At 68.1% G+C, this 57671-nt stretch carries 47 protein-coding genes and 1 pseudogene (1 of these 48 running past the window's edge); 23 read left to right on the forward strand and 25 right to left on the reverse strand.

Annotated elements, in window-relative coordinates; all coding sequences use genetic code 11:
* The 10 genes from IEY68_RS11250 to IEY68_RS11295 all read right to left on the reverse strand — a co-directional run.
* Positions 1-422, reverse strand: a 422-nt coding sequence (locus IEY68_RS11250; RefSeq protein WP_189094216.1) for a helix-turn-helix domain-containing protein, incomplete at its 3' end; no start/stop codon positions are given.
* Positions 423-582: 160 nt separating this feature from the next.
* Positions 583-930 carry a DUF1330 domain-containing protein gene (locus IEY68_RS11255; RefSeq protein WP_058852932.1) on the reverse strand — a complete coding sequence of 116 codons (348 nt, stop codon included), beginning with the start codon at positions 928-930 and terminating at the stop codon, positions 583-585.
* A 97-nt stretch (positions 931-1027) separates the two neighbouring features.
* Positions 1028-2029 (reverse strand): TIGR03617 family F420-dependent LLM class oxidoreductase, encoded by a 1002-nt coding sequence (locus IEY68_RS11260; RefSeq protein WP_058852931.1) that lies wholly within the window; start codon positions 2027-2029, stop codon positions 1028-1030.
* 169 nt (positions 2030-2198) lie between these two features.
* Positions 2199-3071 (reverse strand): hypothetical protein, encoded by an 873-nt coding sequence (locus tag IEY68_RS11265; RefSeq protein WP_058852930.1) that lies wholly within the window; start codon positions 3069-3071, stop codon positions 2199-2201.
* Positions 3072-3515: 444 nt separating this feature from the next.
* Entirely contained in the window at positions 3516-7325 is a 3810-nt protein-coding gene (locus IEY68_RS11270) for a multifunctional oxoglutarate decarboxylase/oxoglutarate dehydrogenase thiamine pyrophosphate-binding subunit/dihydrolipoyllysine-residue succinyltransferase subunit (RefSeq protein ID WP_189094217.1), read from the reverse strand.
* 108 nt (positions 7326-7433) lie between these two features.
* Positions 7434-11078 carry an ABC transporter ATP-binding protein gene (locus IEY68_RS11275; protein WP_058856561.1) on the reverse strand — a complete coding sequence of 1215 codons (3645 nt, stop codon included), beginning with the start codon at positions 11076-11078 and terminating at the stop codon, positions 7434-7436.
* 415 nt (positions 11079-11493) lie between these two features.
* Positions 11494-12276, reverse strand: coding sequence for an ABC transporter permease (locus tag IEY68_RS11280; protein ID WP_058856562.1), 783 nt, complete (start codon positions 12274-12276; stop codon positions 11494-11496).
* On the reverse strand, positions 12273-13226 hold the full coding sequence (locus IEY68_RS11285) for an ATP-binding cassette domain-containing protein (protein ID WP_058856563.1): 954 nt from the start codon (positions 13224-13226) through the stop codon (positions 12273-12275). Before IEY68_RS11285 ends, IEY68_RS11280 begins: the two co-directional genes overlap by 4 nt.
* Entirely contained in the window at positions 13223-13996 is a 774-nt protein-coding gene (locus IEY68_RS11290; RefSeq protein WP_229718755.1) for a hypothetical protein, read from the reverse strand. Before IEY68_RS11290 ends, IEY68_RS11285 begins: the two co-directional genes overlap by 4 nt.
* 594 nt (positions 13997-14590) lie before the next feature.
* Positions 14591-15616: a glutathione S-transferase family protein gene (locus IEY68_RS11295; RefSeq protein ID WP_058856564.1), complete on the reverse strand. Its 1026-nt coding sequence runs from the start codon at positions 15614-15616 to the stop codon at positions 14591-14593.
* 38 nt (positions 15617-15654) lie between these two features.
* On the opposite strand from IEY68_RS11295, the gene IEY68_RS11300 reads away from it, so the two are divergent.
* Together IEY68_RS11300 and IEY68_RS11305 are read left to right on the forward strand one after the other, a co-directional pair.
* Positions 15655-16449: an enoyl-CoA hydratase/isomerase family protein gene (locus tag IEY68_RS11300; protein WP_058856565.1), complete on the forward strand. Its 795-nt coding sequence runs from the start codon at positions 15655-15657 to the stop codon at positions 16447-16449.
* A gap of 198 nt (positions 16450-16647) precedes the next feature.
* A complete protein-coding gene (locus tag IEY68_RS11305) occupies positions 16648-18000 on the forward strand; it encodes a class I adenylate-forming enzyme family protein (protein ID WP_082681604.1) in 1353 nt (450 codons plus the stop codon).
* Between the two features lie 47 nt (positions 18001-18047).
* Here IEY68_RS11305 and IEY68_RS11310 read toward each other — a convergent pair whose 3' ends face one another.
* Positions 18048-18806 (reverse strand): tyrosine-protein phosphatase, encoded by a 759-nt coding sequence (locus tag IEY68_RS11310; protein ID WP_058856566.1) that lies wholly within the window; start codon positions 18804-18806, stop codon positions 18048-18050.
* Positions 18807-19248: 442 nt separating this feature from the next.
* Between IEY68_RS11310 and IEY68_RS11315 the strand changes: the two genes are divergently transcribed.
* Both IEY68_RS11315 and IEY68_RS11320 read left to right on the forward strand, forming a co-directional pair.
* A complete protein-coding gene (locus tag IEY68_RS11315; protein WP_229718727.1) occupies positions 19249-19683 on the forward strand; it encodes a TetR family transcriptional regulator in 435 nt (144 codons plus the stop codon).
* 44 nt (positions 19684-19727) lie between these two features.
* On the forward strand, positions 19728-20915 hold the full coding sequence (locus IEY68_RS11320; protein ID WP_082681605.1) for an amino acid deaminase/aldolase: 1188 nt from the start codon (positions 19728-19730) through the stop codon (positions 20913-20915).
* 117 nt (positions 20916-21032) lie between these two features.
* On the opposite strand, the gene IEY68_RS11325 is transcribed toward IEY68_RS11320, so the two are convergent.
* Together IEY68_RS11325 and IEY68_RS11330 are read right to left on the reverse strand one after the other, a co-directional pair.
* Entirely contained in the window at positions 21033-24368 is a 3336-nt protein-coding gene (locus IEY68_RS11325) for an AAA domain-containing protein (protein ID WP_058856567.1), read from the reverse strand.
* A gap of 126 nt (positions 24369-24494) precedes the next feature.
* A complete protein-coding gene (locus tag IEY68_RS11330) occupies positions 24495-26297 on the reverse strand; it encodes a DEAD/DEAH box helicase (protein WP_058856568.1) in 1803 nt (600 codons plus the stop codon).
* 60 nt (positions 26298-26357) lie between these two features.
* Here IEY68_RS11330 and IEY68_RS11335 point away from each other — a divergent pair, with 60 nt between their 5' ends.
* Together IEY68_RS11335 and IEY68_RS11340 are read left to right on the forward strand one after the other, a co-directional pair.
* The gene (locus IEY68_RS11335; protein ID WP_058856569.1) at positions 26358-27221 is read left to right on the forward strand and encodes a carbon-nitrogen hydrolase family protein; all 864 of its coding nucleotides are present in this window, start codon (positions 26358-26360) and stop codon (positions 27219-27221) included.
* Entirely contained in the window at positions 27221-27856 is a 636-nt protein-coding gene (locus IEY68_RS11340; protein ID WP_058856570.1) for a phosphoribosyltransferase, read from the forward strand. The genes IEY68_RS11335 and IEY68_RS11340 overlap by 1 nt, the downstream gene beginning before the upstream one ends.
* A gap of 79 nt (positions 27857-27935) precedes the next feature.
* On the opposite strand, the gene IEY68_RS11345 is transcribed toward IEY68_RS11340, so the two are convergent.
* Together IEY68_RS11345 and IEY68_RS11350 are read right to left on the reverse strand one after the other, a co-directional pair.
* Positions 27936-29066: an acyl-CoA dehydrogenase family protein gene (locus IEY68_RS11345; RefSeq protein WP_058856571.1), complete on the reverse strand. Its 1131-nt coding sequence runs from the start codon at positions 29064-29066 to the stop codon at positions 27936-27938.
* A gap of 9 nt (positions 29067-29075) precedes the next feature.
* Positions 29076-30248, reverse strand: coding sequence for an acyl-CoA dehydrogenase family protein (locus IEY68_RS11350; protein WP_058856572.1), 1173 nt, complete (start codon positions 30246-30248; stop codon positions 29076-29078).
* A 228-nt stretch (positions 30249-30476) separates the two neighbouring features.
* Between IEY68_RS11350 and IEY68_RS11355 the strand changes: the two genes are divergently transcribed.
* The 5 genes from IEY68_RS11355 to IEY68_RS11375 all read left to right on the forward strand — a co-directional run bounded on the left by IEY68_RS11355 (position 30477) and on the right by IEY68_RS11375 (position 34508).
* Positions 30477-31199 (forward strand): hypothetical protein, encoded by a 723-nt coding sequence (locus tag IEY68_RS11355; protein WP_058856573.1) that lies wholly within the window; start codon positions 30477-30479, stop codon positions 31197-31199.
* 103 nt (positions 31200-31302) lie between these two features.
* Positions 31303-31986, forward strand: a complete 684-nt coding sequence (locus IEY68_RS11360; protein WP_058856574.1) for an alpha/beta hydrolase — start codon at positions 31303-31305, stop codon at positions 31984-31986.
* A 38-nt stretch (positions 31987-32024) separates the two neighbouring features.
* Positions 32025-32411 (forward strand): hypothetical protein, encoded by a 387-nt coding sequence (locus IEY68_RS11365; RefSeq protein ID WP_058856575.1) that lies wholly within the window; start codon positions 32025-32027, stop codon positions 32409-32411.
* Complete coding sequence (locus tag IEY68_RS11370; RefSeq protein WP_189094218.1) at positions 32404-33765, forward strand: WXG100 family type VII secretion target; 1362 nt, start codon at positions 32404-32406, stop codon at positions 33763-33765. Before IEY68_RS11365 ends, IEY68_RS11370 begins: the two co-directional genes overlap by 8 nt.
* Positions 33762-34508: an ESX secretion-associated protein EspG gene (locus IEY68_RS11375; RefSeq protein ID WP_062998111.1), complete on the forward strand. Its 747-nt coding sequence runs from the start codon at positions 33762-33764 to the stop codon at positions 34506-34508. Before IEY68_RS11370 ends, IEY68_RS11375 begins: the two co-directional genes overlap by 4 nt.
* Positions 34509-34539: 31 nt before the next feature.
* Here the strand turns inward: IEY68_RS11375 and IEY68_RS11380 are convergent, their stop codons facing one another.
* Complete coding sequence (locus IEY68_RS11380) at positions 34540-35298, reverse strand: hypothetical protein (protein ID WP_058854481.1); 759 nt, start codon at positions 35296-35298, stop codon at positions 34540-34542.
* Between the two features lie 301 nt (positions 35299-35599).
* Between IEY68_RS11380 and IEY68_RS36100 the strand changes: the two genes are divergently transcribed.
* The 3 genes from IEY68_RS36100 (at position 35600) to IEY68_RS11395 (ending at position 38123) form a co-directional block, all read left to right on the forward strand.
* Entirely contained in the window at positions 35600-35893 is a 294-nt protein-coding gene (locus IEY68_RS36100; RefSeq protein WP_229718728.1) for a hypothetical protein, read from the forward strand.
* A 533-nt stretch (positions 35894-36426) separates the two neighbouring features.
* Positions 36427-37512 (forward strand): S-(hydroxymethyl)mycothiol dehydrogenase, encoded by a 1086-nt coding sequence (locus tag IEY68_RS11390; protein ID WP_058854480.1) that lies wholly within the window; start codon positions 36427-36429, stop codon positions 37510-37512.
* On the forward strand, positions 37509-38123 hold the full coding sequence (locus tag IEY68_RS11395) for an MBL fold metallo-hydrolase (RefSeq protein WP_058854479.1): 615 nt from the start codon (positions 37509-37511) through the stop codon (positions 38121-38123). The genes IEY68_RS11390 and IEY68_RS11395 overlap by 4 nt, the downstream gene beginning before the upstream one ends.
* 114 nt (positions 38124-38237) lie before the next feature.
* On the opposite strand, the gene IEY68_RS11400 is transcribed toward IEY68_RS11395, so the two are convergent.
* From IEY68_RS11400 to IEY68_RS11425, 6 genes and pseudogenes are all read right to left on the reverse strand, one after another.
* Positions 38238-38717: a nitroreductase family deazaflavin-dependent oxidoreductase gene (locus tag IEY68_RS11400; RefSeq protein ID WP_058854478.1), complete on the reverse strand. Its 480-nt coding sequence runs from the start codon at positions 38715-38717 to the stop codon at positions 38238-38240.
* A 25-nt stretch (positions 38718-38742) separates the two neighbouring features.
* A complete protein-coding gene (locus tag IEY68_RS11405) occupies positions 38743-39321 on the reverse strand; it encodes a TetR/AcrR family transcriptional regulator (protein WP_058854477.1) in 579 nt (192 codons plus the stop codon).
* An 18-nt stretch (positions 39322-39339) separates the two neighbouring features.
* Positions 39340-40803 (reverse strand): FAD-dependent oxidoreductase, encoded by a 1464-nt coding sequence (locus IEY68_RS11410; RefSeq protein WP_058854476.1) that lies wholly within the window; start codon positions 40801-40803, stop codon positions 39340-39342.
* 194 nt (positions 40804-40997) lie between these two features.
* Positions 40998-41861 (reverse strand): annotated as a pseudogene (locus IEY68_RS11415) (NAD(P)-dependent oxidoreductase); the annotation flags it as partial.
* Positions 41861-42610: an SDR family oxidoreductase gene (locus IEY68_RS11420; RefSeq protein ID WP_058854475.1), complete on the reverse strand. Its 750-nt coding sequence runs from the start codon at positions 42608-42610 to the stop codon at positions 41861-41863. The pseudogene IEY68_RS11415 and the gene IEY68_RS11420, both read right to left, overlap by 1 nt.
* Positions 42611-42666: 56 nt before the next feature.
* Positions 42667-44136 (reverse strand): aldehyde dehydrogenase, encoded by a 1470-nt coding sequence (locus tag IEY68_RS11425; RefSeq protein ID WP_058854538.1) that lies wholly within the window; start codon positions 44134-44136, stop codon positions 42667-42669.
* A 311-nt stretch (positions 44137-44447) separates the two neighbouring features.
* Between IEY68_RS11425 and IEY68_RS11430 the strand changes: the two genes are divergently transcribed.
* From IEY68_RS11430 to IEY68_RS11450, 5 genes are all read left to right on the forward strand, one after another.
* On the forward strand, positions 44448-45653 hold the full coding sequence (locus IEY68_RS11430; protein ID WP_058854474.1) for a cytochrome P450: 1206 nt from the start codon (positions 44448-44450) through the stop codon (positions 45651-45653).
* Positions 45654-46454 (forward strand): SDR family oxidoreductase, encoded by an 801-nt coding sequence (locus tag IEY68_RS11435; protein ID WP_058854473.1) that lies wholly within the window; start codon positions 45654-45656, stop codon positions 46452-46454.
* The gene (locus IEY68_RS11440; RefSeq protein WP_058854472.1) at positions 46454-47677 is read left to right on the forward strand and encodes a cytochrome P450; all 1224 of its coding nucleotides are present in this window, start codon (positions 46454-46456) and stop codon (positions 47675-47677) included. The genes IEY68_RS11435 and IEY68_RS11440 overlap by 1 nt, the downstream gene beginning before the upstream one ends.
* Positions 47674-48159 (forward strand): glutathione peroxidase, encoded by a 486-nt coding sequence (locus IEY68_RS11445; RefSeq protein ID WP_058854471.1) that lies wholly within the window; start codon positions 47674-47676, stop codon positions 48157-48159. Before IEY68_RS11440 ends, IEY68_RS11445 begins: the two co-directional genes overlap by 4 nt.
* 284 nt (positions 48160-48443) lie before the next feature.
* Positions 48444-49595 carry an MCE family protein gene (locus IEY68_RS11450; protein ID WP_373292974.1) on the forward strand — a complete coding sequence of 384 codons (1152 nt, stop codon included), beginning with the start codon at positions 48444-48446 and terminating at the stop codon, positions 49593-49595.
* 188 nt (positions 49596-49783) lie between these two features.
* Here IEY68_RS11450 and IEY68_RS36750 read toward each other — a convergent pair whose 3' ends face one another.
* From IEY68_RS36750 to IEY68_RS11460, 3 genes are all read right to left on the reverse strand, one after another.
* Positions 49784-49918, reverse strand: coding sequence for a hypothetical protein (locus tag IEY68_RS36750; RefSeq protein ID WP_267886567.1), 135 nt, complete (start codon positions 49916-49918; stop codon positions 49784-49786).
* Positions 49919-50011: 93 nt separating this feature from the next.
* Positions 50012-50947, reverse strand: coding sequence for a TauD/TfdA dioxygenase family protein (locus tag IEY68_RS11455; RefSeq protein WP_058854536.1), 936 nt, complete (start codon positions 50945-50947; stop codon positions 50012-50014).
* 326 nt (positions 50948-51273) lie between these two features.
* Complete coding sequence (locus IEY68_RS11460; protein WP_058854470.1) at positions 51274-52044, reverse strand: deoxyribonuclease IV; 771 nt, start codon at positions 52042-52044, stop codon at positions 51274-51276.
* A gap of 109 nt (positions 52045-52153) precedes the next feature.
* Between IEY68_RS11460 and IEY68_RS11465 the strand changes: the two genes are divergently transcribed.
* From IEY68_RS11465 to IEY68_RS11480, 4 genes are all read left to right on the forward strand, one after another.
* Entirely contained in the window at positions 52154-53524 is a 1371-nt protein-coding gene (locus IEY68_RS11465; RefSeq protein ID WP_058854469.1) for a protein kinase domain-containing protein, read from the forward strand.
* Between the two features lie 215 nt (positions 53525-53739).
* On the forward strand, positions 53740-55614 hold the full coding sequence (locus IEY68_RS11470; protein WP_058854468.1) for a serine/threonine-protein kinase: 1875 nt from the start codon (positions 53740-53742) through the stop codon (positions 55612-55614).
* 166 nt (positions 55615-55780) lie between these two features.
* A complete protein-coding gene (locus tag IEY68_RS11475) occupies positions 55781-56557 on the forward strand; it encodes an ABC transporter ATP-binding protein (RefSeq protein WP_058854535.1) in 777 nt (258 codons plus the stop codon).
* 67 nt (positions 56558-56624) lie between these two features.
* A protein-coding gene (locus tag IEY68_RS11480; protein ID WP_058854534.1) for an ABC transporter permease crosses the window boundary here: on the forward strand, positions 56625-57671 show its 5' portion. 1482 nt of this gene lie beyond the right edge of the window; the window shows 1047 of its 2529 coding nt (coding positions 1-1047); it begins with the start codon at positions 56625-56627; its stop codon lies beyond the right edge, outside the window.

The following is a 57671-nucleotide window of genomic DNA, read 5'->3' on the forward strand; positions in this document are numbered from 1 at the left end:
CAAAACCTGCCACGCCGACCGGCGCTGGTCTGAAACCGAAGCCGGTCCCATATCCGTGACGGTTCAAGGTCCGGTTGGTAGGTCGTCAAGACCCGGGCTGCGGATTCCAGTCCCATGTAGACACTGAAATTAGCCGGAATCACGCTGCCGAATTCGTGCCACCAGGACTTCTCGCCGGTCTCGCGGGCCAGTCCCCGCAACCCCGCCGCTTTCACCTCGTCGATCTCGTAGATCTCGATCAATCCGTCCAGATCGCGTACGCGGATCTTCTGGTTCTGACCCGTTTCGATGCGTTGCAGGCTGCTCTTGCCCCACTCCATGAGTGCCGCCGCTTCCGCGATGGTCAGACCTATCGCCTCGCGCGCCTCGCGCAGATACCGGCCGAGCTGCCGCCTGGTGATACTGCTGTCCCGATCCGTCAAGACCGTCCCCTTTCCGCTGGATGAGAGCTCGGAATCGGAGACAATGCATACTCGCAGTTCAGCAGTGGCGCGCCGGTTTTCGCCGAATTCACGGGTTCCCGTTTCGGATATCCGCGTGTCGAGTAAGTGGGTCGCGCGCCCGCCTGCACAGGCCCAGGAGCTACCCGGCGGGCATGTGCTGCCGCATAGCCGTCGCGGTGGCGGCCGGGTCGTAGTCGGCGGCGACTCCGTCGACCAGGATTATGTCGCCGACGATATGCCGTGATCGCAGCGGTGCGATATCCCGGTAGGCGGGCGAATCCCACCAGGCCCGCGCCTCGTCCATCCCGGGGAACCCGATCACCACGACGAATCCGGGCCAGACGCCCTCCTTCACCTCGTGCTGCGCGGCGTGCACGAGGAACCTGCCGCCGAACGGTTCGAAGGTGGTGGGAATGCGTTCGATGTATTCGGCGATCTCGGGATGCGGATCGGCCGCTTGCAGGTGGGCGATGGCGTAGGCGGTCATGATGTCGTCCTCTCGGTCTGTCCGATGTACCGATCATGGCGGCGTCGGGTCCGCGCGACGATTACCCGAGAGGTAAAGGGATCGGCTACCTGCGGGGTTATCGCCGCAATGCGGTGGTCAGGGCGGCGATCTGGGCGACGGGTGGATCGTAGCCGGGGAAGTAGCAGCACACCCGGTCCGCGAAATCGCCGAAGCGGCGGATGATCTCGGCGGCGCAGTCCTCCGGCGTACCCCGGACCGCCAGGGTGTCGACCATCGGCTCGGAGATCCGGTCGAACATGGTCATGATGTCGCCGGATTTGGAGAGCGCGTTGAGTTCCGGTTGCAACTGTCCCCAGCCCTCGACTTCGAGCACCGGCCGGTATGCCGGGGTCGAACTGTAGAAGGCCAGCAGGCCGCGTACCCCGATCGAGGCTGCCGAGAGCTCCTCCGCCGACCGGCCCATTGCGACGATCACCTGCGGGTAGAGCGGGAATTCGGTGCGACCCGCCCGTTTCATACCCTCCGCCACGGCGGGCAGCGTCCGCTCCCGGAAATGGCGGTGGCTGTGGAAGGGCATCACCAGCAGCCCGTCCGCGACCTCGGCCGCGGTCCGGGTCATCAACGGTCCGAGCGCGCCGAGCAGTACCGGTGGGGCTCCGTACGGATTGGGGCCGGGGACGAAGGTGCTCGGCATCAGGGTGTGCCGGGTGTGCTCGCCGCGGAAATCCAAGGGGGTGCCGTCCTGCCAGGAGGTCAGGATCGTCCGCACCGCGAGTACGATCTCGCGCATCCGGGCCGCCGGAGCCGACCAGGTGGCGCCGTAGCGCTTCTCGATATGCGGCCGGATCTGGGAACCGAGCCCGAGCCGGAAACGCCCACCCGACATCAGCTGCAGATCCCAGGCCGCGTGCGCCAGATGCATCGGGCTGCGCGGCATGGCGATCGCGACATTGGTCATCAGGTCGGTATCGACGCGGCCGGCCACCGCCGCCAAGGGCAGTAACACGTCGTGCGGCCCCTCGAAGGTGAACAGTCCGGCCGCCCCGGCGTCGACGAGGGTTCGGGCGCGTTCGACGCTGCGGTCCGGGCGCGCGTCCAACTGGAGATCGAGCAACATCAGCCCATCCAAGTACACCCGCCGGGTTCCGAACAGGGGCGCCGCCGGCGGCCGGGAGGTCAGAGCGATGGCGGCGCTGCCTGCGCACGCCTGATGCCGGTGTCGCGCGCACGTCCCGAGTCGTGCCCGTCGGCGATATCAGCAGCAGTGCGGTGTCCGTGTTCGCGGATCAGGTTCCGCCGGTGAAGCGCGGATGTCTGTATTCGAGATACTCCGACGTCACCTGCAGGTTCGAGTCCAAGGTGACGCGAGCCTCCATCTCCGGATACGACAGGAAGCCGCCGAACCGCGTCGGTTCGACCCTGGTAGTGGGGTGGACGACTCCGCGCACCGGGCCGATCAGATCGGTCTGCCCGTGCAGGTATTCGGCGATCGACGCAACCAGCGTCGGATCCGTGACGCCGGATTTCTGGGAGACGAGTACCACTGGACGCTGAGAGTCCTTGGCGCTGTTTGTGAGCGCATCGAATTCCGGACTGCGGGCGATCAGGTGACCGAAATCCGAGCCCCCCAGCCGCACCGGTTCCGCACCCGTGCCGCTGTGCTCGAGCATGGCCTCCGCATCGCGAGCGTTGAATTTTCCGACGATAAAGAACGGCCTCGAGTCCCAGTCCTCCGTCAATGAGGACGCTCGTTTGTAATCGGCGTGGGGCAACACCGGGACACGGGTCGTGAAGTGACCGAGCAACTGGCCGTCGGCCCACCGCGCAGCGGATCGATCGTCGGCGGTGCTCGCTGGTATCCGCAGGCCGACAACTTCGCCGTGATCGTTGTGCAACGGCCGTACGACGACCTTGTCCGGATCGATTGCGATGCGCTGCCCGTACAGATCGGTGCCGCGCATCCCCGCTCGATCGAGGATGGTCCCCTCGAATACCCGGCCGGTATCGCTATCGACATGGCTGATACCGGCGGCGGAACGCAGTCCGTCCGCACCGCCCGAAACCGTGCGGGCGATTCCACCGGCCGCCGCGTCGAAGACTTTGGTCACCCGATGCACGATGAGCGGCCCGGCCCGCCTCAGTTCGATCTCGCCTGCCATGCCCAGAAACTTTCCGCCGCACCGATCTCAGGATCGATTGTCCAATACCTCCACCAGCGGCAGCGCCGTTCGGAATGATGAAACACCCCGTGCGCCAGAGTCGGCCGGGTACGCAGTGACCACCGTACCCGGCGCCCATTACTGGGAGCGGAGGAATTCCCATTCCGTCCGAGGTTCCCGGGGAGTTCATAGAGTGGATCAACCGGCGCAGGGCCTCGCGGTGCGTAGCGGACTTCAGGATGCGATCGGCCTCGATAGTGGCCGGCAGTACCGAAACTTCAAGGCCCCTAGCTTGTCCCACAAGGGAAGCGCGGGCGGGATTCCATGAACGCCGGGTATTCGCTGGTCGAGCATTCCCGGCAGGTGACATCCGGAAACGGGCGACGCCGGGCGTGAACTCTTCCGAGGAAGGGTTCACGCCCGGCGTCGGGCAGGCGCCGAGGCTCAGTCGGTGGGCGCGAAGGCCTCCTCGATGATCTCGGCCTGCTCCACCGCGTGCACCTTGCTCGAACCCGAGGACGGGGCCGACATGGCGCGCCGCGAGATACGGCGCAGGCGGCCCAGCCGGTCCGGCAGCAGCTCCGGCAGGTTCAGGCCGAAGAACGGCCACGCACCCTGGTTCGCCGGTTCCTCCTGGACCCAGGCGATCTCGGTGGCGTTCGAGTACCGCTCCAGGGCCTCGTTCAACCGGAACTTCGGCAGCGGGTAGAGCTGCTCGACCCGGACGATGGCGACATCGTCACGCTTGCGCTTGGCCTTCGCGGCGGCCAGCTCGTAGTAGAGCTTGCCGCTGGTGAGCAGGACGCGCTTGACGGCGCCACGATCGCCGATGCCCTGTTCGTAGGTGGGCTCGTCGAACACCGAGCGGAACTTGCTCTCGGTGAAATCCTTCAAATCGCTGACCACGGCCTTGTTACGCAGCATCGACTTCGGGGTGAAGACGATCAGCGGACGGCGGATACCGTCCAGCGCGTGCCGGCGCAACAGATGGAAGTAGTTCGCCGGGGTGGACGGCACCGCCACCGTCATCGAACCCTCCGCGCACAACTGCAGGAAGCGTTCGATACGGCCGGAGGTATGGTCCGGGCCCTGACCCTCGTGCCCGTGCGGCAGCAGCAGCACGACCTCGGACAGCTGACCCCACTTGGCCTCACCCGAGGAGATGAACTCGTCGATGATCGACTGGGCGCCGTTGACGAAGTCGCCGAACTGGGCCTCCCACAGCACCAGCGCGTCGGGATTGCCCAGCGAATAGCCGTATTCGAAGCCGACCGCGGCGAATTCGCTCAGCGCCGAATCGTGCACGGCGAACCAGCCGGGGTTGGCACTGTTGATGTTGTGCAGTGGGGTGTACTCGGCGGCCGTCTTGCGGTCGATGATCACCGAATGCCGCTGGGTGAAGGTGCCGCGTCGCGAGTCCTGGCCGGTGAGGCGAACCGCCCGGCCCTCGTCGATCAGGGTGCCGAAGGCCAGCAACTCGGCGAACGCCCAGTCGACCTTGCCCTCGTAGGCCATATCGCGCCGCTTCTCCAGCACCGGCTGCACCCGGGGATGCACGCTGAAGCCGTCGGGCACATTCAGGAACGCGTCGCCGATCCGCTGCAGCACCGATTTGTCGACAGCGGTGAGCACGGTGGACGGGATCTGCTGATCGTCCTCCACCGATTCGCTCGGGCCCTGCGCGTACTTCTCCAGCTCCCGGACCTCGTTGAAGACCCGCTCCAACTGGCCTTGGTAGTCGCGCAGCGCGTCCTCGGCCTCTTTCAGCGAGATATCGCCGCGGCCGATCAGGCTCTCGGTGTAGCTCTTGCGGACGCTGCGCTTGGTGTCGATGACGTCGTACATGTACGGCTGGGTCATCGACGGGTCGTCGCCCTCGTTGTGACCGCGGCGGCGGTAGCAGATCAGGTCGATGACCACGTCCTTGCGGAACTTCTGCCGGAAATCGACCGCCAGCCGGGCCACCCAGTCGCACGCTTCCGGGTCGTCGCCGTTGACATGGAAGATCGGGGCGCCGATGAATTTGGCGATATCGGTGGAGTACTCGGTGGACCGGCTGTTCTCCGGGGCCGTGGTGAATCCGATCTGGTTGTTCACCACGATGTGGATGGTGCCGCCCACGCGGTAGCCGCGCAGCCCCGACAGGTTCAGGGTTTCGGCCACCACGCCCTGTCCGGCGAACGCGGCGTCACCGTGCAGCATCAGCGGTACGACGGAGAAGCCCTCCGGGCCGTCGCCCTTGTCCAGCAGGTCCTGCTTGGCGCGCGCCAGGCCCTCGAGCACCGGGTCGACCGCTTCCAGATGCGACGGGTTGGCGGTCAGCGAGACCTCGATCTCGTTGTCACCGAACATCTGCAGGTAGTTGCCGCGGGCACCGAGGTGGTACTTCACATCGCCCGAGCCGTGGGTGGCGGCCGGGTTCATATTGCCCTCGAACTCGGTGAAGATCTTCGAATAGGGCTTACCCACGATATTGGCCAGCACATTGAGCCGACCGCGGTGCGGCATGCCGATGATCACCTCGTCCAGCGCGTACTCGGCGCACTGGTCGATCACGGCGTCCATCATCGGGATGACGGTTTCGGCGCCCTCCAGCGAGAAGCGCTTCTGGCCGACGTACTTGGTCTGCAGGAAGGTCTCGAACGCCTCAGCCGCGTTGAGCCGGTTCAGGATGTACTTCTGCTGGGCGACGGTCGGCTTGACGTGCTTCTGCTCGACCCGGTCCTGCATCCACTTGAGCTGATCTTCCTCGAGGATGTGGGTGTACTCCACACCGACGTGGCGACAGTAGGAATCGCGCAGCACCGACAGCACATCGCGCAGCTTCATCCGCTCTTCGCCGTGGAATCCGCCCACGTTGAACTCGCGGTCCAGATCCCACAGGGTGAGGCCGTGCTGGATGACATCCAGGTCGGGGTGGCTGCGGAACTTGTCCTTGACCAGGCGCAGCGGATCGGTATCGGCCATCAGGTGACCGCGGTTGCGGTAGGCGGCGATCATCTCCAGCACGCGGGTGCTCTTGTCGACGCCGCGTTCCTTGATGTCCTTGCGCCAGCGGATCGGCTCGTACGGCACGCCCAGACCGTGGAAGATCTCGTCGTAGAACTCGTCGGCGATCAGCAGTTTGTGCACGGTGCGCAGGAAATCACCGGACTCCGCGCCCTGGATGATGCGGTGATCGTAGGTGGAGGTCAGCGTCATGAGCTTGCCGATACCGATATCGGCGATCCGCTCGTCGCTCATACCCTGGAACTCCGCCGGGTACTCCATGGCGCCGGCGCCGATGATCGCGCCCTGCCCCTGCATCAGCCGCGGTACGGAGTGCACGGTGCCGATGGTGCCCGGATTGGTCAGCGAGATGGTGACCCCGCTGAAGTCCTCGGCGGTCAGTTTGCCGTCGCGGGCCCGGCGGACGATGTCCTCGTAGGCGGTGTGGAACTGACCGAAGGTCATATCCTCAGTGCCCTTGATCGCCGCGACCACCAGGGACCGGCTTCCGTCCTTACCGGGCAGGTCGATGGCCAGACCGAGGTTGGTATGCGCGGGGGTGACCGCGTTCGGCTTACCGTCGACCTCGGCGAAATGCCGGTTCATGTTCGGGAACGCCTTGACCGCCTGCACGATCGCGTAGCCGAGCAGGTGGGTGAAGGAGATCTTGCCGCCCCGGGTACGGGCGAGATGGTTGTTGATGACCAGTCGGTTGTCGATCATCAGTTTGGCCGGAACGGCCCGCACGCTGGTAGCGGTGGGGATGGTCAGCGAGGCCGCCATGTTCTTTGCCACCGCGGCGGCAGCGCCGCGCAGTACCTTCTTCTCGTCTGCGGCAGGAGCCGGCTTCGGCGCGCCTGAAGTGGGGGCGGCATTGGAAACCGGGGCCGGAGTCGTCTGCGGGGCACGCTGCTGCGCGGCGGCCGCGGTGGTCCGTGCGGCGGCGGTGGCCGCCGGGGCCTCCTTGGGCGCGGCCGCCGGTGCGGCGGTGCGGGCCGGAGCCGTAGGCGCGGTGGCGCGCGACGCGATGGACGCGCTCTCGGCGGGTACCGGGGCCGGAGCCGAGTTCACGGCCGAGGATGCCGGAGCCGATGGGGTGTTGCCGGGGTCACCGGCGATCTCGGGGGTGTAGTCGGCGAGGAACTCGTGCCAGCTGGCGTCGACCGAGGATGGATCCTGTTTGAACTTCTGATACATCTCGTCGACCAGCCACTGGTTCTGACCGAACTGGGATTTTGAGCTGCTCACAGCAGGTGTTCGCCTCATTCCGTTCTTCGCGCTGCGACGTTTGTGACGTGCCCGGCACCGGGCATCGGTGGATGGGTACCGATACGCCCTGAAGACGAGGATATGCCCCCGTGCACATCCACTCGGTCACCGACCACCGGACAATCCCGACCTCGTTGTTGACGACTCGTCCTCGACCGAGAATATTCCTTCGCCGCTTCCGGCCGCTGTCCAGAGGCGGGCATAGTGCCCACCGGCCGCCACGAGATCGGCGTGTGTACCGGCTTCCACGATCCGGCCGTGCTCCACGACGGCGATCCGATCGGCGCGCGCGGCCGTCGCGAGGCGATGCGCGACGACGACGGTCGTGCGGTTACGAGCCAGCGATCCGGTCGCGGCCAGCACTTTCTCCTCGGTATCGGGGTCCAGGGTGGCGGTCGCCTCGTCGAGCAGCAACAGATCCGGGTCGACCAGCTGGGCGCGGGCGAGCGCGATGAGCTGCCGCTGACCCGCCGAGAGGCCGCGGCCGCGTTCGCCCACGGGCCGGTGGAATCCGCCGGGCAGTCCGGCGATCATCTCCCGCGCGCCCACCGCGCGCGCGGCTTCCTCGATCTCCGCTTCGGTCGCGAAAGGTTTCCCGAATGCAATGTTGCTCGCGATATCGCCGGTGAAGAGGTGAGCTTCCTGCGGGACCATCCCGAGCCGGGACCGGTAGCGGTCCAGGCGGTAGTCGCGGATATCGATGCCGTCCACCCGGATCGCTCCGGTATCGGTGCCGGAGAGGTCGTAGAGGCGGGCGAGCAGTTTGACGATGGTCGACTTTCCGGCGCCGGTCGCGCCGACCAGGGCCAGCGATCGACCGGGCGCGACCGCCAGGTCCACGTCGTCGAGAGCGGGACGCTCGGTCCCCGGGTAGCGGAACCGCACCGAATCCAGTGCGAGTTCTCCCCGCAGACCCCCGGCGATCGGGTCGGCGCCGGGCGGATCCGCCCGGATGGACGACGGTGTGCGCAGCAGATCGCCGATCCGGCGCAGACCCACGCGGGCCTGCTGGTAACCGTCGAAGACCTGGGACAACTGCTGGATCGGGCCGAACAGCAGTTCCAGATAGAGAACGAAGGCGATCAGGGTGCCGGTGCTGGTGGTGCCCGCGGCCACCGCGTGCGCACCGCTGAACACCACGAGCGCCAGCGCCAGATCGGTCCACGACGCCACGAACGCGAAATACAGTGCGATGGCGCGCTGGGCGCGCATCCGGCTGCGGCGGTACTTCGCCGAGTACTCCGCGAACCGATGTGCCGCGAGTCGTTCGTGCCGGTTGGCCTGCACCGCCCGCAGTCCGGCGATGTTCTCCTGGAAATCGGCGTTGACCGTGGAGACGCGTTCCCGGGAGACGGTGTAGGCCACCGAGGAGACCCGGCGGAACACCACCGTGGCGATGATCAGCGGGGGTAGCACACCGAGCAGCACCACCAGAGCGAGCTGTAGATCGATCACCACCAGAGCGACCGCGATACCCGCCAGTGACAGCACGCTCACCAGTGCGGTGGACACTCCGGTCTGCAGGAACGTCGACAGGGCGTCCACATCGGTGGTCATCCGGGTCATGATCCGGCCGGACAGTTCGCGCTCGTAGTAGTCCAGACCGAGTCGTTGCAGGTGGGCGTAGCTGCGGACACGTAATCCGTACAGCACCCGCTCGCCGGTGCGGGAGGTGAGCAGGGTGGTCGCCCCGGCCACTACCCATCCGGCGAGCACCAGTCCGGTGCCGAGCACGGCCGACCAGGTGAGCGCGGACGGTTCGGCGCCGGTGACCCCGGCGTCGATCGCATGGCGCACCAGCGGCGGGAAACCGATCCCGATCAGCGCGTCGAGCGCGAGCAACGCCACCGAAGCCAGCACGAGTGTCCGCACCGGCCACAGCAGCCGGCCCAGCCGGAAACCCGGATCCGGTTCGCGGATCCTGGACTCGTCCAATCCCGGTTGCTCGGTGGCCGCGGGGAGTCGTTCGATGGCGCGCCGCAGTTCGGGTGTCGCGCTGAGGTCGGCCGTGGGGGCGAATCGGTCGGCCGCCGCGGCGGAGGGCAGCCGGTCGGCCACGTACACCGGCCCGGCGACGGCGACAGTATCCGGCTCGGGCAGGCGGATCACCCGGTCGGCGTGGGCCAGGGTGGATTCGCGGTGAGCCAGGATGATCGTGGTGCGGGCACCCTGATCGGGCAGGGCGCCGAAGATGGCGGCCTCGGTCACCGCGTCCACGGCGGAGGTGGCGTCGTCGAGCACGAGGATGCGCGGCCGGGCCAGCAGCGCCCGGGCCAGCGCGATGCGCTGGCGCTGCCCACCGGACAGTGTGAGGCCGCGTTCGCCGACCACGGTGTCGTAGCCGTCGGGGAGTTGTTCGATGAACTCGTCGGCCGCGGCCTGCCGCGCGGCGTCCCGGATCTCGGCGTTGGTGGCGTCGGGGCGGCCGAGCGCGATATTGGCGGCGACACTGGAGCTGAACAGGAACGGGTCGTCGAAGACCACGCCGACCGCGGCCCGCAGCTGTGCGGCCGATACATCGGCGATATCCACCGGCTGCGCGCTATCGGTGCCCAGGAGCTGTATCCGTCCGGCGTCGGGCGCGTAGAACCGGGGCAGTAGCAGTGACAGGGTGGTCTTGCCCGACCCCGCCGGGCCGATGATCGCCACCGTCTCACCCGGGCGTACCCGCAGGTCGAGATCGCGCAAGACGGGTTGCGCGGAGTCGAAGCCGAAGGTGACGCCGTCGAGTTCGATACCCAGCGGGCCGTCCGGCACCGGGACCGGCCGCGGCGGATCGGCCACCGCCGGACCCGCGTCGATCACCTGGTACACCCGTTCGGCGGCGGCCCGGGTGAGCTGAGCCATGATGATCACCGAGGCCATGGTGCGGGCGGTGGTGGTCATGGTGGTGACGTAGGCGCTGAACGCGAGGAAGGTGCCGAGACCGATCTGGCCGTGCAGTGCCAGCCAGCCGCCGACGGCGATCACGACCACCAGACCGGCCTGCGGGATCGCCGCCAGGGTGGGGGAGAAGCGGGCATTGATCCCGGCCGCGCGCATCCGCTCGGCGAACAGCCGGCGCCCGTGCTGTTCGAGCACATCGACCATGCGGGCTTCCTGGCCGAACCCCTTCACCACGCGGACCCCGGTGACCGTCTCCTCGACGTGCTGGGCGAGTTCGGCGGCCCGCTGCTGGGCCGACCACGTCGCGGCGTGCAACCTGGGTCGCATCCGGTACACCACCACGATCACCAGCGGCACCATCAGCAGTGCCACCGCGGCCAGCGGCGGGGAAAGCCACAGCATCACCCCCGCGGCGAGCACGAATTGCAGGAACGACATCCCCGAGAGCGGGGCCATCGCCAGCAGCGACTGCACCAGCTGCAGATCGGTGATCGAACGCGAAACCACCTGCCCGGTGCGCAACGCGTCCTGCCCGGCGCCGTCGAGCCGCTGCAACGATCCGAGCAACTGCAACCGCAACCCGTGCTGGACGTCCAGCGATAGTTTTCCGGCCAGCATCCGCCGCCCGAACGAGGCGGCGAACCGACCCGCCGCGAGCACGGCCAGCAGCCCGGCGACGATACCGATCACCCGGGCGGCGCCGCTCGTCGCCGAATCGACAGCCCATTTGGTGAGCAGCGGTGCGATGATCTCGGCCGCCGCGCCGGCCACGAGGGCCAGCGCGATACCGGCCAGCGTGCCGCGATAACGCCGGCACTCCGACCACAGCCTGCGGAGCCATCCCCGACGCGCGCCGCCGCTCATGTTCCCCCTTCACCTCGACCTGTCATCGACCATAACGACGCCCGGTGACACGGTCTTGTTCCCGGGCAGCCGGCTCAGTAGGGCCCCGACAGTGGCGCCGTCGATACGGTCGGGCCCGCCCCCGGTTCTGGAGCGACAGGGCAAAGGAGCGCAGTGACCGAGCGGCGTGTGCGCCCCGCCGTCCATAGATCGGCGACCATTGAGGACTTACCGTGTCGTGAACCTACCCAGGTGATCAGGCCGCACGTCCGCGCATACCTTCCGTCTACTCCGGACGGTCGGCGTTCGTAGTCGGGGCCCGCCCCGGTTCTGGAGCGACGAAGCGAAGGAGCGCAGCGACTGAGCGAAGGAGTGAAGAACCGGGGTTAATAGGGCCCCGACCCGCGGCGCCGCAGGCGCCGCAAATAAACACAGCTCACAGTTCGGCCCGGCGCAGTGACCACCATCCGGCCGCGCCGACCCCGATGGACCACAGCAGCAGCACCACGATCGCCGCCGGGGCGGGGGCCAGCAGATCGCTGTCGGCGAACGACCCGGCCAGTACGGTGCTCAGCGTGGCCGACCCGGGCAACAGGGTCGCCACGCCCGGCAGGCCGATACCCGCGGTCACCACCCACAGCAGCGGTTCGGCGAGCAGGACCCAGACCAGGACCGCGCCCACCGCCAGCGCCGGTGAGCGCAGCAGCAGCCCGATCCCGGTACCGATCACCGCCCAGCACACCGCCGCGAGCAGTCCGCCGCCGAGTACGGCGAACAACGCGGCCGTGATCTCGAATTTATCGCGGCCGAACAGCAGCAGGCAGACCCCCGCCACGATCTCCACCGCCAGGGCGGCCACGAACGCGGCCGCGGCGGTCACCAGATATTTCGACCCGGCCAGCCGGTCCCGGTCCACGGTGAACAGCGCGGTGATCACCAGAGTGTTGTGCTGGTGTTCGCCCGCCGCCCCCGCGGCCCCGAACCCCGCCGCGGCCACGATCACCGCGAACAGCGCCAGGTAGAGACCGATGGTGGCTGTGCCGGTCACCGGCTCGCCCTCCGGATCGAGCGGTCCGGCCAGAATCGCGGTCACCGAGGCGGCCACGATCGCCGTGGCGATCACCGTTGCGGCCAGCACCCGCGTGTGGCGCAGGGTCAGTATTTTGCGGTACTCGGACAGGACCGGCGGGATCAGTTCCGCTGGTACGACGTCGATCATCGGGCAACCCCGTACGGCAGAGAGGCGGGCGGCGGCATACCGGGGCCCACCGGACGCGGCGCGGCAGCGCGGGTCAACGAGGCGAGCACCCGGTCGGGATGGATCCGGTCGGGGACTATACGGTGCAGCCGGACATCGGCGGCGCGGGCGGCGGCCACGATATCGTCCTCGGTCGCGTCGGCCACGGCCAGCTGTTCGTCGGGCCGGATGACCGCGTCGGTGAAACCGCGCGCGGCGAGTGCGGTGGCGATCGCGATGGACGACGAGGACGCCACCACCAGCCGGTCCGGGTTGCGCCGCCGCAATCGCGCCGGGCTGCCCTGATAGGCCACCGACCCATTGCTCAGCACCACCAGATAGTCGGCGATCGGCAACGCGGTCACCAGACTCGGCGCGGTGAACAGCACCGTGCCACCGCGCCGGGTGTGATTACGCAGGAAACCCTGTAACCAGGACAATTCGCCGAGCTGCATACCGGCGACGGGATCGTCGAGGACCAGTAGCCGTGGGTCGGGCAGCAGGGCTGTCGCCAGGGCGGCGCGGGTTTGTTCGCCGGGCGTGAGGTCGTCGGGGACGGTACCGGCACGATCGGTGAGGCCGGTGGTCTCCAGCACCGCGCGCACCCGGCTGTCCGGGCATCCGGCCGCGGCGGCGTACACCCGGAGATGGTCGCGGACCGTGCGGCGCGGGTGCAGACCGCGTGGTGCGAGCACGGCGCCCACCGCCGAACTGCTGCGGCCGCCGGCCAGGGTGACCGATCCGGCCGTCGGCGGGAGCAGACCCAGCAGAATCCCGGCCACGGTCGATTTCCCGGACCCGGGCGGCCCCACCAGCGCGGCGCAGGTCCCCGTCGCGATATCGAACGAGATGTCCTGGGCGCCGATACTGAAATCCTCGTACCGCTTCGTCAGACCCCGGACCGTGATCGCCGGGAGCGCCGCGGGGGTCACCGGGACCCGGCCGGGGGCTGGTTCCCGGGCCGGCGCACGACGGCCTCGTGCTGCGGCATATGCGGATCGCCCTGGGACAGGGACTTTCTCGGCTGCTCCAGCGCGGGCGGCACCTCGGCGTCGATCACCATCTCGTCGGCGAAATACGCCGGTGCGGACCCGAACGCCTTGCGCGCGTTGTTGATCGTCGACTTACCCAGGGCCCGGTTACCGATCCCGCCGATCACGGCGCCGATCCCGGCCGGAACCACCTTGCCCGCCATCAACGCGGCGCGTTTGGTGAGGAACCGCACGATGAACCGCTTCACCAGCGAATCGTTCATCCCCGCCAGGCCGGGGATCTTGTTCGCGAAAACGGTGCCCCAGTTCTTGGCCGAGGTACCGACACTCTTCTGGACGATTTCCATCCCGCTGTCGCCAAGCACTACCGCGAGCACCAGCGCCCGCCGCTGCTCGATATCCTCGGGCCGGACGCCGTGCACCGACGCCACGGCGAGAGTGAACAGCGCGGATGCCTCCATGAAGAAGGTGGTCTCCGCGCTCACCGCCGCCAGCGCGGCGAGTGTGCCCACTCCGGGAATCGCGGCCGATGCCCCGACCGCGCTACCGCTTCCGGTCACTGCCAGCAGATACTGGCGTTCCAGCCGCTCGACGAGCTGCGCGGGCGACTCGTCGGGATGAGCGCGCCGCAAACGTGCCACGTACTTGGCGACGGCGGGTGCTTGTAGCCGGGAACCGTGGTCCAGCGCCTCGACCACGGCCTTTTCCAATGCCCCGTTACGCACGGCGTCATCCCTCCTCTCGGCCTCTGTGCACTGTATGGCACGGCGGCCGTATGTTCGCTCTGACTTTTAACGGACTACCCGGGCTGCGGGTTCCGAAGCTGTGTTTATTTGCGGCGCCTGCGGCGCCGCGGGGCGGGGCCCTATTAACCCCGGTTCTTCACTCCTTCGCTCAGTCGCTGCGCTCCTTCGCTACGTCGCTCCAGAACCGGGGCGGGCCCCGCCTACGAAGGCTGACGGTCCGGGATTGGCGGAAGTTGGGTTCGGTTGGGAGAAATGAGGGTGCTCGTGAAGTGGTGAGTCGGCGGCTTGGTCGTGAAGGAGTGAAGTGGGCCAGCGCGTGAAGGTGACGTGTGAGCCGTTTCGTGAAGGTGCTGCGATTTCGGCGCGCCGGCGCGTGGGGGCGAGGCTTCCTCGGTCTCGCCGTCCAGGCCTCGGGACTCGCGCTTCGCGCTTCGTGCGGCCGACCGTCCGAGGAATGCGAACCGTTGAGTACCTCCTGCCGAAGGCGAGACGGGCCTCAACCCTTTGCGGTGTCTCGTGGAACTCGACGCGTGGGGTTGCGTCGGCATTCGACATCGATCACCTGGCGCTGTGCTCCGCTGGGACCGTCTCGTCCGGCGTAGGTGGTGGCGGGGGTGTGCCGTCGCCGAAGGGGCGTCCGCCGAGGGCTTCGCGGCTGTGGGGGGTCAGCCAGTTGGAGAGGCCCGGGCCTTTGGGGACCACCCGGGTCGGATTGATATCCGTGTGGACCTTGTAGTAATGGTCCTTGATCTGGGCGAAGTCGATGGTGTCGCCGAAGCCGGGGGTTTGGAACAGGTCTCGGGCGTAGGCCCACAGCACGGGCATCTCGCTGAGTTTGCTGCGGTTGCATTTGAAATGGCCGTGGTAGACCGGGTCGAACCGGGCCAGGGTGGTGAACAGCCGGATATCGGCTTCGGTGATGGTGTCGCCGACGAGGTAGCGCTGTCCGGTCAGGCGCTCCGACAGCCAGTCCAAGGCGGTGAAGAGCCGGTCGTAGGCTGCGTCGTAGGCGTCCTGGGCGCCGGCGAAACCGCATCGGTAGACGCCGTTGTTGACTTCGCGGAAGACGCGGGCGTTCACCTCGTCGATCTCGGCGCGCAGAGCTTCGGGGTACAGCTCGGGCGCTCCGTCGCGGTGATACTCGGTCCATTCGAGCGAGAAGTCGATGGTGATCTGCGCGTAGTCGTTGGTGACGACCTGCCCGGTCGGCACGTCCACGATCGCCGGGACCGTGATGCCGCGCGGGTAGCCGGGGAAGCGGGCCAGGTAGGCGTCGCGCAGGCGGGGGATCTTCAGGACCGGGTCGACCCCGCCCGGGTCCAGGTCGAAGGTCCAGCTCAGCTGGTCGTGGGTGGGGCCGCACAGGCCCAGCGATATTGCCGATTCCAGGCCGAGCAGGCGGCGCGCGATCAGGGTGCGGTTGGCCCACGGGCAGGCGCGAGCGGCGACCAGCCGGTACCGGCCCGGTTCGACCGGGTAGCCGTCGCGGCCCTCGGCGGTGATCCGGGTGGTGATGTAGTTGGTGTCGCGTTTGAATTCGCCCGGTTCGACGTAGGTGCCCTGTGCGGTTTCCGAATCGGTCATAGCACCAGTCTCGCAGGGCCGGCCAATAAGCTGACGGTATGAGCGCTACCGAACGCACCCGGCTGGAACGTACGGTCACCGAGGGCGGTGCCGAAGTCGCTACGTTGACGTTGGCGAGCCCGCCCCTGAACCTGTTCGACCAGGCCATGTTCGATGCGCTGGTCGCCGATATCGCAGCGTTGTCGGCGTGGCCGCCGCGGGCGGTGCTGATCCGGGCCGAGGGCAAGGTGGTCTCGGGCGGGGTGGATGTGCACACCTTCGACGGCCTCACCACCGAACAGGGCGTGCGGCTGTGGCAGGACCTGTTCGACCGGATCAGCCATCCGATCGAGGCGCTGCCGTGTCCGGTGATCTTCGCCGCGCACGGGCTCACCCTCACCGCCGCGTTCGAGATCGCGCTGGCCTGTGACCTGATCCTCGCCGCGCCGAAGGCGAAGTTCGGGTTGGTGGAGATCGTGGTGGGATTGACCCCGTCGATGGGCGGGCCGCAGCGCCTGGCCGAACGGGCCGGTTCCGGGCGAGCGCGCGAACTGGTGATGACCGGCGATCTGTACGGCGCGCAGACCATGCGCGAATGGGGGGTGGTGAACCAGATCCACGAGGATCTCGATACCGCGGCGGTCGCGCTGGCCCACCGGCTGGCCGACGGTCCGACGCGCGCGCACGCCGCGACCAAACGGATTGTGGAGGCGTGGCGGTCGGGCGGGGTGGCACACGCGGATTCGGTGACTCCTCAGGTCTCCGGCGAATTGTTCGAAACCGAGGATCTGCCGCAGGCGGTGCGCAGTTTCCTGGAGTTGGGCCCCGGCCGGGCGACCTACCGGGGGCGCTGACACGACGCGAACGCCGTACCGAGGCCGCCGCCGGATCGGGCGCCGGCCGGTTCCCGGCAGTCCTGCGGACGAACGGTCGACGCCACCCGGTATGACGATTCGGTAATCGATTCCGGCGATTCGGTGACTCCGCACCCGTATTTGTGATCTGCGTCATATAGTCACAGGTGCCTGACTGTTCGACTGTGCGGAGGTCCGATGCAAGCCGGTACGACCACGATCATCGGGCCCGCGAGCCGTCCCTGCGCGGCCGGCGAGCGGACCGGTGGTCCGCCCGGAGTACGTCCGGATCTGGTGGAGTTCCATATCGTCGACGCCGGTACCACGGCCCCGCTGTCCCGGGGCGCGGACGGGATTCTGCGCTACGGCAACCTCAGTCCCGCCCTCACCGAACTGCTCGATCTACAGGTTCACGCGTTCTCCAACCGGGAGGCGGTGGTCGAGGTCGGGGGCGGCCGGCTCACCTACCGGGAGCTGTGGCATTCGGCTTCGCGGGTGGCCGGTGGGCTCCAAGAGCACGGGATCGGCTACGGCGACCGGGTCGCTGTGCATATGCCGCCCGGTGTGCGCTGGGTCCAGGCGTTCCTCGGAGCGCTGCTCAGCGGCGCGGTGCCGGTGCTGGTCCATCACGGTTTGCCGGGTGAGCTGGCCGACCGGGTCATCGCCGACAGCGATGCCGATTTCGTATTGGGCGCGCCCGATCGGGGATGCGGTGCCACCCGCAGCGATAACCGCTGGGTCGCCGATCTGCCCGACGGCGCCGCTTTCATCGACGACGGCGCGGCGCTCAACGATCTCGGATTGCTCTGCTACACCAGTGGCGCCGGGGCGAACGGGGTCCCCACCGGGGTCGAACTCACCAACGAGAATCTGCTCTCGGCCATCCGATCCATGGTGGCCGCCCTGGATCTGCCGACCGACGGTCTGCGGAATCTGGTGTTGCAGCCGCTGGCCTACGCCAGCGGCTGCGTCGACCAGTTGCTGCCGACATTCGCCGTAGGAGGCACCGTCGTCCTGGCACACGAGATGGGCGGCGTCGCGGAGGCGATCGCCACCGAGGGTGTGGACACGCTCGCCACCAATACCCGCATACTCGGCGGCCTGCTGCCGGAGCTGGCCGCGAGCCGGGCCGCTGGGTTGTGTACCGAGCGGGTGATCCGAATCAGCACGGCAGGTCACCGCGCCGATACGGTCGAGACCGGCGATCCGGGACCGGCCGGCCTCGGCGAGGTCTTCCCCTCCGCCCGCCAGTGGTCGGTGTGGGGTGCCACCGAGACCAGCGGTATCGGACTCGCCCTGGGGCCCACGGCCGGACCTGCCGCGGATGCCGACGGTGCCGTATTGGGCTTCCCGTTCGGCGGCACCGAACTCGCGCTGTGCGGGCCGCTCGCCGCCTCGGGTCACGGCGAGCTGTTGTGCCGCGGCCCCAATGTGACCAGGCGCTACTGGAACGATCCGCAGCGCACCGCCGATCGCTTCACCGGCAGCTGGTTCCATACCGGCGATCATGTGAGCATCGGCGCCGACGGTCTGGTCCGGCGCGGCGCCTGAGGGCCGGCCGGACTGTCGTTCCCGTAGTCGTTCCCGCGGGTCGGGGGTCAGGCGAGCAAGCGTTCCCGCAGTCGATCGCGCAGATCGGGGGTCAGGCCCACCGCGGTCAGGTAGGACTCGAAGTCGCCGTGCAGTTCGATACCGGACTCCAGGCCCGCCCGCAGGTACTCCTCGCGCACCTCGAGAACGGCCTGGGGCAGGTCCGCGCCCAGTTCGTCTTTCAGTGACGTGCGCAGTTCGGCCACGGCCTGGTTGCTCAGCATGTAGTCGCCGAGGATCTCGGACTCGCCGACCCCGACCGCTCGCAGCAGGGTGGCGATGGTCCAGCCGGTGCGGTCCTTGCCGGCGGCGCAGTGGACGAGGACCGCACCGCGGTCGGCGACGATCGCCTCGGCGAGTGCGGTGATGGCGGCGTGGGCCTCGGGCCGGGCCGGGAAATTGCGGTACACATCCATCATGTAGGCGAGGGCGGCGCCCGGCGCGTTCTGGCGGTTGGCGCCGGCTTCGTGCGGCGGGGCGGTGACCGATCCGTCGTCGAAGGGGGTGATGCGCGAGCGGATCTCCGCGGGCAGCCGGTCGGCGCCGGCGCGCTCGATCTCCCGGTGCCCACGCAGATCGTGCACCGCGCCGACGCCCAGTTCCCGGAGCGCGGTGTGGCCGGCGTCGTCGAGCCGGCTGAGCTGGGCCGAACGGAGCAGGACTCCGTGCTTGGTGGTCCCGCCGCCGCTGATGCGCAATCCGCCGAGATCTCGAAAGTTGAATGTGCCGCTGATCCGGAGATGCCCGGCGAGGGGAGAACTTGTCACCGCATCAGGCTAACCGGCGTTCGATCGGGGGCGCTGTGTGATGCCGCACAGCCGTCGGGGATCGGCCGGGGGTGGTCGTAGACTTGCCGATGGTCTCTGTCATGAGGCGCTAGGGCGGTGCGGGTAGATCTCGCCGGGCCCGGCCCAGGGTGGGCCGGGAGTGCGCGCATCGAGGTTCCGGGTAGGCGGTAGCGGTCCCGACGGGGGCCGTCAAAACAGTCTTCGGGTATGAGTTTCCCGTTGTAACTGTTCTCAAACCCTGAAAACCTTCTAATATTGAGAAGACGGACCGTTTAGGCAGCCAGTTCCCGACCAATGCCTACTCGATCCGGCCGGCCGCTCCGGCGTCGAATATTCGGCCCGGGTGTGTGCGAGTTGTTTGCCGAGGGAGCTTGCGTTGGGCGTACGTGGAGAAATAGCGGAGGTTCGGATTCGATCAGCCGTGCGTGAAGCGGTCGATCATGCAGACGCGGTACTGGATATCACCGGATTACGGGCGTTGCGGGTGTTGTTGCACGCCGGGACGAGTGCCTATTGGCCGCTGGTCAAGTCGACGCCGGTGCAGCAGATCCACGCGTATTCGAAGACCGTGCAGTCTCTGTGTCGACACTGGGATTCCGGTTCGGACTACGCGCCCGATCCGGTGATCTCCGAACGGCAGCGCGCTCAGCAGCGCGATGTGATCGAGTGGCTGGAGCTGTGTGCCGCCCGGTCGGGTACGCGCTGGATCGAACCGGTCGAGTCGGTGGCCTCTTACGTGATGATGGTGGTCCAGGGTTCGGTGCTGCGGTGGCTGGCCGATTGTGACGACGAGGTCGTCCTGGTGGCCTTCGACGATCTGGTGTCCAATCTGGTCACCCGGGCGGTCGACGCCTGATACCCGTGCGATAGAGCTGGACGTTTGACCAGTCCAATGGTTGAGTGGTCGGGGTGAGCGCGACCTCGCCGATTGCCCCCTTGCACGCGGCCACCGCCGATCTCGATCCGCCGCTGGCCGCCGTGGACCTACCGGTGTTGCGCGCCAATGCGGCGGACCTCGTTCGCCGGGCCTCCGGGCGGCCCATCCGGGTGGCCAGTAAATCGGTGCGCTGCCGTGCCGTCCTCGAAGAGGTGCTCGGTGCCGGGCTGACCGCCGCGGGCGGTTTCGCCGGCCTCATGTCGTATTCGCTCGCCGAGGCGATCTGGCTGGCCCGCCGGGGTGCTCGTGACGTACTGCTCGGATACCCCAGCGCCGATCGCGCGGCGCTGGCCGAACTCGGCGCCGATCCCGAACTGCTCGAGGCGATCACTCTGATGGTCGACGACAGCGCGCAGTTGGACTTGATCCGGGCCGCGCTCGGCAGCTCCACCGTTCATCCGCGCGTCTGCCTGGATGTGGACGCGTCATTGCGTATCGGGCCTGTGCACCTGGGAGTGCGCCGGTCGCCGGTCCGGACGCCGGAACAGGCTGCCGAACTGGCCCGGACGGCGCGCTCCCGGGGCTTCCGCGTGGTCGGGCTGATGACCTACGAGGCGCAGATCGCCGGGCTCCCGGACACCTCGCTGCCGGTGCGGCTGGTGAAGAAGGCGTCTGCCCGGGAGATCGGCCGGCGCCGGGGCGCGGTCCTGGACGCGGTGCGGTCGGTGACCGGGCCGCTGGAGATCGTGAACAGTGGGGGCACCGGCTCCATCGAATTGTCCGCCGCTGCCGAGGGCGTCACCGAGATCACCGCGGGATCGGGTCTGTACGTACCGACGCTGTTCGACGACTATCGGTCTTTCCGGCCAAGTCCCGCACTGTATTTCGCGCTCCCTGTACTCCGGCGGCCCGCATCCGGAATAGCTACGGTATTCGCCGGGGGATATATCGCATCCGGTCCGGCCGGAGCCTCTCGCGTTCCGAAACCGGTGTGGCCGAAGGGATTGCGTCTATTGGGCACCGAAGGGGCGGGAGAGGTGCAGACACCGCTGTCCGGGGCCGCCGGACTGTCGGTCGGCGACCGGGTCTGGTTCCGGCACGCCAAGGCCGGTGAACTGTGCGAACGGTTCGATCGACTGTATCTGGTGGACGGTGACGGTACCCGGGTCGCGGTACCGACCTATCGCGGCGAAGGGAAATGTTTCGGATGAGCGATCACCGAATTCGGTCCGGTGCGGCCGCGTAATTCTGCCCTGTTCCCGGCGTACGACGCAATTCCGTAAACCGAATACGAACCGTCTCAGTAGGTGTGAAAGGTCCGCATGAATTCAATCGCTTCCCAGTCGGATGAAACGAGAGATATTCGCCAATTCTTCCAGCGTTTCCGGGAGGAATTCGGTCAGTAGTACCGAACGCACGATCACCGCCCGGCGACGGGCCCGGCCCACCGAATCGTGCACGAGAGCGGGGGACAGCAGCGCGCCGACGGGTACCGGAGAATCCTCGGGACTCGACGCCGCGAGCGAGACCAGCACTACCGCGGCCTCGCGCCCGCGCAGCAACTCCGGGGTGGCGACCAGTACTTCCTCGAACCGGGCCCGCGCCAACAGGGTCCGAATCCTGCCCACCTGTGCGCGGTGCGGCGAGACCACGACGATATCGTGCGGTTGTAGCGGCCTGGGTCCGGTGCCGTCGTCCCACTGCCGTCCCAGTAGGTCTCGGATCTGTTGCAGGACCTCGCGGGCTTCGGCATCGGCGGCCGTGCTGTTGCCGTGATGGTCTACCAGCACCGTGGCGATACCGGGCTCCACGGCATCGGCGGGGTGGGCGGGTTCCGGCGCCGCGCGCAACCGATCCTCGAAATAGAGGTGTGAGAGTGTATCGCTGAGCAGTGGATGCAGCCGCCGGGTGAGGTCCAGGAAGTAGCCGTGGGCCGGGGGCAGGGTGGGCCGGCCGCCGGCGAACCAGGTGAGTGCCGGTGTGTGCACCGGCTCCGGGTGCGGTCCCGGATCGGGGTCGTACCGGGTGGCCGGATCGCCGGTGAGCAGCAGGTTTCGGGTACTCACCGAGACGGCCGCGGTGGTCGCCAGCGGGAAGGTGTTCGCGTCCGCGATCACCAACAGGTCCAGCGAATCGCGTGGGATACGGTCCGGATCGGTGAAATCGGCGGGTGTACCGCCCACCACACAGCCGCGGATGGCATTCGCCAGGAACCGGGGATAGCGTTCGGGCTCGAGCACCAGCCATTCGGGAGCCACGGCCACCGCTTCGCTCTTGGCGACCAGTTCGGGCAGAACACCCGCGCCCACCACCGCGTCGAGCAGGCTCTCGACCGGTGCGGCAGTGGGCGCGACGATACCTATACGCCAGTTGTCCTCGGTGACCAGTGCGGCGAGCACATCGGCGAGGATGGCGGTGCGACCGGTACCGGTCGGCGCCTGCACCGCGAGACAGGACCGGTCCAGATCGCGCAGCGCCGCGGTGATCGCGGCCCGCGGATCGTCTCCGGACCGTGGCAGAACGGGGCCGCCGGGTCCCGCCGGGCCGATACGGAGCCGGGGCGGGCGGCGGGCGAGCAGGTCGAACAGCGCGGTCGCGGGAACGGCGGGCAGGGTCACCAGCAGTTGCCTGCCGATCTCTTCTATCGCGTCCGCGGCGGCGACAGGTGGGTCCGGTAGCGCGGGCGCCAGCGCGACCGGCAATTCGCTGTGTGGTTCGGCCCCGGGCGCCAGTGTCTCCTCCAGCCGGACGGTATCGGCGAGATCCGCGTCCACCGAACAGCCGAGGACGATGGCGGTTCCGCAGGTCCGGATGGCCCGGGGAGCGCGGACCGCCGGTTCGTAGACGATACGGACCGCGGTGCCCGGTGCCGGGCTCGGACCGGCCAGGCGGCCGGTGAGCCGGAGGAAACGGCGCACGGTGTCACCGGGGCCGATATGCCATTTCGTATCCACCGCCGCGGAATCGGCCACCATGACGCCCGGCTCGGCGGTCCACTCGGCGAGCGGATGGGTCAGCCGGTCGATATGTGCCCACCACGCCGGCTGTTGTTCGCGGCGGTGATAGCCGAGCAGCGCGGCGGTCAACTCCGCGACCCGGTACGGTTCCGCCGGGGTCGCGGTCTCCCGGCGGGCGGCGAACTCGGCCAGCGCGGCTTCGGTGGAAGAGGGCTGCGCCGGGGGAGTTTCGCGCAGCAGCCGGTCGAGTGTCTCCACCGCCCCGACGGGCGATATATGCGCCGGTGGGCTCTGGTGATCGCGCAGCCGATCCGCGAGCCGGAGCACGGTAGGGGCGCCGGACCCGCCCGGTGGGTCGCCCATCACCGCCGCGATCGCCGGCAGCGTGTAGTTCTGTGAACCGGCGACAAAGGCGCCCCGGAAGATCGGAGACAGATCCACCAGCGTGCCCGTCCGCAGCAGCACGTCCACGGTCTCCTCGCCGGAACCGAGGCGGGTGGCGGTGTGCAGCAGGAAGGTACGAGCCGCGGCGGTGTAGTGGTAGATGTGCAGATCCGGGTCGGCCAGCAGCGGTTCGGTGAGCGCGGCGAGGATATCGGTGAAGCTGCGGCGAGCGGCGGCGCGCAGCTCGCGCCGCCGCTCGGGAGCGAACCGATCGGACGAAGATTCGAGCGGGATCTCGCGGGTCAGGCGGACGGTATCGCGGGCGGCGATCTCGATCCGCAGTCGGCCGGACGGTATTTCGTGCACCCACAGGGCGAGATCGCCGGGGGTGGCGGGCGGCAGCATATCGAGCGCGGACGGGTCGGCGGTGATGTACTCGCCGCGGCCGGAATGTTCCTGGCGGAGTTGGACGACGGCCTGAGTGCGCAGCCGAGTCAGGACCCGCGAGGGTATCTCCGGTGCGGTGACGGTACGGGTCGTGAGCCGGTCGATGGTGCTGACGCCCGCGGCGCGCAATGCCGCCCGCGTGGGTAGGTCCATTCCGGCGACCAGCAATAGATCCCGTGCCTCGGCCCGGGCGGCGAGACAGGTGGCGCATCGCCGGCACGCGCGGAAGCGGGGATCGCCCCACTGGACAGGGAGCAGCTCGCTGGAATGCTCGTCCAGGATCTCCGTGGTCCGCCGCCGTCGGGCCCGGTACACCGGCAGGGTGTCGGCGAGTGCCACGGTGTGGGTCCCGGTATCCGAGTAGACCGACAGCAGCGGGTCGGCCCGGACCGACCGCTCTTCCAGCAGCGCCGCGGCGACGGTCATCCGGAGTGCTGTCGCGACCGGTCCCGATCGGCCCACCCCGTGGAGCCGGATCCCGTCGCCGGTACGGGTCAGTAATTCGGTGTGCGCGAATACTTCTCCGTCGAACACCAGGGGATCCTCCACTGCCGGGGCGTCGGCCGTGAGGGCAGCGAGGGTGTCGGTGTGAGCGCCGGACAGAGCGGGAAGCGGCCCGGAACGGGTTCCGCGCCGGGGGATCTCGATCAGCGTGCCCGCGTACCGCTCCCGGACGGCGCCGCGCATCCGGTCGAACTCCGTCACACCGGGGATATCGTGACCGGAAGCGACCGCCTCGCACCCGTTGTCGTCACCGGGTAGCGGGGCCACGGTGCCCAATTCGGCGTCGAGGGCGCGGAGCAACGCGAATTCGCAACGCGCGGCACGCACCAGATCTGTGGCGCCGTACACCACCCGATCACCGACAACGAACACCCACGGCCCTCCTACGCCCAGTGACACACCGGCCGGCGCTGCGCGCGGACCGGCCGGCGCCGGCGCGCGGACCGGACGGGCCCCACTGTAACCACCGGGTCCGACCTGGTGGAACGGACCGTGGATTCAGGAACGCGGTTTCCGGCGATCCTGACGTTTCGGACCCTCGCGGCGGGGGCCGCGGCCGATCGAACGATGTCCGGGCGGACCCGAATCGAGCTGCAGCTGGATCAGGATGCCGCTGATCCGGGTGCGCCGCAGTGCCTCCAGGGTTTCCGGCGGCAGCTGAGCGGGCAGTTCCACCAGGCTGTGGTCGGGCCGGATACTGATATGCCCGAAATCGCTGCGCCGCAGGCCGCCTTCGTTGGCGATGGCGCCGACGATGGCACCGGGCACCACCCGGTGCCGTTTGCCCACCGCGATGCGATAGGTGGCCAGTTCCGCATCGGTGGTGCGCTGCCGGGACGGGCCGCGGCGCTCGTCGAAACCGCCCTCCTCGAAATGACGCGGCGCCCGCTCGCGGCGCGGCCGCTCCACCGGCTCCGGCTCGGGTTCGAGGAAGAAGCTCTCGCCGTCCTGTGCGGCGACCGCCAGCGCGGCGGCGATATCGGCCAGTGGAGTGTTGTGTTCCTGTTCGTAATCCTCGATCAACTTGCGGAACAGCGCGAGATTGTCCGAGCTGAGGTTCTCGGTGATGGCGTCGCCGAATTTCGCGACCCGCTGCGCGTTCACATCGTCGACGCTGGGCAGTTGCATCTCGGTCAGCGGATGCCGGGTCGCGCGTTCGATGGATTTGAGCAGATGCCGTTCCCGGGGGGCCACGAACAGCAGTGCCTCACCGCTGCGGCCCGCGCGGCCGGTGCGGCCGATCCGGTGCACATAGGACTCGGTGTCGTGCGGGATGTCGTAGTTCACCACATGCGAGATCCGGTCCACATCCAGACCGCGGGCCGCGACATCGGTGGCGACCAAGATATCGAGGGTGCCCGCTTTCAGCTGGCCGATGGTGCGCTCACGCTGAGCCTGGGCGATATCGCCGTTGATGGCCGCGGCGGAGAACCCGCGGGCACGCAGCTTCTCGGCCAGCTCCTCGGTGGCCTGTTTGGTGCGCACGAAGATGATCATCGCCTCGAAGGACTCCACCTCGAGGATCCGGGTGAGCGCGTCGAGTTTGCGCTGATGCGAGACAAGTACCCAGCGCTGGCCGATATTGGTGGCGGTGCTGGTCTTGGCCTTGACTGTGATCTCGACCGGTTCGCGCAGGTACTGCTTGGAGATCTTGCGGATCGCGGCGGGCATGGTCGCGGAGAACAGCGCCACCTGCTTATCGGCCGGGGTATCGGCGAGAATGCGCTCGACATCCTCCTGGAACCCCATCTTCAGCATCTCGTCGGCCTCGTCGAGCACCAGGTAGCGCAGCTGCGACAGGTCCAGCGTGCCCTTCTCCAGGTGATCGATCACCCGGCCGGGCGTACCGACCACCACCTGGGCGCCGCGCCGGAGACCGGACAGCTGCACGCCGTAGCTCTGGCCGCCGTAGATCGGCAGCACATGGGTGCCCGGCATATGAGTGGCATAGCGGCCGAAGGCCTCGGCGACCTGGATCGCCAGTTCACGGGTCGGTGCGAGCACCAGTGCGGCCGGCTGTTTGCCGGTGGGCCGATCCTGCAGCAGTCCCATCAGGATCGGGATGGCGAAGGCAGCCGTCTTACCGGTACCGGTCTGCGCCAGACCCACCACATCCGCGCCTGCCAGCAGCGGAGGGATTGTCGCGGCCTGGATGGGCGAGGGCGATTCGTAGCCGACATCGGCGATGGCCGAAAGGATACGGTCATCGATACCGAGATCTGCGAAGGTCGGTCCGGCGGTTTCGGGTTCGGTCTCGCCTTGGTTGTCGCCGACGCTGTCTTCGCCCTCATTGGTGCTCATTGACCAGGAGTTTACTGCTACGGCCTGGTTGTCCGGCCCACCGGGCCATACGGTGACAGCATGAACGCCGACCCCACCGACCTCTCGGACCCGCACAACGGCGCGACGGTTCTCGCGGTCGTGCAGTTCGCGCCGCATACCGATATCGATGCCAATCTCGCCGCGCTCGCCGCGCAGGTGCGCGCCGCGGCCGAGCAGGGCGCGCGGATCGTGGTGGCTCCCGAGTACTCGATGTTCGCTCTCGGCCGGCTCGATGAGCGGGCCCTGGCGGCCGCGCAGCCGCTCGACGGTCCGTTCGTCACCGCCCTGGCCGAACTGGCCGCAGCGACCGGGGTGTATCTGGTGGCCGGAGTGGTGGAGACCGCCGCGTCCGGTGACGAACGGATCCACAACACTCTGGTGGTGCTGGGCCCCGACGGGTCGCTGCGGGCCCGCTACCGCAAAGTGCACCTCTACGACGCGTTCGGTCAGCGCGAATCGGAGGTGGTCGCCCCCGGGCCGCTCGCCGATACGGCTCTGTTCACCGCCGACGGTCTCACCTTCGGTCTGCAGACCTGCTTCGATCTCCGGTTCCCGGAGGGTTTCCGCCGGCTGGCCGCCGCGGGCGCGCAGGTCCTGCTGCTGCCCGCGCAATGGATCCCCGGACCGGGCAAGGTCGATCAATGGACCACGCTGCTGCGGGCGCGGGCCATCGAGAACACCGTCTACCTGGCCGCGGCCGACCAGTGCGGTCCACGCGGTGCCGGTGCCTCGATGATCGTCGACCCGGCGGGCCGGGTGCTGAGCGAACTCGCCGACGCGCCCGGTATCGCCCTCGCAGAACTCGACGCCGACTCGGTGCGACGGGTCCGCCGCACCAATCCGAGCCTCGCGCTGCGCAGGTTCGTTGTCGCGGAGCCGGAGGCGAGTAGCGTCGAGAGGTAATGCTCTACGCCGACCGAGTCACCGCCGGGCGCGCGCTGGGAAGCGAACTGACGCACCTGCGTGCGGAGGATCCGCTGGTGCTCGGACTGCCGCGCGGCGGGGTCCCGGTGGCGGCGGCGGTCCGCGAGATCATCGGCGGCGATCTGGACATCCTGCTGGTCCGCAAACTCGGGGTGCCCTGGCAACCGGAACTGGCGGCGGGGGCGATCGGTGAGCACGGGGCCCGGGTGGTCAACGCCGATGTACTGCGCCAGACCGGGCTGGACCGCAAGCGGCTGGACGCGATCGAGGCCGATGAGCGCGCCGAACTGGACCGGCGTCGCACACTGTGGCGCGGTGACCGGGCGCCGGTGCCGCTGCGGGATCGGACCGTGGTGATCGTCGACGACGGGGTGGCCACCGGCGCGACGGTCGTGGTGGCCTGCCGGGTGGCCCGCGCCCAGCAGCCCCGGCGCATCGTGGTCGCGGTACCGGTCTCGGCGCCCGAGGCGCTCGACCGGATCAGCGCCGAAGCCGACGAGGTGGTGTGCCCGCTGGCGCCACCGGCGCTGGCCGGGGTGGGTGGGGCCTACCGCGATTTCCACCAGCTGGCGGACAGCGAGGTGACCGGCCTGCTCCGGCCGGACGCCCGGTGAGTCGTACCGGGCGTCCGGAGCCGGGGAGGCTCGCCGGGCGTCCGGCGCAGCTCACCCACAGCCGGAGCGAATGCGGAGGTTATGCCCGGAGCTCCGGCTGGGCGTAGTCCGCGACCTGCGCGGTCAGCACCCGCAGATGTTCCAGCGAGCTACCGAGGGTGCGCTCGATGGCGGTGAGCCTGGCCACATAGTGGCTCACCGGGTATTCGGAGGTGACGCCGATACCGCCGTGCATCTGGATCGACTCCTGGCCGATATGTCGTGCCGACCGGCCGACCTGCAACCGGGCGCGGGACGCGATCACCGGATCGCCGGTGTCGACCAGCGAGGCGGTGAGGTAGTAGCTCATACTGCGGGCCAGTTCGAGCGAGACGTACATATTCGCGGCGCGCTGGGTGAGGGTCTGGAACTTCGCCAGCGTGACACCGAACTGTTTACGCGTTTTCAGGTAGTCGGTGGTCAGGCGCAGCGATTCCTCCATCGCCCCGATCGATTCCGCGCACAGACCGGCTTGGGCCCGGGTCAGTACCTCGTTCACGGCGTTCGTGGCATCGCCACCGGTGCCGAGCAGTTCGGCAGCTGCGCCGTCCAGAACCACCTGGGCGCCGCGCAGGCCGTCGACCGTCGCGTAGGAGGTGCGGTCGACCCCGTCGGCGTCGGCGGCGACCAGGAACAGTCCGAGACCGCCGTCGGGCAGGGTCGCGCTGACCACCAGATCGTCCGCGCAGTCGCCGTGCGGTACCGGATTCTTGGTTCCGGTGAGGGCATAGCCCTCGCCCTGGGCGGTGGCGGCCGTGTCGATGGCATGGTCGGGCCAGCGGGTGCCGGGCTCGCCGTGGGCGAAGGCCAGCAGTTTCGACCCCGCCGCGACCTCGGGCAGGATGCGCTGACGCTGGTCGGTCGTGCCCACCGCGCTGATCAACCCGCCCGGTACCAGGACCGCGTCGAGCAGCGGTTCCGGCGCCAGCCGGCGGCCTATCTCCTCGAGCACCAGCATGGTCTCCACCGGACCGGCCTCCATACCGCCGTCCTTCTCGGTGAAACTCAGCCCGAGTACGCCCAGTTCGGCGAGCTGATTCCAGACCTGACGGCTCCAGCCGAGATCCGTGCCGATGGCCTCGAGCCGGGATTCCGGGTTGTAGTGGCGATTGAGCAGGTCGCGCACCGTGTCGCGGAGTAGGGCCTGTTCATCGGTGAGATCGAAATCCATTACCTGACCTCACAATCCGAGGATCGAGGAGGCGATGATGGTGCGCTGCACCTCGCTGGAACCTCCGTAGATGGTTGTCTTGCGGTAGTTGAGATAGCTCGGGCCGGTGCGCTGCGCCCATTCCGGCGACCCGATATCGGCGGCGTGCACCGGCAGTGCGTCGGGTCCGGCGATATCCAGCAGCAACTCGGTGGCGGCCTGCTGCAGTTCCGAACCGCGCAGCTTCAGCACCGACGACGCGGGATTCGGTTTGCCCTCCGAAGAGTTCGACACCACGCGCAGCTGAGTGAGCTCGAGCGCGAGCAGTTCGTTCTCCAGTTCCGCGATCCGCGCCGCGAACAACGGGTCTTCCAGCAGGGTCCCGGAACCCGACCTGGTGGTGGCCGCGTACTCCTTGGCCACCCCGATCCGCACTTTCGTGCGAGCGACCCCGGTGATACCGGTGCGCTCGTTGCCGAGCAGGAACTTGGCGTAGGTCCAGCCCATGTTCTCCTCGCCCACCAGCTGATCGGCCGGAACCCGGACGTTCTCGAAGAAGACCTCGTTGACCTCGTAGCCGCCGTCGATCAGTTTGATCGGCCGGATGGTGACACCGGGCGATTTCACGTCGAAGAGCAAGAAGGAGATACCGGCCTGCTTCTTCGGGGCGTTCGGGTCGGTGCGGACCAGGCAGAAGATCCAGTCCGCCCACTGGGCCAGCGTCGTCCAGATCTTCTGGCCGTTGACGATGTAGGAATCACCGTCGCGCACGGCGGTGGTGCGCAGTGCGGCCAGGTCGGAGCCCGCGTCGGGCTCGGAGAAGCCCTGACACCACCAGATGTCCAGGTTGGCGGTGGGCGGCAGGAAGCGCTTCTTGAGCTCCTCGGAGCCGAACTGCGCGATGACCGGGCCGACCATGGTGGCGTTGAAGGTCAGCGGATCCGGCACGCTGGCCAGCTGCATCTCGTCCTGCCACAGATGCCGCTGCATCGGGGTCCAGTCCTTGCCGCCCCATTCCACCGGCCAGTTCGGTACGGCCAGACCGTTCTCGTTGAGGGCCCGGTGCGATACCACGACGTCCTCGCGGGACAGCTCATGACCGTATTTCACGCGTTCCCGGATCTCGGCCGGGATCGCGGTGGTGTAGATCTTCCGCAGCTCGTCACGGAAGGTGACCTCGTCGGGAGACAGAGTTAATTTCATACACATCTCCAAGTATGTCTCGATTGTCCCGCATAGAATTTACACCCCTGAGCAATCCTGCCGTGTCGAGTGCATCACATGTGGTGAGGGCACAGGGTGGATCACGGCGGACGAGAGCGGAGTGTGACCGGGCGGCGACCTGACCGGCCTGGTACTTTGCTGCGGTGGGCGGGGGGTCGCCGGCCGAGATCCGGCACCGTCGCCCAGATCGGATGTAGGGAGTCAGCAGTGCACAACAAATTCATCGCGCGCACCGCGGCCACGGCAGCCGCCCTCGGTATCAGCGCAACGCTCGCCTTCACCCCGGCGGCGGCCGCGCCCGCGCCCACCCCGGCCGAAGCGGCGATGCGGGCGCTGACCGAGCGGACCGCCGACCAGCCCGAGAGTCGTGCCGGAGTGGACGCGCTGGGTAGCTACGCCGACTTCGTCGCCGCCAACCACATCAACACCATCGGCCTGTACACCCCCTTCATCTACGCGGCCCCCACCTTCGGGTGCGGCAGCAACGGCCCGATCACCACCATCATCGCGGCCGGTACCGCCAACGGCCCCAGCGCCAACATCATCGGCAGGCCGGGCACGCTGACCTTCCACGCCACCCCGGGGCACCCCGGTATCCCGCAGGCCTCCGGCCTGGTGGTCGCCTGGATCAATATCAACAACGGTCTCAGCGGTATCACGATGCTCGACGATCCGACCGAGTTCGGCACCCCGTCGCTGTCCAAGACCATCGACAGCGGTCCGGGAACGGTGCTCGCGTCCATGTGGGGCACCATCGACTACCCGGGCGCGCTCTGTGTGATGACACCCACAGTCGGCATGTTCCCGGTACCCGAGGCCCCCGCACCGGCTCCGCAGTCCGCGCCTGCCGCGCCGCCCGCGGAACCCGGCGCTCCGGCTCCCGCACCTGCGCCCGCGCCCGGTCCGGCGCCCGCTCCCGCCCCCGCCTGACCCGAGCACCGGACCGCACCCGCTGTACTTCTCCCGGGTCGGTACTCCGGTGGTCTCGAAATGCGGCACACCATCAGGCGGTGATTCTTGTCAGAATTCGGCCATGGGTTTCTTCGACGGCGTTCGCGGCCGCCTGCACTATCGGGACCGGCCGGTCGAGGAGGCCGCGGCGGGCCTGGTGCTGCTACCCGGTACGGGTCAGCACAGTGGTCACTACCACGAGTTCGCCCGGCAGTTGAATCACGCCGGTATCACCGTCTGGACGCTGGATCCCGCGGGGCAGGGCCTCAGTGAAGGAGATCCCGCGGCACGGCCGGTGCTGTCCGAGCTCGTCGCCGACGCGGCCGGGTTCTTCGCCCTCGCGCACGAGCAGGCTCCGCACCTTCCACTGACACTGATGGGACATTCGCTGGGCGCGCTCACCGCGCTCGCCGTGCTCGGCGCCACGCCGCCCGCCCTCGACCCCGCCGTCGCGGCGAACCCGGCGCTGCCGGCGGACCTGCTCGGCGGGCTGGTGCTGTGCGGCACCCCGTCGCGCGCTCTCGGCGACCGTCCCGGTACCGCCGCGCCGCGGTTACCCCCGGTGCTGGCCGTACACGGCGTGGACGATCGTCGCGCGCCGATCGATCCGGTCCGCGCCTGGGTGCGCGAGCGCGACTCGGTGGAACTGCGCGAATACGCCGATGCCGGGCACGATCTGCTGCACGAGCGCGTGCGTACCCGGGTGACGGCGGATATCGTGCAGTGGACGCAGGAGATCGTCGCGGGGTCGGTGCGACGACCGTGAAACACGCTGTGTGACAGCGGAGCAGGAAGGGGGACGCGATGCAGCCGAACACGATCACCACGCTCGATTCGGCCGTCGAAGACGGGCAGCTGTGGATCGACGGCGTACTGGTGGCCGAGGGCGCGCCGGAGCGGTGCGCGTTGCGCTACGAACAACTCGCCGACCAGGTGGACGCACAGATCGAAAACCTCGCCGCGGCGGTATCACTACCCGGATTCGGGGGATTCGACTCGGGTGCGGCGCTGCGGACCGGATTCGAGGGCAAGGCCACCGACGCGATCGCGGCGCTGCGCCGGTACTCCGGGGCGGCCCGGCAGCTCGCGCACACCTTCCGCACCGCCGCGGCGGCCTATCAGGAGGCCGATACCGACGTCGCCGCGGCACTGGTCGCCGCCACCGAACCGACGGGGGCCTCCGGTGCGTGAACTGCCCCGCGCCGGGGCACGCGGTGTCCACTACCGCGTAGATCCCGAGTACGCCCCCACCGTAGAAGTATTCGACAACCTCACCCATCAGCAGATCCATGCCGGGGTGGCCGCGCTGGACCCGTCGGTGCTGCAGACCGGCGGTCAGGCCTGGCAGGGTGCGGCGACCGGCCTCACCGACGCGGTGGCACAGGCACATACCGAGATCCGTGGCGCCATCGCCGACGGCTGGCGTGGTTCGGCGGCGGGCCTGGCCGCGGCGGCGGTCCGCGATTTCGAGGCCGCCGGGCGCCATATCGCCGATGTGCTCGCGACGGTCGGGCAGCGATTGGGCCGGGCCGGCGAGGCCGCGGAAACGCTGCGCGCCGCGGTCCCCGAGCCCGCCGGGGCCGAGCCGGATCTCGCGGCGGCTCTGCTGGATCCATACGCCGCCACCGGCAATATCGCGGTCCAGCGGCAGGCCGACGACGATCGCGCCGATGTGGTCCGGGTGATGGACAGCGTCTACACCGGTGCCTTCATCCCCACCGGCGCGCAGGTTCCGGCCTTCCCGGACCTGCCGGATTCGGTACCCGGCACCGACGCACCGGCCGGGACCACGTCGGCGGAGCCCGCGGCTTCCGATCCGGAAAACGCGGTGGGGCAGCGACCTTCGTCCGCCGGACCCGTCGCTACCACCACGGTGGAAGAGCAGCCGGAGCCGTCCCGTCCAGGCGCGGCGGCTCCGACGGAACCGAGCCCGCCGGTGGCCGCATCCGCCCCCGTCGTGTCCGAGACCCCGGAGACCACTCCGGACGGTTTGCCGACGGAGACCGCGGCCGCGGCGACCGCGCCGCCGGCCACCGTGCCCGCCACCGTGCCCGCCACCGTGCCCGCCACCGTGCCCGCCACCGTGCCCGCCACCGTGCCCGCCACCGTGCCCGCCACCGTGCCCGCCACCGTGCCCGCCGCCGCGTCCGGCCCGGCCCCGGTTCCGTCCGGAAGCGCCCCGACGATCGCCGCGACGGCAACGGGTGTCCCTGTGCTCACCGCTCCCGTCCGCCCGGCGGGGTCGAATACCGACCAGGAACGTTCCCAGGACGAGCAGCAGCGCCATTCGAGTGGCGAGGCGGTCACCGGGATGGGGGCGGGGGCGATCGGCGGCATGATGGGCGGCGCCATGGCGGCCGAATCCGTCCGTTCGAGTACACCGGTCGCGCCGCGCGCGCAGCGGTCCGACCCGGCCGAGGACGATCTCCACTTCGTCGACGAGGACCTCACCTATCTGGAACCGGGCGAACCGGCCGGGCAGTTGATCGGCGCCTTGGACCCCACCACCCCGCCGGTTCTGGGTGAGTGGACGGAAGTGGAGTGAACTGGATCCTGACCCCGGACCAGTTCGCCCTGGCATGGGAACGGACCGTCGGCGACCGTATTCCCTACCCGCTGGCGGTACGCCTGTCGGCTCGCGATTCCGCCCAGCGCGCCGCGCAGTTGCCCGCATTACGGCAATGGTGCGACAGCACACTGGACGCCGACCTGGAGGCCGCGCTGCGGGTGCTGGCCTGTCCCGAGGTGAGCGTGGCGGCGTTCGGGCAGGACGGCGGTGGCGCTCCGGCCGTGCGGGTGCTCGGCGCTTCGGCGGGCCGGATCGCGGTGGTCGCCACCCAGCGTCCGGGCGCGTACCCGGATCGGGGTGGAGAACTGCGGATCACCGCGGGTACCGGCACCTCCCTGCCGGTGCGCGTGATCGCGGCGCTGCCGGCCGCGCCCGCCGGGGTCGGCGGGCGGTTGCACGCGCCGCGGGCCGAGGTCGTCGAGGACGGCCGGGACCGGGTCACCGTCCCGGTATCCGGGCCCGCGGTGCCGACCCGTATCCGCAGGCGGCTCAAACAGCCGCGCGACGGTATCGGCCAGATCGTGGTGTCGGTGCACCGCGCCACCGGTACGGCGCCGTTCGGTGTGCTGTGCTGGGTGGATATCACCGAGGACGGCCGCTACGCGATCCATACGGGTAAGGACGTCGAGATCGCGGCGGTGGGTGCCGAAGGGTTTACCAACGCCCTGCGGCCGATGGTTGCCGCCGCCCAGCGGTCGGTCGCCTACGCCGAGCGCTGAAGGCTCTTCGCCGGTATCGGTTTTCGGATCGTCACCGGATTCGGCTACCGGGCAGCGGGGTGACGGTCGGCACCGGGACCGCCGGGCTCGATTCCTCGATGGCGTCCGGGGTGGCCGGTTCCGTGGTCGGCACGGCCACCCGGGGTGCGGGAGACACGTCGGGAGGCGGGGCGGACGAGGACTCTGTCGAGGTGTCTTCCGTGGTTCCGGTTTCCGGTGACGGCTGTTCGTCCGCCGCCCGAGGTGCGGCCGCGGGCGCGGGAGGCGCGGGGGCAGGCGGTTCGGCGGGCGCCGGGGCCTGGGGCGGTGCCGGGTCCGGGGCGATGACCACGCTCGTCGAAGCCGGTGCGGGGATCGGGGATTCGGTGTGTGCCGGCTCGATCGGCGGACTCGGCAGCGAAGCGGTGGTCCAGCCGGGCTCGGTCGAGGTGGACGGATCCGGGGGCGCCGACAGGGTGACCGGGCGGGTGGTCTCGTTCGCCGGGGGCCCCGCGCCGGGGCCGGTGGAGGCGGTGACCGAGATCTGGTATTCCGGCGGAAGAGTGCGCCGGGGTGGCGGTTCGGGGGCCATCCGCCAGGTCGGTGACGGCGGTATCAGCACCTTGGCGACGCTGGTGGAGGGTTCGCCGGTGTACTGGGCCGGTTCGGCGGCCTGCGGCCCCGAGTGGATCGGGGGCGGCGGCACATAGGTGTCCTCCTGCCCGATCCCGCACGCGCCGATGAGGACCAGCCCGAGGGAAACCGCTCCGGCGGCCGCCAGCGGCCCGGCGACCTTCGTTTTGCTCTCCATCGGTGACGCTCCTGTGATATGTCAGTGGCCCAACCTTAATTGAGCGTGCCGATGAGAACTAGTCCCGTATCGGCGGATGGTGCTGGTTACCGCGTGTAGAACGGCGGCGGCGGGGTACGTTTCAGGTATCGAATTGATATCAGCCGCGTGTCGCGGGCTTGTGTCGCGTAACAATCTTCGAGTTGTGGTCGTAGCGTATGTTGCTGAAGTGACGCATGAGACATCGAGGGTTCTCGGTGACTATGCACTGAAGTGGTAGGCGCGAAACGATTTCCGGATCGGCGCCATCGAGGAGTAGATGATGGGAGACCAGACCACCACCGACCTGCCGGACGTGGCGGAGGAGTCCGTCGCAGCGGCGGCCCCGGAGCCGGCGGCGGATCCTGTATCAGGTGGTGCGGGTGCGACTGTGGGCAGAGTGCTGAGCTGGCTGGTTTTCGCCGGTGGGCTGGGCGCGGCGGCTTTCGGTATCGGAACCCTCCATGTGGTGATCAGTGTGATCGGTCTCATCCTGGCGTGTACCGCGGGGTTGACGCTGCTCAAGTTGCGGGCCGACGGGCCCGGCCCCGAACCCGAGGCGGGTATCGCCGGCTGAGCCGTTGCGCGCTTTCGGTTCTCGTTCGTAGGACCCTCGACCGGCGTGGTCTCGCGGCTCGGTGGATTGTGCCGCGCACTGAGTGGGACATGTGTCCGATCGCTTTTTCGGACACTTGATCACATGATGTGGCCGGCTTGCACGGGCTGCCGGAGCCCATTGGCCCGGTAATCGATCGTTTGCCCGGCTCCGCCTTCGTCGGTACCTTGGGCGCCGGTCGGGACGGATGAGGAAGAAGAGTAGAAAATGATCGAAACCGGGTCCGCGGCCTTGAATCTGGCGAATGTCGTCACTTCCATCGCCGCCAATGTGACCTATCTGCTGCAGGCCTGGGGAGTTCTCTGAGAGTTTGCCGACGGTGTGGCGGCGTGCCCGATGGGTACGCCGCCGCACTGCGGCCGGGCCGCTCGTTCGTTGCTGACCGCCCCCGTGCGCGCCCCGCCGAGCAGGCGGGGGCACTGCCCTGGTGTCGCTCGGACCGATAACGTATGCGGCATCGTGCATTGCCGCATTACCGCCCGAGAGGAGATGCTGTGCCACAGCAGGTTCGAGGTGTCATCGCCCGCAGTTCCGGTGCCCCGGTCGAGCTGGTCCCGATCGTCGTTCCGGATCCCGGGCCCCGGGACGTGGTGGTGAAGATCCAGGCGTGCGGGGTCTGCCACACCGATCTGACCTACCGCGAGGGCGGGATCAACGACGAGTTCCCCTTCCTGCTCGGACACGAGGCCGCGGGTGTGGTGGAAACGGTGGGTTCGGCGGTCACCCATGTCGAACCGGGTGATTTCGTGATCCTGAACTGGCGTGCCGTCTGCGGCCAGTGCCGCGCGTGTAGGCGCGGCCGCCCCTGGTACTGCTTCGACACCTTCAACGCCAGTGTGCCGATGACGCTGGAGGACGGCACCGAACTCACCCCGGCGCTCGGGATCGGCGCCTTCGCCGACAAAACCCTCGTCCACGAGGGTCAGTGCACGAAGGTCGACCCGGAGACCGATCCGGCGGTGGCCGGGCTGCTCGGCTGCGGCGTCATGGCGGGACTGGGCGCGGCAGTGAACACCGGAAACGTCGGCCGCGGGGATTCGGTGGCGGTGCTCGGCTGCGGTGGAGTCGGTGATGCCGCCATCGCCGGCGCCCGGCTGGCGGGGGCGGGCACCATCATCGCGGTGGACACCGACGCCCGGAAACTCGACTGGGCGCGTGAACTCGGCGCGACCCATATCGTCGACGCGTCCGCCACCGACGCGGTTACCGCGATCCAGGATCTCACCGACGGGTTCGGCGCCGATGTGGTGATAGACGCGGTCGGTCGCCCGGAAACCTGGAAGCAGGCCTTCTACGCGCGTGACCTGGCGGGCACTGTGGTGCTGGTCGGGGTGCCGACCCCCGATATGACACTGGAGATGCCGCTCATCGATTTCTTCAGCCGCGGTGGCTCGCTGAAATCGTCCTGGTACGGGGACTGTCTGCCGGAGCGGGATTTCCCGATCCTGATCGACCTGTACCGGCAGGGCCGGTTGCCACTGGACAAGTTCGTGACCGAGCGGATCGGGCTGGACGCGGTGGAACAGGCCTTCCACACCATGCACGGCGGACAGGTACTGCGCTCGGTGGTGGTGCTGTGACCGCCCGGGTCGAACGGATTGTCACCGAGGGGCAGTTCTGCCTCGACGGGGGCTGCTGGGACGTGGCGAACAATATCTGGCTCGTCGGTGACGACAGCGAAGTACTGATCATCGATGCCGCGCACGACGCCCAGCCGATACTCGACGCTGTCGCCGGTCGGCGGGTGACAGCCGTCGTGTGCACACACGCGCACAACGACCACGTCACCGTGGCGCCGACACTGTCCGCGGCGACGGGTGCGCCGATCTTCCTGCACCCCGACGACGATATGCTCTGGCAGCAGACCCATCCCGGTGTCGAATACCGTCGGCTCGCCGATGGCGAGGTGTTCGGGGTCGGTGGCGCGGAGCTGCGGATACTGCACACTCCGGGGCATTCGCCGGGGTCGTGCTGCCTGTACTTCGCCGAGGGCGGCGAAGTGTTCAGCGGCGATACGTTGTTCGAGGGTGGCCCCGGCGCGACCGGCCGGTCCTATTCCGACTACCCGACCATCCTCGCCTCCATCAACGAGCGACTGTTCGCGCTACCGGAACAGACGGTCGTCCACACCGGGCACGGACCCGACACCACCATAGGCACCGAGCGGGCCAATGTGCCCGCGCAAGCGTGAAACAGTTACGCACCAGTCGCTGATACGGCGGCGCCCCTCGGGTGCCGCCGTATCTGTCCTCGCGGAGGAGATACACCGGTGTCCGATGGGCAGGCACGCAGGGTGCCGCGATCGTCAGGGTGTGCGGGGGACCAGCACGAACACCGGGATACGGCGCTCGGTCCACGACTGGTAGTTGTCGAAATCCGCGTACAGTTCGAGCAGTTTCGGCCACAGCCGATCGCGTTCGGCATCGTCGGCGAGGCGGGCATGTACCGGAATCCGGTCCTTGCCGACCTGCACGGTGGTATCCGGCTGCGCGACGAGGTTGTAGTACCACTGCGGATTCTTCGGCAGCCCGCCCTGCGAGGCGACCACGACGATGTCCGCGTCGTCGCGCAGGTACAGCAGTGGCACCGTGAACTGCTTACCGGATTTGCGTCCGGTGTGCTCAAGCAGCAGCGTGGGCACCGGTTTACGGAGGCCCGCCCCGACGCGCCAGGTGCCGCCGATCCGCCCCCCGGTCTTCCGGTAGGCCCAGGTGTTGACCTTGGACATGTATTTGATGACAGCCGGGACGAAGGACGAGTCGAGCTGTTTGGGACGCTTGTTCATGCTTTCGAAGCTTCTTTCCCGGTACTCAGCGCAGGATCAACAGCGCGGATTTCTCGATGAGGTCGGCGATATCGGCGTAGGAGGCATAGCCCATACCGGCTCGGACCAGTGCACCCGCGTAGACCAGCTCCAGCGAGACCACCACCTCGGGATCCGGGTCGGGGCCCAGCGCGCGCTCGATGCGGGTACGAATCTCCAGGCCGATCCGGGCGCGCAGATGGGCCACATCGGGGTCGCGGCCGAGCATGGCGCTGGTGACCGCGCCGGAGACTTCCTGATCATCGGCGACCAGCAGAGCGATGGCCCGCAGTTCGGCCACCACCCGGACGATGGGATCGGGGTCCTCGCTGACCGGAGAATGCGCCGCCACCAGCCGCCGCCAGAAAATCTCGGCGACCAGATGTTCCTTCGACGAGAAGTAGGTGTACGCGGTGGCGGTGCCGACACCGGCCGCGGCGGCGACCATCCGGATGGTCATTCCCGCGAACCCCTCGCGTGTCAGCACCTCCACCGCGGCCTTCGTCAGTTTGTCGACCGTATCGGCCTGTTTCGCGGACAGGCGTCGACGGGTCGCTTCGACGACGAGAGGTTCACCTTCGGACATGTGTCTGAATGTACCGTTTCAGTTCTTCGCGGCCGCAATCCCAGCCCTGCGACCGTAGAAACTGCCGTCACCCAGCGAGGTTCCGCTGGCGTACCCGCCCGCGCAGACTCCGGAGGTACAGCGGCCCGCGGCGAACAGCCCGGGGATGGGCTCCCCGCTCACATGCAGTACCCGCGAATCCAGATCCGTGCGCAGGCCACCGAGGGTGAATCCCGCGGTGAATCCGCGCATATCGAAGGCCGCGAACGGACCTTCCAGCGGTTTGGTCCACTCCTGCTTCTTGCCCAGCAGCGGGTCCTTACCGTCCACCGCGTGCTTGTTGTACAGCTCGACGGTGCTCTGCAGGGCGAGTTCGGGCAGGCCCATATCGGATTCGAGTTCGGCGATGGTCTCCGCGGCCCAGGTCGGCGGCTGCCGGAAGAACGGGGTCGAGGTCTCGGTGGTCAGCGATTGCTCGTACGCGGCTTCGCCGATGATCAGATACGCCTGGTTCTCCTGGTGGAACAGGGTCAGCTGTCCGATCCGGCCCGGATAGGTGTCCTCGGGGACGTAACGCTGACCGCGCCCGTTGACCAGGATGCCGCGCGCCATCATCTGTGGATCGCCGAAGAACGCGACCTCGGTGGCATCCATATGGGCCAGATCCGCGCCGAGGGCCTGGGCCACCCGGATCGCGATACCGTCGTGTTCCTCGATCGCGGCGCCCGGGCGGCCGATGAGCCGCGGAGCGAAGCCCTCGATCATCCGGTCGTGGTAGGCGAAACTGCCCGTGGCCAGCACGACCCCGTGTTCGGCGCGGATATCGAGTTCCTTGCCGTACTGTTTGGCGACGACACCGACGACCCGGTCTCCGTCGACGATGAGCCGTTGGATGCGCACATCGTATTCCGCTGTGACACCCAGTTTCTCGGCCGTTTCGGCGAGCGGTTTCATCAGCATGTAGCCGCCGCCCTTGGAGCCGGTCCGTTTATTGCTCATCTGCGGGACATGCCCGCGCGGGGCCGGCTCGGCGACGGTGTTGAACGGGGCGGCGTTCTCGCCGCCGGAATACATCAGCCCCTCGTCGTGCGGGGGCTCCCAGCCGGGTTCACCCCAGAATTCCGCCTTGAAGGGCACACCGTTGGCGACCAGCCATTCGTAGTGTTCGACACTGCCCCGGCAGTAGTCGGCGATCTTGTCCTCGTCCGCACCGGGACCCAGCGCGGCGAGCATGAACTTCTCCATGTTCTCCGGGCTGTCCTCGAAACCGAGCGCCTTCTGCAACGGGGTGCCGCCACCGAGGTAGATGAACCCGCCGGCCAGCGCCGCCGCCCCGCCCCAGCCGCTGGTGCGTTCCAGGATCAGCACCCTGGAACCTGCCCGCGCGGCCTCGATGGCCGCGCAGACCCCGGCGATCCCGTAGCCCGCGACCACCACATCGGCGGTGCGGTCCCAGGTGGCTTCGGCGGCGGGGAGGGGGCGGAGAGGGGTGGCGTCGGCCATTATTCGTCTTCCTTACTGTCGTTCTGCGCGACGGGTCCCGGAGGTGTCGCAGCGGTGGCGTCGTGCCGCTCGGCGATGGTGACACGTTCCGGCCCGCCGGTGTCGGAAGACTCCCGCTCAGCGGCAGTAACACTGTCCTGCCGGGTGGCTGTGCCGTTGTCCCGCCCGGCGGGTGTGACATTTTCCCGCGCGGCCGCGACTGCGCCCTGCCCGACGCCCAGACCCTCGCCGAATCGCGTCAGCGCCAGTGCGGCCAGCGGGAGTTCGGCGCCGACCCGGCCGCCGAGGTCCAGGGCCAGGGACAGATCCTTCTCACCGAGTTCCCGCACATGGGTGAGGATCGACAGCCAGAAGTCGCCGTCTTCGATCGGGGCCGTCGTATCACGCAACATGATCGAACCGGCTCCGCCGGTCACCGCGTCGGAATGGCGGACCACTTTGCCCAGCACGGTGATATCGAGTCCGGCCGCCTCGGCCAGCCGCTGCGCCTCGGTGGCGGCGGTGAAGGAAATGAAATGGAGCAGATTGCGCGCGAGCTTCATCCGGGTACCGGTTCCCACCTCGCCCGCGTGCACGACCATATCGGCGAAACAGCGGAAGGGTTCGCGCACCGCGTCGACCGCCTCGGGACTGCCGCCGATCATCACGGCCAGCCGCCCGCTGCGCGCGCCCGCGGCGCCGCCGCTGACCGGGGCATCGATCAGATCCACGCCGCGTTCGGCGCAGAGTCCGGCGAATTCCACGGCCGATTCGTCGCCGATGGTGGAGTGCACGGCCACCACGGTGCCCGGTGCGGCAGTGCTCAGGACACCGTTCGCACCGGCGAGAACGGACCGCACCTGCTGATCGTCGACCACCGCGATGCAGATGATCCCGCATTTCGCGGCCACTTCGGCCGCCGTCGCGGCCGCTTCCGCACCGGCGGAGGTGAACGGCTCGAGGACCTCGGCCCGGGTATCGCAGACGGTGAGCCCGCCACGCCAATCCAGGAGCTTCTCGGCCATCGGCGCGCCCATCGACCCCAGGCCGATGAAGCCCACCCGGGTGCCGGCGCTCATCAGCGGATCACCTGACCACCGTCGACACAGAATATCTGCCCGGTGACCCAGGACGCGTCGTCGGAGAGCAGGTAGAGCAGCGCGCCGGCCATATCGTCGGGAGTACCCATCCGCTTGAGCGGCAGCCGGTTCACCATTTCCTCGACCATGCTCTGCGGTGTCGTGGTCTTGGTGGCCTCGGTATCGGTGGGGCCGGGGGCGACCGCGTTGACCCGGATATTCGATCCACCGAGCTCGGTGGCCAGCTGCTGGGTGAGGCCGTTGATTCCGACCTTGGCCAGACCGTAGAAGCCGGAGTAGACCCACGCCGCGGTGGACGATTGGTTGACGATCGAACCGCCGCCGTTGGCGGCCATGTTCTCCCAGACCGCGCGGGTCATCACCAGCGCGCCGTCCAGGTTCACCGACATGAACTTCTTGTAGTAGTCCCAGGGCACGGTGAGCAGCAGATCGAGTTTCATCCCGCCGTAGATGGCGGCGTTGTTGACCAGATGGTCGATCTTGCCGTACTTCTCGACGGTGAAATCGGCCAGCGCTTTCGCCGAATCGGGATCCGAGACGTCGACCGTGTGGAAGGACGCGGTGCCGCCGTCGGCCACGATCTTCTCGGCGACGGCCGTGCCGCCCTCTTCGTTCAGATCCGCGACGACGACCGACGCGCCCTCGGCGGCCAGCGCCTGCGCGTAGACCTCGCCGATACCGCGGGCGGCGCCGGTGACGATGGCGGTCCTATCGGTGAAACGAGCCATGGGATGAGCTCCTCGTTGTTCGGGAAAGCTTGTCTGTTCGGGAAAGGTTTTCGCGACTACCGCGCGGTGGCGACGAGTTTGGTCTCCAGGTATTCCTCGAACCCGGCGACGCCCATCTCACGGCCGATACCGGACTGTTTGTACCCGCCGAACGGCGCGTCGGCGCTGTACCACATACCGCCGTTGACGCTGAGTGTTCCGGTGCGCACCCGATCGGTGACCCGGCGGATCCGCTCGGGATCCTTGCCCCATACCGCGCCGGACAGGCCGTAGGGGGAATCGTTGGCGATCCGGACGGCGTCGTCGTCGCCGTCGTAGGGCAGGACCACCAGGACCGGGCCGAAGATCTCCTCCTGGGCGGCCTTGGCGCTGTTGTCCAGATCCGCGATGACGGTGGGTTCCACATAGAATCCGCGGTCGTGTTCGGCCGGTCGGCCGCCGCCGGCCACGATCCGGCCGCCATCGGCACGGGCGCTGTCGATATAGCCCAGTACTCGGGTGCGCTGGCGGTCGGAGATCACCGGACCGCAGACGGTACCGGGGTTCGTGGGGTCGCCGGGGCGGATTCCGCGCAGGGTGTTCGCAGCGGCTTCGAGTGCCTCGTCGTATTTGTTCCGTGGTACGAGCAGGCGCGTGGCCAGGGCGCAGCCCTGACCGGCGTGCACGCACAGCGAGAACCCGGCGTAGCTCACCGCGGTGGCGAGGTCGGCGTCGTCGAGCACGATGAACGCCGACTTCCCGCCGAGTTCGAGGAAGGTCTTCTTGAGATTGGCCGCGGCCGAGGTCATCACGGCGCGGCCGGTGTTGGTGGACCCGGTGAAACTGATCAGGTCTACCCGGGGGTCGCCGGACAGTTGCGCGCCCAGGCTGTGATCGGAGGAGGTGACGATATTGACCACGCCGGGTGGGATATCGGTTTCCTCGGTGATGATCGACGCCAGCGCCGCCGCGCACCACGGGGTGTCGGGGGCGGGTTTGAGGACGACGGTGTTCCCGGCGGCCAGCGCCGGACCCAGTTTCGCAAAGTTGATCTGGTGCGGGAAATTCCACGGGGTGATCGCCCCCACCACACCGATCGCTTCGCGCCGCGACACCCGGTGGGTGCTGATACCCATCGGCGCGGCCACGCCCAGTTCGGTTTCCCATTTGTAGTTCGCGGCCAGCCGGGTGGCGAAGCTCAGATCCTCGACGGGCCCTTCGAGCTGCGGGCCGCTGGTGAACATGATCGGCGCGCCCACTTCGGCGACGGTGATCTCCCGCAGTTCCTCGGCATGGGCCTTCAGGCCCGCCTGCAGTTGTTCGAGGCAGCGCACCCGGAAAGCGTGGTCGCGGGACCAGTCGGTCTCGTCGAAGGCGGTTCTGGCGGCGGCGATCGCGGCGTTCATATCGGCCGCGTCCGCATCGGCCGCGGTACCGATGACCTGCTCGGTCGCCGGGTTCACATTGTCGAACACGCCGTTGCCGCCGGGCGCGAGGCTGCCGCCGATCAGCAGTCGAGAACTGTCGCCGGGCAGAAGACTGTTCATGAAAGACCCCAATACTGTCTGGACAGGTGTATGGAATATAGTCCGGACTGTTTCTCGAGTGCAAGAACGGGTTCTATCGTTCATGTTGGGTGCTGATGGTGCCCGAAAGTCGGACCGGATGGGTCCGGTAGTCCGGTCCGATCTCCTGATTGGGCCGTCCTCATGCTTCTGAGTAGTCAAATCCCGTACGCTCATTGTCGCGGGGCCGTGCCGCTGGTACCGTCCAGACACATGTCCAGCTATGTGTCTCTCCCCGGCGGCCGAATGGCCGCACCCGGCGAGAACTCGTTATCGAAACAGAGGTGGGTCCGATGACGGCCGCATCGTTGGAGCCGGTGACGTTCGACCCGTACGACTACGTCTTCCATGAGGACCCGTACCCGGTCTATGCCCGGCTGCGCGCAGAGGCGCCGCTCTACTACAACGCCGAACTCGACTTCTACGCGCTGTCGCGCCACGCGGATGTCACCGCGGGATTCCGTAACGCCGCGCAGCTGTCGAATGCCAATGGAGTATCGCTCGACCCCGCGGCCTGGGGGCCGCACGCGCACAAGACCATGTCGTTTCTCGCTATGGACGACCCCCGGCATATGCGGATGCGCAAGCTGGTGTTCAAGGGGTTCACCCCCAAGCGGGTGGCCGATATGGAAACCCGCATCCGGGAACTGACACTCGAATACCTGGAACCGGCACTGGGGCGCGGCGAATTCGACTGGATCCAGGAATTCGCGGGCAAGCTTCCGATGGACGTCATTTCCGAGCTGCTGGGCGTACCGGTCGCCGACCGCGACGAGATCCGCCATATGGCCGATATGGTCATGCATCGCGACGACGGTGTGACCGATGTACCGGACGCGGCGATCGAGGCGTCGCTGAACCTGGTCGTCTACTACTCCGAGATGGTCGCGCAGCGCCGGGAGAAGCCGACCGACGACCTCACCTCCGCGCTGCTCGAAGCGGAGATCGACGGCGACCGGCTCACCGACGACGAGATCATCGGCTTCATGTTCCTGATGGTCGTCGCCGGGAACGAGACCACCACCAAACTGCTGGGTAACGCCCTGTACTGGGCCGGCCGCAATCCGGCGGAATATGCCAAGGTCGTCGCCGACCCGGAGCGGGTTGCGGACTGGGTCGAGGAGACCCTGCGCTACGACACCTCCAGCCAGATCGTCGCGCGGACCGCGACCGAGGAACTGGAGTACCACGGCCGGGTGATCCCGGCGGGTTCGAAAGTGTTGCTGCTGATCGGATCGGCCAACCGGGACGCCGATGTCTTCGACGACGGCGATGCCTACGACCTGGACCGTGCGGAGAAAGGCAATCTGGCCAGCTTCGGCGCCGGTGTGCATTTCTGCCTCGGCGCCCATCTGGCCCGTCTGGAAACCACTGTCGCGCTGCGCGAATTCGCCGCGCGCGTGAAGTCCTACCGAGTGCGCGAAGACGAATTCGTCCGCGTTCACTCATCGAATGTCCGGGGCTTCGCCAAGCTCCCGATCTCCGTGGAGGTGCGGTAAATGCCCCGGTTCGACCCCCATCCCGAGAAGCGGCCGACCATCGTGGCCGGTGCATCGTCGGGTATCGGCGCCGCCACCGCCGTGGAACTGGCAGCCCAGGGCCATCCGGTGGCGTTGGGCGCGCGCCGGGTGGAGATCCTGGAGGATCTGGCCGGCAAGATCCGGGCCGACGGCGGCACCGCCTTCGCACACCGTCTCGATGTGACCGATCAGGCCTCGGTGGACGATTTCGTGGCGGCCGCCGAGGCAGCCATCGGGCCCACCGAAATCCTGGTCTCCGGGGCCGGTGATATCGAATTCGGCCTCATCCAGGACATGGATCCCGCCGATTTCGCGCATCAGGTGCAGATCCATCTCGTCGGCGCGCACCGGATGGCTCATGCGGTACTGCCCGGTATGCTGGCCCGCCGCCGCGGCGACCTGGTGCTGATCAGTTCCGACTGTGCTCCGCTGCCGCGCCCGTGGAACGGCGCCTACAGCGCCGCGAAAGCCGGCGTCGAGGCGATGGTGCAGCAACTGCGGATGGAACTGGAGGGCACCGGTATCCGGGCATCGCTGGTACGTCCCGGGCCGACCGTCACCGGTATGGGAATGAACGCCTCACCCGAGGTGGTGGGACCGCTGCTGGAGTCCTGGCAGTCCTGGGGGCTGGCCCGGCATCCGTACATGCTGCGCGCCACCGATCTGGCGCGGGCGGTCTCCGCAGTCGTCGGCACACCGCGCGGCGCCCATCTCGTACTGGTCGAGATGCAACCGGAAGCGCCGCTGCGACCGCTCCCGGAAGAAGGAAAGGACTCCTGATGACAACCGCACTGCCCCCCGGTTTCGATTTCACCGACCCCGCGCTGTGGGCCGATCGCAGTCCGGTCGAGGAATTCGCGCTACTGCGCCGGACCGCGCCGGTGTGGTGGAACGCCCAAGCCGACGAGACCTCGGGCGGTTTCAACGATGGCGGCTACTGGGTGGTCAGCACACTGGAGGACGTCAAGGAACTCTCTCGTGATCCGGAGTTGTACTCGTCACAGCAGAAGGGCTCCATCGTCCGGCTGCCCGGCGATATCACCCCCGACCAGATGCGGCTCACCGAAGCGCTACTGGTGAACATGGATCCACCGAAGCATTCCAAGGTGCGGCGGATCGTCGCCAAGGGTTTCACCCCGCGCGCGGTGGAAGGGTTGCGGGATGCGCTCACCGAGCGCGCGCACCGGATCGTGCACGAGGCCAAAAAGACCGGCGGCGGCGATTTCGTCACCCAGGTCGCCTGTGAACTGCCCCTGCAGGCGATCGCCGAACTGCTCGGCGTCCCGCAGGAGGACCGCCGCAAGGTGTTCGACTGGTCCAATCAGATGCTGAACTACGACGACCCCGAATACGGTGACCCCACCGTGGCCTCGGCGGAGATCCTCGGCTACGCCTGGAACATGGCCGAACAGCGGCGGTCGTGTCCGGCCGACGATATCGTCACTCAGCTGGTCAACGCGGATGTCGACGGGGACGGCCTGGCCTCCGACGAGTTCGGCTTCTTCGTCATCCTGCTCGCGGTCGCCGGTAACGAGACCACGCGCAATGCCATCACCCACGGGATGAAGGCGTTCGTGGACAACCCCGAACAGTGGGAGCTGTACCGGGAGCAGCGACCGCGCACCGCGCCGGACGAGATCGTGCGCTGGGCGACGCCGGTCACCGCCTTCCAGCGGACGGCCACCGCCGATCACATGCTGGGTGGCCAGGAGATCAAGAAGGGGCAGCGGCTCGGATTGTTCTACAGTTCGGCCAATTTCGACGAGGACGGCTTCGCGGAACCGTTCACCTTCGATATCCTGCGCGATCCGAATCCGCATGTCGGATTCGGTGGTACCGGCACCCATTATTGTGTGGGCGCGAACCTGGCGCGGCTGGAAATCGACTTGATGTTCAACGCGATCGCCGACGCCATGCCCGACCTGAGTTCCGTTTCCGATCCGGTACGGTTGCGTTCGGGGTGGATCAACGGAATCAAGAGTTGGCAGGTGCGCTACGAATGAACGTCCGAGAAATTCCGGTGAACACGCTGTCCGGTTCGGCCGCCACGCTCGGTGAGCTGGTCGGCGACCGGGTGGTACTGCTGGTCAATGTCGCCTCGAAATGCGGGTTGACACCGCAGTACACGGGTTTGGTCGAACTGCAGGCGAACTACGGCGATCGCGGTTTCAGCGTGGTCGGGGTCCCGTGCAATCAGTTCATGGGCCAGGAACCGGGTAGTGCCGAGGAGATCCAGCAGTTCTGCTCCACCACCTTCGGCGTGGACTTTCCACTGCTGGAGAAGGTCGAGGTGAACGGCGACGGGCGGCATCCGCTGTACCGGGAGATCATCGACACCCCCGATGCCGAGGGTGCGGCCGGTGATGTGCAGTGGAATTTCGAGAAATTCCTGATCGGCCGGGACGGTGCCCTGCTGGGGCGTTTCCGGCCCACTACCGCACCGGATGCGGACACGCTGGTCGCGGCGATCGAGAAAGCGCTGTAACCGATGCCGTAACCGCTTATGATCGAGGCCCGCTCACCCAGGTGTGAGCGGGCCTTTTTCACTTTCTACCTGCGAAAACAGTGTGATACGGCGGAATCCGGACGTGATCGGTGAAAACCGCCCGCCCGGCTTGGATCGGCCATAACATGGACAGCTGTCTGGACATTAATCCGGCTCAGTTCGGCACGCCGGGGTGCCGAACGGTTCGAGGCAGGTGAGTGGTGGTACCGATACACAATCGGTCCGATCGGGAGACGACGACACTGCGCAAGGTCTGGGCCGTTGTGCAGTACAAGCTCGCGGCGTTGGGGATGGTGCTCGTCATCGCCCTGGCCGTGGTTTTCTCGCTGATCATGTTCTTCGGTGGATTCACGCCCAAGGAGCCGGTGGCCATCGTGGTGCCCCGCAGCGGGCTGGTGATGGACCCGGACGCCAAGGTGAAATTCCGGGGCGCGGAAGTGGGCCGGGTCGGCAAGATCGAATCGGGGAACGGAGAGGTCCGGCTCGAACTCGATATGAACCCCGACCTGATGCGGCTCGTACCGGCCAACGCTCAGGTCGATATTCGCTCCACCACGATATTCGGCGCCAAGTACGTGAATTTCGTCGAGCCCGCTCAGCCCGCCGGCCGTTTGCAGCCCGGACAGGTACTGCGCGGCGAATCGGTGACCGTCGAATTCAACACTCTGTTCGAACGGCTGACCGAAGTCCTGAACATGGTCCAACCGGAGAAACTGAACGCGACCCTCACCGCCCTCGGCACCGCGCTCCAGGGCCGCGGCCAGCGACTGGGTGACCTGCTGGTGAACGCGGACCGGCTGCTGCGCGAGCTCAATCCGAGCCTCCCCGCGCTGCGACACGATTTCCAGTCCACCGCCGCAGTGACGAACCTCTACGCCGATACGGCGCCGGACCTGCTGCGCACCGTCGACAACGTGACGGCTCTGAGCCACACCCTCACGGATAACGAACAGAACTTCGACGCCCTGCTGCTCGGCACGATCGGCCTGGCCGACACCACCGGCGCGGTACTCACCGAGAACGAGCAAAACCTGGTCACCGCGCTGGATCTGCTGCGGCCGACCACCGAACTGCTCAACACATACAGACCCTCGCTGGACTGCACCATCCGTGGGCTCGCCAAGGCGATGCCGCTGGCCGAGGATCTGGTGGGCGGCCGCAACCCGGGCGCTTCGTTCAACGCGAGCTTCATGTACGGGGCCGAGGCCTACCAGTATCCGAACGATCTGCCGAAGGTGAACGCCACCGGCGGGCCGCGCTGCCAGGGTGTGCTGGATCGAGTGCCGGGCAGCCACGCCGACTACGTGGTCACCGATACCGCCGAGGTCAACCCGTTCATCCCGTCCACCCGGATCTATCAGAACCATCCGACGGTGTTCGAGGTGCTCTTCGCCGGGATGCCCGGTATGCGCTGAGCCGCTCCGGGCGCGGCGTCAGGCCCCGCTCTCGGGCTGCCCGGGTCCGGGGCGGACACACATCACGCCCCCGCACGGCTTGTCCGAGAGACCCGCCGGATTGGGATGGACGGTCGGCCGCCGGTGCGCGGGAGCGCGCAGTTCGTAACGGCTGCGGTCACGGGGGCCGCGGGCAGTGCGACGTCGTCTCACCGGGCGGCCCCCGGTGAGACGACGAGCGCAGCGGTCCGGACCCGGCCCCGGGTGACGCCGGAATCGCCCGGGAAGGCCCAGGTAGCGCCCGGTGCCGCATGGGGCGAACCTGTCGGTGACCAGTTGCTCATGACCCCCAGTCTGGCGGATGCCCCCTCGACCCGTCGCAACGGGGGCTTGTCCGGTGCACCCACGGTGTGCCCAGGTCGAGGGGGTTCACCGGATCAGGAAGCCAGCTGCCGGGGCGCCTCGACCACCGAGTAGTGCTCGGCGTCACCGGTGAGAACGGTGCTCGGCCGGCCGTCGACACCCACCGGGATGTCACCGGCCAGGGTGATCCGGGTCAACCGGCGGGGCTGACCGTCGTAATCGTTGACCGCGTAGTGCTGGGTGGCGCGGTTGTCCCAGATCGCGATATCGCCGAGCTGCCAGTCCCAGCGGACGGTGTTCTCCAGCCGGATCACCCGATCCTGGAAGAGCCGGAACAGCGTCTGCGATTCGGTTGTCGAGAAACCGACGAAGTTCCGCACGAAATGGCCGAGCAGCAGCGCGCGCTCCCCGCTCTCCGGATGCACCCGCACCACCGGATGCTCGGTCTCGTACAGCGAGGACTCGAATTCTGCGCGGTGTTCGCGGGTCTTCTCGTCGGGGTTCTCACCGTGGCGGCCCACGTAGTCGTAGACATTGGTGTGCACGGCGCGCAGGTTCTCGGCCAGTAACCGCAGCGGCTCGGGCAGCGAATCGTAGGCCGCAACGGTGGACGCCCAGGTGGTGGTGCCGCCGTAGGGCGGCAGTGTGACCGCCCGCAGAATCGATGCCTTCGGGATCCGGTCCACGAAGGTCACATCGGTGTGCCAGCTGTTGGCGCTGCCGTACTCCGAGTCGATGGCCAGCGTCTTCTCGCCGTGCGAGGTGACCGTCGGATGCGGGGTGGTCGGGCTGCCCAGCAGTTCGGCGAACTCGTACTGTCCGTCCTCGGTGAGCTGGTCCTGACCGCGGAAGAAGATCACTTTGTGTTCCACCAGCGCCTTGCGGATGGTTTCGACGGCAGCCGGGCCGAGGTCACCGCCCAGACGCACTCCGTCGATCCGCGCCCCGATCCTGGACCCGAGCTTGACCACAGAGGGGAGGGTGGCGGGGGTGGTGTTTTCGGATGTCATGGGCACCTCACGGATCGAGAGCGGAATCGTTCGCTCTCCGAGCACACCACCGGTCCCGGGCACCGAACAGGGTTGCGGTCGCGCTGATCACAACGATGCGGCACCAGGTCTCGGGGTGTGCTGTTGCTTGTTATCGGGGTTGCCTGTGGACACGCACGGCCGGAGCGAAGGCGGAGGTACGCAGGGAGCGCATGGCCGGAGCGAATGCGGAGGTACGCAGAGAGCGCACGGCCGGAGCGAAGGCGGAGGTACGCAGGGAGCGCATGGCCGGAGCGAATGCGGAGGTACGCAGGGAGCGCACGGCCGGAGCGAAGGCGGAGGTACGCCTAGCCGAGATGCTCGCGCAGATAGGCCAGATCGTCGGCCAAACCCTCGGCGGGCGTCTCCAGCACCACCGGCGCGTCCGCGGTCCGGCACACCTCGGTGAGCAGGTCCGGATCGATGGTGCCGTCGGCGAAATTGGCGTGCCGGTCGGCGCCCGAATCGAACGTGTCGCGCGAGGAATTGAGATGCACCAGATCGATCCGGCCCGTGATGGCCCGGATCCGCTCGACCACCCCCGCCAGATCCTCTCCACCCGCCCACGCGTGACAGGTATCGAGACAGAAGCCGGCGCCGTATTCGCCGACGGCCTCCCACAGGCGGGCGATATTGTCGAAATACCGGGCCATGGCATGGTTGCCGCCGGCGGTGTTCTCGATCAGGATCGGTACCGCGAAACCGCCCTTGTCCTGCTGACGTTCGAAGAGTTTGCGCCAGTTGACGAACCCGGCTTCCATCTCGGCATCGGAGCGCACATGGCCGCCGTGTACGACCAGCCCGAACGCGCCGAGATCGGCGGCCGCCCGCGCTTGCTGGGCCACCGCGTTGCGCGAGGGCATCCGCAGGCGGTTGTTGGTGCTGGCGACATTGATCTGATAGGAGGAATGGACCACCACATCGATCGGGCTGGCCAGGATCTGCTCGGTCGCCGGATGTGGTGCGGGTTTGTCCCAGCTCTGCGGATCCACCACGAACAGTTGAACCACATCGGCGCCGAGTCGCTCGCCGTACCCGATCGGGTCGCTGTCCGTGCGGACGTGTGCTCCAATGCGCATACCGTCAGACTATCGGCCCGGACCGACAGCCAGGCCTCGTGTTGCGCCCGGGTGGTGCGGGAAGATAAACCGGAAGATACGCGTACTACCCGACGAGGGGGAATCGGCCATGCTCGAGCCCGGTGACGACTTCGCGGGCTATGCCATCCGCCGGCGGCTGGGTGTCGGAGGTATGGGCATGGTGTTCCTCGCCCGGCATCCACGGCTCCCGCGACTGGTCGCGTTGAAACTGCTCAACCCGGAGCTCTACTCCGACAGGGAGATCCGCCTGCGATTCGAACGCGAATCCGAACTCGCGGGCCGGCTCGAGCATCCGAATATCGTCACCGTCTACGACCGCGGCGCCGAGGGGAAACAGCTCTGGATCTCGATGCAGTACGTACCGGGATCGGATGCCTCCCTGGTGGATCTGCACGTCCTCGACCCGCGCCGGGCGGTGCAGATCGTCGCCGATACCGGGATCGCCCTGGATTTCGCCCATGCCAACGGGGTCCTGCACCGGGATGTGAAACCGGGCAACATCCTGCTCGCGAAACCGCCCATCGGGCAGCCGGAACGGGTATTGCTCACCGATTTCGGTATCGCGGGGGTGCGCGACGCCGAAACGACCATCGCCGCGGCGGACACCATCACCGCGACCCTGGCCTATGCCGCACCCGAACAGCTCACCGGCGCGAAACTCGATCCGCGCGGTGATCAGTACTCGCTGGCCTGCACACTGTTCTGGCTGCTCACCGGGTCCGGGCCGTATCGCGGCAACAATCCGGCCGAACTCATCCAGGCGCACCTGACCGCACCGGTGCCCAGGATCAGCCGGATCCGGGCCGGGCTGCCGCCCGGGCTCGACGAAGTGCTCGCACGGGCGCTGGCGAAGAATCCCGCCGATCGGTTCCTGAGCTGTAGCGAATTCAGTACGGCCGCCGCGCAGACCCTGCGCCCGCTCGGACCGCGCGGCGGACGGCCGCCGGGGGTCAGGTTGCGGCCCGACCAGCGGCATCCGGCGCCGACCGGTTGGCAACCCGGCCCGCGACCGGGGTACGGGTCGGGCGAGTTCCGGCAGCCACCGATGCGGGGCGTACCGCCCTATCCGTCCACCGAATACCGCAGGCCGGGCGGCCCGGCGCCGCGGTATCCGTCCACCGAGTTCCCGCAGCCCACCTCGGGTCCGCCCTACCGGTCCGCCGAGTATCGGCAACCCGGCACGGGTGGGCCGCCGGTACCCGGTGACCACCGGACGCCGGGTGCGGCCGCCCCGCAGCACGGTCCGGCGGAGTTCCGGCAGCCCGGTCCCGGCGCCCGGCGCGCGCCCGATACCGCGTCCCCGGCCGGAGAACGGGTCACCCGCCCCGATCGTCCGCATCGTTCGAGCCCGGCCGAATCGGCGATGATCGAGCTGCCCGGTTTCCGCAACCGCCCCGGGGCGACACCGCCGCCGGCGCAACCGCACCGGCCCCCCGCGGATCCCGGCGGTTCGCCGTAGCGGCCCGGGCCGGCGCGGCAGCCGGCGGAGCGTCGTCCACGTAGCGGCCGTGTTGCGGCTGCGTATGCGTACCGATGAGAGCCCTCGGCGCCTTCTCGACTGCTGCTATGGTTTCGATGATTTCGCGTGCCCGGACCAGTGCGGTCCGGACACGCTTTTCGTCTACGCCTGCGTACCGGTGGGTCCCGGTCCCGCAGGCGGGAATTGGAGCAGACATGCTGGCCAACGGCGATGTTTTCGCCGGCTATGTCATCGACCGGCAACTCGGCCGGGGTGGGATGGGCTCGGTCTACCTTGCGAAACATCCGCGGCTGCCGCGGATGACAGCGCTGAAGCTGCTGAATCGGGAGATGTTCTTCGACAAGGAGGTGCGCGCCAGGTTCGAACGGGAGGCCGATCTGGTCGCCCGGCTGGACCACCCCAATATCGTCACGGTCTACGACCGTGGTCTCGAGGAAGAACAGCTGTGGATCTCGATGCAGTACATCGACGGTATCGATGCCGCCTCGGTGGATCCGCAGAAGCTACCACCCGAACGAGCCGTCCAGATCATCGCCGAAACCGCGTCCGCGCTCGACTACGGGCACGGTATGGGAGTGATGCACCGGGACGTGAAACCGGCCAATATCCTGCTGGCCCGCTCCACCGGTGGCCGCGGTGAGCGCGTCTATCTGACCGATTTCGGTATCGCGCGCCTGCGCGACGACACCGGGCATCTCACCCAGACCGGTACGTTCACCGCCACGCTGGCCTACGCGTCGCCGGAACAGCTCACCGGCGCCGACCTCGACCACCGCTCGGACCAGTATTCGCTGGCCTGTTCGCTGTACTGGCTGCTCACCGGCAGCGGACCGTTCACCTCCACCAATCCGGCGGGGGTGATCCAGGGGCATCTGCAGTCGCCGCCGCCGTCGCTGAGCGCGGCCCGGCCGGAACTGCCGCCCGCGCTGGACGCGGTCCTGGCCAAGGCGATGGCGAAACGTCCCGACGACCGGTTCATCTCGTGCAGTGAATTCGCCGAAGCCGCCAAACACGCGCTGGCCTCGCCCAGTTCGCCGGGCATTCCGCAGGCCGCGCCACCGACCGCGATCAACCCGCTCAGCCAGCCCGGCCCGTACAACAGCGGGGCGAATCAGTACCCGAGCACCGTCGCACCCCAGCCCTACGCGAGCGGTACCCAGGCACAGCCCTATGCGAGCGGCGTTCAGGGTCAGCCGTACGGCAGCGGCGTTCAGGGCCAACCGTACGGCAGCGGCGTCCCGGGCCAGCCCTACGCCGGTGCTCCGCAGGGCCAACAGCAGTACGCGAGCGGGTTCCAGCAGGGGCCCGGTGATGCGCACCAGCAGCCCTACGGCGGCACCCTCGGGTACACGAACCAGGTCGGCCAATCGTTCGGCGGCGGGACACCGGGCGGATACACCCAGCCCACGAGCTACCCGCAACCGATATCGCAGGTCCAGCAGGGGGCGCGACCGCCCAAATCGAACACCGGGCTGATCGCCGCCATCTGTATCGGGCTCGTGGTACTGATCGGTGTCGTCATCGGTGTGGTGGCACTGGCCACGAGCGGCGGCGGCGGCGGAACCGATCCGACGGCCGCCGGTACGAGCACCCGGACCACCGTGGCCCCGGTGCCCGCGACCGCGGATTCCATCAGCAAGGAGTTCCCGGGGCTGGTGCCGAAATCGACCTCGGAAGAGGTCGGCTACAACTCCGCGAAGTGCTGGGAGACCGACAACAGCTACACCCCCAGTCCCGACGACGGCGAACCCGATTTCGGCAAATGGGCCTGGCAGTGGCGTTGTTACGGCGGTAACAACAACGACGATCCGTTCTACCGGATCTATGCCTACGCCTCCGCGGCCGAGGTGGAATCGGTGGTCAAGGGGCTGCCCGCGACGTCGGAGAAATCCAGCGACACCAACGGCGGCCAGACCTACACCAACTACAAATGGGACAGCGACGGCCCGAAGATGGTCACGGTGTTCACCAACGATCCGGAACGGGCCCAGTACCTGATGTACACCGACGGTATCGTCGGCACCGTCGACGAGATGCTGACCTGGTGGAAGTCGGCGCCGCTGAACTGAGCCGCGCTCCGGCAGCAGGAGGGCCCGCCTACGCGGGTCCTCCTTTTCGTTCCCGGCCCGCTCACCGCCGTCATACCACCCGCGTATCCAGAGGTACTGAAGGGTGTACCGGTGGTCAGGGCGATCCCGGATGGCGCTGTTCGCGACGGCCCGACACACTGGACCCATGACTGCTCACGCTGTCGACGTGGACCCGGCCGAGCCGGGCGCCACGTCCACTGTCGCCGCCGGCGCCATCGAACTGACCAAGGTCTATGGGACCGGGGATACGCGGGTCACCGCGCTGGACGCCGTATCGGTCGATTTCGCGCGGGGAGAGTTCACCGCGATCATGGGCCCCTCGGGCTCCGGGAAATCGACCCTCATGCACTGTCTGGCGGGTTTGGACGAGGCCAGCTCGGGCCGGGTGGTGATCGGCGACACCGAGCTCACCGATCTGTCCGATAAACAGATGACCACGCTGCGGCGGGATCGTATCGGGTTCGTATTCCAGGCGTTCAACCTGGTCCCCACCCTGACCGCGCTGGAGAACATCACCCTGCCGCTGGATATCGCCGGGCGGGCCCCGGACGACGAATGGGTCGCGACGGTGCTGAAGCGGCTCGGTCTCGAGGACCGGCTCGGCCACCGGCCCAGCGAACTGTCGGGTGGACAGCAGCAGCGGGTCGCCTGCGCGCGGGCACTGGCGGGCAAACCACAGATCATCTTCGGCGACGAACCGACCGGCAACCTGGACTCCCGGTCCTCCGGTGAGGTGCTGTCGATCCTGCGGGCGGCAGTGGACGAATTCGGTCAGACGGTCGTCATCGTCACCCACGAACCCACCGCGGCGGCCTACGCGGACCGGGTCGTATTCCTGGCCGACGGTCGGATCGTGGACGAGATGCGCGATCCGACCGCCGATTCGGTGCTGGACCGGATGAAAGCACTGGAGGTCCGGTGACGCTGCGCGACGCGTGCCGGAGCATCGGGTCCGCGGTGCGGATCCGGTCGACGGAGGTGGTCCGGTAATGGCCGCCCATCCCATGCGCAAGGTGGCCCTGCGCAACCTCGCCGCGCACAAGGTGCGGCTGGTACTGACGCTGCTCTCGGTCGTGCTCGGGACCGCGTTCATCGCGGGCTCGTTCGTCTTCACCGATACGCTGCAACGCACCTTCGACGGGATCTTCGCCAACGAGGCCAAAGGCGTCGATGTACGAATCAGTCCGGAGAAGCGGCAGTCCGCGGGCATTCCCCAGGACGTGGTCGACCGGGTGGCCGGTATGGAGGGGGTCCGCACGGTGGCCCCCGGTATCGAGGGGTCGGTGGTGCTGCTCGATCCGAGCGGGAAGAAGGCGGTGCAGACCGGCGGTGCCCCCAGCTGGGGGCAGGCCTACATCCCGCCGCAGCAGGCGGTCGCCGAACCCGATCCGTTCGTCGAGGGCGTGCCTCCGGCCGGACCCGGGCAGATAGCGCTCAACACCGGCGCCGCCGAACAGGCCGGCCTGAAGGTGGGGGATCACACCAAGGTGCTCGTCCCCTCCCACGGCGGGCCCATCGATGTGACGGTCACCGGCACCTACGCCCCGCCCTCGGATACCGGCGGCTTCATCGGGTTGCAGTTCACCGAGGCCCAGGCCCGGGAACTGTTCACCGACGGGGACCATATCGCCTATCTCGATATCGCGGCCGCGGGCATTCCGGGCGACACCCTGCGCGACCGGTTGTCCATGCTGTACCCGGACTACAAGGTGCAGAACGGCGATCAGGTGCGCGCCGATATGAAGGCCCAGATCTCCGAGGCGCTGAACTTCCTGAACTACTTCCTGCTCGCCTTCGGCGCCATCGCGCTGATCGTCGGCACCTTCATCATCTACAACACCTTCTCGATGCTGGTTGCGCAGCGGCTACGCGAACTCGCGCTGCTGCGGGCCGTCGGCGCGAGCCGCGGGCAGGTGGGGCGCTCGGTGGTAGGCGAAGCGCTGGTCGTGGGTGTGCTCGGCAGTCTGCTCGGGCTACTGGCCGGTATCGGGCTCGCCTACGGCCTGGCCGGTCTGCTGAACGCCTTCGATCTCGGG

The sequence above is a fragment of the Nocardia jinanensis genome, assembly GCF_014645735.1.
Lineage (GTDB): Bacteria > Actinomycetota > Actinomycetes > Mycobacteriales > Mycobacteriaceae > Nocardia > Nocardia jinanensis.

Bases quoted from the DNA above. Each gene is read 5' to 3' on its own strand.
- IEY68_RS11270 (WP_189094217.1), bottom strand. From the start codon at position 7,325: ATGAGGCGAACACCTGCTGTGAGCAGCTCAAAATCCCAGTTCGGTCAG.
- IEY68_RS11420 (WP_058854475.1), bottom strand. From the start codon at position 42,610: ATGGCTCGTTTCACCGATAGGACCGCCATCGTCACCGGCGCCGCCCGC.
- IEY68_RS11460 (WP_058854470.1), bottom strand. From the start codon at position 52,044: ATGCGCATTGGAGCACACGTCCGCACGGACAGCGACCCGATCGGGTAC.
- IEY68_RS11280 (WP_058856562.1), bottom strand. From the start codon at position 12,276: ATGATCGACGTCGTACCAGCGGAACTGATCCCGCCGGTCCTGTCCGAG.
- IEY68_RS11475 (WP_058854535.1), top strand. From the start codon at position 55,781: ATGACTGCTCACGCTGTCGACGTGGACCCGGCCGAGCCGGGCGCCACG.
- IEY68_RS11275 (WP_058856561.1), bottom strand. From the start codon at position 11,078: ATGAGCGGCGGCGCGCGTCGGGGATGGCTCCGCAGGCTGTGGTCGGAG.
- IEY68_RS11335 (WP_058856569.1), top strand. From the start codon at position 26,358: ATGAACGCCGACCCCACCGACCTCTCGGACCCGCACAACGGCGCGACG.
- IEY68_RS11445 (WP_058854471.1), top strand. From the start codon at position 47,674: ATGAACGTCCGAGAAATTCCGGTGAACACGCTGTCCGGTTCGGCCGCC.
- IEY68_RS11305 (WP_082681604.1), top strand. From the start codon at position 16,648: ATGCAAGCCGGTACGACCACGATCATCGGGCCCGCGAGCCGTCCCTGC.
- IEY68_RS11430 (WP_058854474.1), top strand. From the start codon at position 44,448: ATGACGGCCGCATCGTTGGAGCCGGTGACGTTCGACCCGTACGACTAC.
- IEY68_RS11380 (WP_058854481.1), bottom strand. From the start codon at position 35,298: ATGGAGAGCAAAACGAAGGTCGCCGGGCCGCTGGCGGCCGCCGGAGCG.
- IEY68_RS11255 (WP_058852932.1), bottom strand. From the start codon at position 930: ATGACCGCCTACGCCATCGCCCACCTGCAAGCGGCCGATCCGCATCCC.
- IEY68_RS11330 (WP_058856568.1), bottom strand. From the start codon at position 26,297: ATGAGCACCAATGAGGGCGAAGACAGCGTCGGCGACAACCAAGGCGAG.
- IEY68_RS11260 (WP_058852931.1), bottom strand. From the start codon at position 2,029: ATGTTGCTCGATCTCCAGTTGGACGCGCGCCCGGACCGCAGCGTCGAA.
- IEY68_RS11405 (WP_058854477.1), bottom strand. From the start codon at position 39,321: ATGTCCGAAGGTGAACCTCTCGTCGTCGAAGCGACCCGTCGACGCCTG.
- IEY68_RS11440 (WP_058854472.1), top strand. From the start codon at position 46,454: ATGACAACCGCACTGCCCCCCGGTTTCGATTTCACCGACCCCGCGCTG.
- IEY68_RS11425 (WP_058854538.1), bottom strand. From the start codon at position 44,136: ATGAACAGTCTTCTGCCCGGCGACAGTTCTCGACTGCTGATCGGCGGC.
- IEY68_RS36750 (WP_267886567.1), bottom strand. From the start codon at position 49,918: ATGAGCAACTGGTCACCGACAGGTTCGCCCCATGCGGCACCGGGCGCT.
- IEY68_RS11410 (WP_058854476.1), bottom strand. From the start codon at position 40,803: ATGGCCGACGCCACCCCTCTCCGCCCCCTCCCCGCCGCCGAAGCCACC.
- IEY68_RS11400 (WP_058854478.1), bottom strand. From the start codon at position 38,717: ATGAACAAGCGTCCCAAACAGCTCGACTCGTCCTTCGTCCCGGCTGTC.
- IEY68_RS11470 (WP_058854468.1), top strand. From the start codon at position 53,740: ATGCTGGCCAACGGCGATGTTTTCGCCGGCTATGTCATCGACCGGCAA.
- IEY68_RS11365 (WP_058856575.1), top strand. From the start codon at position 32,025: ATGCAGCCGAACACGATCACCACGCTCGATTCGGCCGTCGAAGACGGG.
- IEY68_RS11435 (WP_058854473.1), top strand. From the start codon at position 45,654: ATGCCCCGGTTCGACCCCCATCCCGAGAAGCGGCCGACCATCGTGGCC.
- IEY68_RS36100 (WP_229718728.1), top strand. From the start codon at position 35,600: ATGGGAGACCAGACCACCACCGACCTGCCGGACGTGGCGGAGGAGTCC.
- IEY68_RS11465 (WP_058854469.1), top strand. From the start codon at position 52,154: ATGCTCGAGCCCGGTGACGACTTCGCGGGCTATGCCATCCGCCGGCGG.
- IEY68_RS11295 (WP_058856564.1), bottom strand. From the start codon at position 15,616: ATGACCGATTCGGAAACCGCACAGGGCACCTACGTCGAACCGGGCGAA.
- IEY68_RS11345 (WP_058856571.1), bottom strand. From the start codon at position 29,066: ATGGATTTCGATCTCACCGATGAACAGGCCCTACTCCGCGACACGGTG.
- IEY68_RS11265 (WP_058852930.1), bottom strand. From the start codon at position 3,071: ATGGCAGGCGAGATCGAACTGAGGCGGGCCGGGCCGCTCATCGTGCAT.
- IEY68_RS11300 (WP_058856565.1), top strand. From the start codon at position 15,655: ATGAGCGCTACCGAACGCACCCGGCTGGAACGTACGGTCACCGAGGGC.
- IEY68_RS11360 (WP_058856574.1), top strand. From the start codon at position 31,303: ATGGGTTTCTTCGACGGCGTTCGCGGCCGCCTGCACTATCGGGACCGG.
- IEY68_RS11455 (WP_058854536.1), bottom strand. From the start codon at position 50,947: ATGACATCCGAAAACACCACCCCCGCCACCCTCCCCTCTGTGGTCAAG.
- IEY68_RS11340 (WP_058856570.1), top strand. From the start codon at position 27,221: ATGCTCTACGCCGACCGAGTCACCGCCGGGCGCGCGCTGGGAAGCGAA.
- IEY68_RS11350 (WP_058856572.1), bottom strand. From the start codon at position 30,248: ATGAAATTAACTCTGTCTCCCGACGAGGTCACCTTCCGTGACGAGCTG.